Annotated in this window: 36 protein-coding genes; 27 read left to right on the top strand and 9 right to left on the bottom strand. The window is 40.6% G+C overall.

Features of this window, described 5'->3' with window-relative positions; genetic code table 11:
* Positions 1-144 precede the first annotated feature (144 nt).
* The 3 genes from FTU92_RS12590 to FTU92_RS12580 form a co-directional block, all read right to left on the bottom strand.
* Positions 145-621 (bottom strand): hypothetical protein, encoded by a 477-nt coding sequence (locus FTU92_RS12590; protein ID WP_180009311.1) that lies wholly within the window; start codon positions 619-621, stop codon positions 145-147.
* A gap of 441 nt (positions 622-1,062) precedes the next feature.
* On the bottom strand, positions 1,063-3,747 hold the full coding sequence (ppc, locus tag FTU92_RS12585; RefSeq protein WP_179994297.1) for a phosphoenolpyruvate carboxylase: 2,685 nt from the start codon (positions 3,745-3,747) through the stop codon (positions 1,063-1,065).
* A 235-nt stretch (positions 3,748-3,982) separates the two neighbouring features.
* Positions 3,983-4,597 carry a TetR/AcrR family transcriptional regulator gene (locus FTU92_RS12580; RefSeq protein ID WP_019837343.1) on the bottom strand — a complete coding sequence of 205 codons (615 nt, stop codon included), beginning with the start codon at positions 4,595-4,597 and terminating at the stop codon, positions 3,983-3,985.
* Positions 4,598-5,010: 413 nt separating this feature from the next.
* Between FTU92_RS12580 and FTU92_RS12575 the strand changes: the two genes are divergently transcribed.
* The 4 genes from FTU92_RS12575 to dnaJ all read left to right on the top strand — a co-directional run bounded on the left by FTU92_RS12575 (position 5,011) and on the right by dnaJ (position 11,046).
* Positions 5,011-6,150, top strand: coding sequence for an efflux RND transporter periplasmic adaptor subunit (locus FTU92_RS12575; protein WP_180096393.1), 1,140 nt, complete (start codon positions 5,011-5,013; stop codon positions 6,148-6,150).
* Between the two features lie 3 nt (positions 6,151-6,153).
* Entirely contained in the window at positions 6,154-9,288 is a 3,135-nt protein-coding gene (locus FTU92_RS12570; protein WP_180096392.1) for an efflux RND transporter permease subunit, read from the top strand.
* A 135-nt stretch (positions 9,289-9,423) separates the two neighbouring features.
* A complete protein-coding gene (locus tag FTU92_RS12565) occupies positions 9,424-9,801 on the top strand; it encodes a hypothetical protein (RefSeq protein ID WP_167845637.1) in 378 nt (125 codons plus the stop codon).
* Between the two features lie 129 nt (positions 9,802-9,930).
* Complete coding sequence (gene dnaJ, locus FTU92_RS12560; protein ID WP_179990377.1) at positions 9,931-11,046, top strand: molecular chaperone DnaJ; 1,116 nt, start codon at positions 9,931-9,933, stop codon at positions 11,044-11,046.
* 94 nt (positions 11,047-11,140) lie between these two features.
* Here dnaJ and FTU92_RS12555 read toward each other — a convergent pair whose 3' ends face one another.
* Positions 11,141-11,428: a hypothetical protein gene (locus tag FTU92_RS12555; RefSeq protein WP_180096391.1), complete on the bottom strand. Its 288-nt coding sequence runs from the start codon at positions 11,426-11,428 to the stop codon at positions 11,141-11,143.
* A 283-nt stretch (positions 11,429-11,711) separates the two neighbouring features.
* Between FTU92_RS12555 and dapB the strand changes: the two genes are divergently transcribed.
* Positions 11,712-12,533: a 4-hydroxy-tetrahydrodipicolinate reductase gene (gene dapB, locus FTU92_RS12550; protein ID WP_180096390.1), complete on the top strand. Its 822-nt coding sequence runs from the start codon at positions 11,712-11,714 to the stop codon at positions 12,531-12,533.
* Between the two features lie 156 nt (positions 12,534-12,689).
* Positions 12,690-13,307, top strand: a complete 618-nt coding sequence (locus FTU92_RS12545; protein WP_373687296.1) for an START domain-containing protein — start codon at positions 12,690-12,692, stop codon at positions 13,305-13,307.
* Positions 13,308-13,404: 97 nt separating this feature from the next.
* Here the strand turns inward: FTU92_RS12545 and FTU92_RS12540 are convergent, their stop codons facing one another.
* From FTU92_RS12540 to FTU92_RS12520, 5 genes are all read right to left on the bottom strand, one after another.
* On the bottom strand, positions 13,405-14,862 hold the full coding sequence (locus tag FTU92_RS12540) for a capsule assembly Wzi family protein (RefSeq protein ID WP_180096388.1): 1,458 nt from the start codon (positions 14,860-14,862) through the stop codon (positions 13,405-13,407).
* 176 nt (positions 14,863-15,038) lie between these two features.
* Positions 15,039-15,413 carry an endonuclease domain-containing protein gene (locus FTU92_RS12535; RefSeq protein ID WP_136143550.1) on the bottom strand — a complete coding sequence of 125 codons (375 nt, stop codon included), beginning with the start codon at positions 15,411-15,413 and terminating at the stop codon, positions 15,039-15,041.
* A gap of 354 nt (positions 15,414-15,767) precedes the next feature.
* A complete protein-coding gene (locus FTU92_RS12530) occupies positions 15,768-17,960 on the bottom strand; it encodes a polysaccharide biosynthesis tyrosine autokinase (protein ID WP_180096387.1) in 2,193 nt (730 codons plus the stop codon).
* A 51-nt stretch (positions 17,961-18,011) separates the two neighbouring features.
* On the bottom strand, positions 18,012-18,440 hold the full coding sequence (locus FTU92_RS12525; RefSeq protein ID WP_180096385.1) for a low molecular weight protein-tyrosine-phosphatase: 429 nt from the start codon (positions 18,438-18,440) through the stop codon (positions 18,012-18,014).
* Positions 18,440-19,543 (bottom strand): polysaccharide biosynthesis/export family protein, encoded by a 1,104-nt coding sequence (locus tag FTU92_RS12520; protein ID WP_180096383.1) that lies wholly within the window; start codon positions 19,541-19,543, stop codon positions 18,440-18,442. Before FTU92_RS12520 ends, FTU92_RS12525 begins: the two co-directional genes overlap by 1 nt.
* 315 nt (positions 19,544-19,858) lie before the next feature.
* Between FTU92_RS12520 and tviB the strand changes: the two genes are divergently transcribed.
* From tviB to galE, 21 genes are all read left to right on the top strand, one after another.
* Positions 19,859-21,157: a Vi polysaccharide biosynthesis UDP-N-acetylglucosamine C-6 dehydrogenase TviB gene (gene tviB, locus FTU92_RS12515; RefSeq protein WP_180096381.1), complete on the top strand. Its 1,299-nt coding sequence runs from the start codon at positions 19,859-19,861 to the stop codon at positions 21,155-21,157.
* Between the two features lie 30 nt (positions 21,158-21,187).
* Positions 21,188-22,138: a Gfo/Idh/MocA family protein gene (locus FTU92_RS12510; protein ID WP_180096379.1), complete on the top strand. Its 951-nt coding sequence runs from the start codon at positions 21,188-21,190 to the stop codon at positions 22,136-22,138.
* Positions 22,135-22,716 carry a UDP-2-acetamido-3-amino-2,3-dideoxy-D-glucuronate N-acetyltransferase gene (gene wbpD, locus FTU92_RS12505; protein ID WP_180096378.1) on the top strand — a complete coding sequence of 194 codons (582 nt, stop codon included), beginning with the start codon at positions 22,135-22,137 and terminating at the stop codon, positions 22,714-22,716. Before FTU92_RS12510 ends, wbpD begins: the two co-directional genes overlap by 4 nt.
* A 2-nt stretch (positions 22,717-22,718) precedes the next feature.
* Complete coding sequence (locus FTU92_RS12500) at positions 22,719-23,804, top strand: DegT/DnrJ/EryC1/StrS aminotransferase family protein (protein ID WP_180096376.1); 1,086 nt, start codon at positions 22,719-22,721, stop codon at positions 23,802-23,804.
* A gap of 3 nt (positions 23,805-23,807) precedes the next feature.
* On the top strand, positions 23,808-25,181 hold the full coding sequence (locus FTU92_RS12495) for an oligosaccharide flippase family protein (protein ID WP_180096374.1): 1,374 nt from the start codon (positions 23,808-23,810) through the stop codon (positions 25,179-25,181).
* Positions 25,178-25,747 (top strand): acyltransferase, encoded by a 570-nt coding sequence (locus tag FTU92_RS12490; protein WP_180096372.1) that lies wholly within the window; start codon positions 25,178-25,180, stop codon positions 25,745-25,747. The genes FTU92_RS12495 and FTU92_RS12490 overlap by 4 nt, the downstream gene beginning before the upstream one ends.
* A 7-nt stretch (positions 25,748-25,754) precedes the next feature.
* Positions 25,755-26,981, top strand: a complete 1,227-nt coding sequence (locus FTU92_RS12485; protein ID WP_180096370.1) for a glycosyltransferase — start codon at positions 25,755-25,757, stop codon at positions 26,979-26,981.
* A gap of 90 nt (positions 26,982-27,071) precedes the next feature.
* Complete coding sequence (locus FTU92_RS12480; RefSeq protein ID WP_180096368.1) at positions 27,072-28,259, top strand: hypothetical protein; 1,188 nt, start codon at positions 27,072-27,074, stop codon at positions 28,257-28,259.
* A gap of 15 nt (positions 28,260-28,274) precedes the next feature.
* Positions 28,275-29,372: a glycosyltransferase gene (locus FTU92_RS12475; RefSeq protein WP_180096366.1), complete on the top strand. Its 1,098-nt coding sequence runs from the start codon at positions 28,275-28,277 to the stop codon at positions 29,370-29,372.
* A gap of 10 nt (positions 29,373-29,382) precedes the next feature.
* On the top strand, positions 29,383-30,453 hold the full coding sequence (gene wecB / locus FTU92_RS12470; RefSeq protein ID WP_218944579.1) for a non-hydrolyzing UDP-N-acetylglucosamine 2-epimerase: 1,071 nt from the start codon (positions 29,383-29,385) through the stop codon (positions 30,451-30,453).
* A 103-nt stretch (positions 30,454-30,556) separates the two neighbouring features.
* The gene (locus FTU92_RS12465; RefSeq protein ID WP_180096364.1) at positions 30,557-31,639 is read left to right on the top strand and encodes a glycosyltransferase; all 1,083 of its coding nucleotides are present in this window, start codon (positions 30,557-30,559) and stop codon (positions 31,637-31,639) included.
* A gap of 172 nt (positions 31,640-31,811) precedes the next feature.
* Positions 31,812-32,981, top strand: a complete 1,170-nt coding sequence (locus tag FTU92_RS12460) for a nucleotide sugar dehydrogenase (RefSeq protein WP_180096362.1) — start codon at positions 31,812-31,814, stop codon at positions 32,979-32,981.
* 8 nt (positions 32,982-32,989) lie between these two features.
* Entirely contained in the window at positions 32,990-34,246 is a 1,257-nt protein-coding gene (locus FTU92_RS12455) for a glycosyltransferase family 4 protein (RefSeq protein ID WP_180096352.1), read from the top strand.
* Positions 34,239-34,847 (top strand): sugar transferase, encoded by a 609-nt coding sequence (locus FTU92_RS12450; RefSeq protein WP_180096350.1) that lies wholly within the window; start codon positions 34,239-34,241, stop codon positions 34,845-34,847. The genes FTU92_RS12455 and FTU92_RS12450 overlap by 8 nt, the downstream gene beginning before the upstream one ends.
* Positions 34,847-35,500, top strand: coding sequence for an acetyltransferase (locus tag FTU92_RS12445; RefSeq protein ID WP_180096395.1), 654 nt, complete (start codon positions 34,847-34,849; stop codon positions 35,498-35,500). Before FTU92_RS12450 ends, FTU92_RS12445 begins: the two co-directional genes overlap by 1 nt.
* Before the next feature lie 39 nt (positions 35,501-35,539).
* Positions 35,540-36,715: a DegT/DnrJ/EryC1/StrS aminotransferase family protein gene (locus tag FTU92_RS12440; protein ID WP_180096348.1), complete on the top strand. Its 1,176-nt coding sequence runs from the start codon at positions 35,540-35,542 to the stop codon at positions 36,713-36,715.
* A gap of 256 nt (positions 36,716-36,971) precedes the next feature.
* Positions 36,972-38,846: a nucleoside-diphosphate sugar epimerase/dehydratase gene (locus FTU92_RS12435; protein ID WP_180096346.1), complete on the top strand. Its 1,875-nt coding sequence runs from the start codon at positions 36,972-36,974 to the stop codon at positions 38,844-38,846.
* An 82-nt stretch (positions 38,847-38,928) separates the two neighbouring features.
* Entirely contained in the window at positions 38,929-39,810 is an 882-nt protein-coding gene (gene galU / locus FTU92_RS12430) for a UTP--glucose-1-phosphate uridylyltransferase GalU (protein WP_180096344.1), read from the top strand.
* 551 nt (positions 39,811-40,361) lie between these two features.
* Entirely contained in the window at positions 40,362-41,630 is a 1,269-nt protein-coding gene (locus tag FTU92_RS12425; RefSeq protein WP_131261289.1) for a nucleotide sugar dehydrogenase, read from the top strand.
* A 14-nt stretch (positions 41,631-41,644) separates the two neighbouring features.
* Positions 41,645-43,351: a glucose-6-phosphate isomerase gene (gene pgi, locus FTU92_RS12420; protein WP_180096394.1), complete on the top strand. Its 1,707-nt coding sequence runs from the start codon at positions 41,645-41,647 to the stop codon at positions 43,349-43,351.
* Positions 43,344-44,366, top strand: a complete 1,023-nt coding sequence (gene galE, locus FTU92_RS12415) for a UDP-glucose 4-epimerase GalE (RefSeq protein WP_180096342.1) — start codon at positions 43,344-43,346, stop codon at positions 44,364-44,366. Before pgi ends, galE begins: the two co-directional genes overlap by 8 nt.
* Positions 44,367-44,581: the final 215 nt, after the last annotated feature.

Genomic DNA, 44,581 nt, shown 5'->3' with positions numbered 1-44,581 from the left:
CGCCTTACAAAACTGTAAAGCGTATATTGCAAGAACGGACTGACCGCTACAAGTCGGAACTGACCGACTCAGGCTCTAGTTACACGCTTGGCAACAAGACATTAACAGAGTGCGAATTAGTCCTTGACTATGTTTGAATACATTTTAAGGAACAGTTTGGGTGAGTGGATCAAGCAGAATTAGTTGCTGCTGATGTTCTTCACGAATCATCCAGCGTCCCAAAAAAGTATTAAATAAAATGGCCAACAGAACACCAATGATGGTGCTGCCAATCAAGTTATTGATGAGCATGAAATTTTGGAATTCCGCACTGGTAAACGTATAGGGCTGAAAAACGGGCGCATAGGGGATAATATTGCGCAAGGTCAGCAAAGAACCACCGTAAAATACCACCAAGCAGGGAATGGTGCCCCAAAAGATAATGCTGCGTTTAAACAACAATAAGCCTGTAAAAATGGAGCCAATGGTAAATACGCCTGTGAGTACCGTCATTTGACCCAGAAAATAGCCAATACTCATGAGTGAGCTGCTATAAAAGCCTAAACACAGAATTGGAAAATAATAGAGTGTGGTCTGATTTTCAGGAATACGATAGCTGATGACATATAAAGACCAAGGCAATCAGCAAATACAATATTAAACAACCCAATACCCATGGCAGCATGTATGGGGTAAACAGGGGTTGGCTTTGACTGAGCCAAAGTACCACTAAAAAGAGTAAATGAAAGAAAAAAACCAAGCCACTGACGACACGTGATTTTTGGATGTTATTTAAACTGAGGAGATTTTTATACCCTTGAAAAAATAAAAAATTTTTAGCTTTAATAAAGTCGTCATTGTAGAGCTTTCTGGCATAGGCAAGTCCAAACTCTTATTTATTGTCTAATCTAAGCATAATTCAAATAAGTTGAGACAGAAATCATAAAAAATGCCAGTTATCATGTTTTTTTATGATTTTTTCTACTTAGCCTAATATGTAGTCATCCGTCCCAAATCATGTTTAAGTGAGTGAATGAGCCACAAGCAGAGCATGACTCTGCTTGTTGTGCTATTCGTTAGGTCTTAACCTGTATTGCGTAAGCCTGCTGCAATCCCTGCAATACTCACCATGAGGGCATGATCGACAGGGGTATGTTCGGCATGCTGTTCTGCCAAATACAAACGACGACGTTTCATCAATTCTGCCTGTAGCAAATGCAGTGGCAATAAATAAGGTTTACGCACCCGCATCGATTGATCTAGCACATCATTGCTGCTGAGCAATTGCGATTCACCTTTAAGGGTCAGTAAAGTCGTCACAGCATCACGCAGACGTTGACGGAGTTGCTCACCCAGTTGTTTTAAGTCTTCGTCATCGGTCAGGTTAGATTCGTAGTACAGGGCAATATTGCTGTCGGCTTTAGACAACACCATTTCCAGCATATCAATCAAAGTCTGGAAATACGGCCAATCGCTGAGCATTTCATCCAAAGTGGCTTTTTGTCCCTGATCGAGCGTTTGGTTAATTGCTGCGCCTGTCCCTAACCAAGCAGGCAGCATCAAACGGATTTGTGTCCATGCAAATACCCATGGAATGGCACGTAAGGATTCAATTCCACCGCTCACTTTACGTTTCGCGGGACGTGAACCGAGTGGCAACATTTGCAATTCCAGCTCTGGCGTGACAGTGCGTAAATATTTCACAAAATGCGGATTTTCACGCACGGTTTGACGATAGACCTGCACCGAAAGTTCGGTCATGTTATCCATCAGCTCGCGCCATTCTGCTTTCGGCACAGGTGGTGGCATCAGCGTCGCTTCTAAGGTTGCAGCGGTATAGACTTCCAGATTTTGTAAGGCAACCCCTTCAAGCCCAAATTTAAAGCGAATCATTTCACCTTGTTCGGTGACGCGAATTGCACCTGAAATAGACCCTGGAGGTTGTGAGAACAATGCTTGTTGCGTTGGCGCACCGCCACGGCTGATGGAACCACCACGACCATGGAATAAAGTCAGCTGCACAGCATGTTGCTGCGCTACCGCAGTCAGTTCTTCCTGCGCGCGGTACTGTGCCCAGTTGGCAGACATGAAACCTGCATCTTTGGCGGAGTCTGAGTAGCCAATCATCACCTCATGTTTGCCCTGAATATGCTGCTTGTACCAATGCATATTAAATAGGGTATTCATGGTCTGAGCAGCCCCATCCAAGTCTTTCAGGGTTTCAAACAGTGGCACCACACGTAAAGGATGCTGAATGCCTGCTTCTTTTTGCAACAATAATACCGCCAACACATCACTTGGATATTCCGCCATGGAAATAATATAAGCCCCCAAACTTTCCTGCGGCTGTGCAGCCAGAGTGCGCATGGTGGCAAATACTTCTTGCACATCGGGATGTTGAATCAGGCTTTGTGCAGGTTCCTGCATGAATTTTGGCAATAACGGACGTTTACTTTGTAGCTCTTGAAGCAAGAAGTTCTGACGCGCTTGTTCAGTCCAAGTTTCAAAATTGCCCAAACCTAAATATTCGGTAATGGCAGAAATGGCTTGACGATGACGTCCCGATTCTTGGCGAATATCCAGTTTTAGTAATTCAATGCCGAAACAATTCACACGATGAATTAAATCCAACAATTTGCCGTTCGCAATGTCTGATAATTGGCAAGCCGTCAGCGAGCGATAACACAGCAATAAAGGCTGTAACAGTTCGTCTTTGCTTTTGATGACCAAACTGTCATCTGCATCTTTGCCTTGCAGTTTCGCTGCTAACCAGTCGCGGGTGGCTTTTAGGCGTTCGCGGGTGTCGCGTAAATATTCACGGTACGGCTCGGCATGGAAATGTCCCAAAGCATCTGCCAATTCTGGGCTGCATTGCTGAATGGAAAGTTCCCAACGCAGGTTTTCAATATCACGTAAATACAGTTCTGCTGCTTTCCAGCGTGACAGCCACAGCACTTCTTGAGTAACTTTATGAGTGACATTCGGGTTACCATCGCGGTCACCGCCCATCCAAGAGGCGAAACGCACAGGCGCAACACTCAGCGGCAGGCTTTGCCCACAATGTTCCTGCACAATGCTGTCTAACTCACGCATGAATTTAGGCACCGCATTCCACAAGGTTTGTTCGATGGTGGTAAAGCCCCATTTGGCTTCATCGACAGGGGTTGGGCGATGTTGGCGAATTTCATCGGTTTGCCAAGCCGAGCTGATCAGCTGTTTTAAATCTGCCAAAACTGCCTGACGTTCACGTGGTGTCAGTTTTTGCTGATCCATTTTAAACAAGCAGTCATTAATATCGTCATATTTTTGAATGAGGGTACGACGGCTGACTTCAGTCGGATGCGCAGTTAAAACCAACTCAATTTTTAGCTCGCAGACTTGTTGAAAGAGTGTTTCTGCAGAAATTTGGTTGTCTTTAAACTTGATAAATAAGTGATCTAGCGGGTTTGGAGAAACGCCATTTTCATCAAATTCGCTTTGGCGACGGCTCCGCACCACATGATATTGCTCAGCGATGTTGGCAAAATTCAAAAAGTGGGTAAAGGCACGGGTGAGCGGTAAGATTTCGTCATCTTCCAGACTTAAAAACAGTTGTTCGAGTTGTTTTTCAGCTTCGGCTTGTCCATCGCGCGCGCCTTTAGATAAAGCACGAATTTGTTCGACCTGATTAAACAAATCTTGTCCTGCGTGTAACTTGAGGGTTTCACCCAATAAGTTGCCAAGTAAGCGTACGTCATCGCGTAGAGGAGCATCAATTTGTTGAATCATTCGTTGTTCTCCATGTTCTGTGTTTTTCTACTCTGTTAAGACTATACCCCGATTTAGATACAATCCAAGCGGGCTATCTACAAAAGTTGCATGGATTTTGCGCATCTGAAGTTATAGTGCCAAGTGGCAGTATTTAGGAGAGAAATACAGGACGGAGATATGAGTCAGTTGATCATTCGTATATGTGTAAGGTGAGAGTTAGATTTCGCATGATGAGGCTGCAAAATTAGCTTGCTCAGCCATAACGCAGCATAAAAATACCAATCGCATCTTCAATAATCTTTTGAGATTGTGCAGCATCGGGCACGGCACGTACACCGAGTAAAACTTCATGGTGACGTAAACCATGCAGTAAGGAAACGATCAATTCAGTTTGCGTTTTTGGTTCATCGGCCTGAATAAACTGCAATTCTACTGCTTGGCGAAAGAAGCTTTCCCACATCGCGCGAAGTTTGGCATGTGAGGCATTGTAAAACTGCAATGCCAACGGATTTTGCTCCGAGGCCAGTTCCATCAGCAAATGTTCTAATTTAATCGCTTCAGGCATATTGACCAAGTTCAAGGACAGTTTACAGGCTTGGTATAAGGCCTGCTTAAAATTGCTATGTGCAGTCAAGTCCAAAGGTTGTGCTTTGAGCAGACTTTCACAGGTTTCTTCAATGGCACAGGAAAATAACGTGGCTTTGTCTTGAAAGTGGTTATATACCGTTAATTTGGTCACGCCTGCTTCACGTGCAATCTGATTCATACTAGAACCATGAAAGCCCAACTTTAAAAACAAGTGTTTTGCCGACATTAAAATGCGTTGGCGTTTTTCTAAATCTTTTGGTCGTCCGACATGAATCTGCACACGCTCATCCTAATTTGCATCAGTACAACTGGAAAATGACGCTTCAGTTTTAATTAATGTACCCAGTGGTATATTAATTAAAAAATAATCAATTTAATATAGGGGTTTGCACGCACTTCATAAATGGCTTGCGCTGTAGGCTAAAACTGAGCAGATCAGGCATGAAACGCAGGGAATAGCGAGACTATTACCAAGTTTCATAACGCAATCTGAGAAAGTTTTAGCCACAGTCCTTTGGAACAAGCATATTTTTTACTGCTATTACGTTATGAGTCAGTTACTTAGAATGACTAAGTTTCCTGCCTCATGCCTTATATCAGCTAAAAATATGCGCTGTCGCAAACATAGACGAAGTGTCAGCAAACCCTACCGTATTCTGCCCTAAAAAAAACGTTTAAATAAGAGCAAACCTGATGAACACGACTCAGAATCTCATTGCCAGCCTGATGCTGCTGTGCTGTATCACCCTAATTGGATGCAGTAAGCAAAAAACCGAGGTTGAACAGGAAGTCCCTTTGGTGATGGTGACCCAGCCCAGCAGTTTACATCTTGAGCAAAAAAGCTATGCAGGCGAGGTGCAAGCACGTCAGCAAACGGCTTTGGCATTTCGGGTTGCAGGGCAAGTTACACAGCGTTTTGCCGATGTGGGAGATCAGGTCAAAGTTGGGCAAGTCTTAGCAAAACTGGATGTGCAAGATGCCGCATTGCAGCTCAATGCCGCGCGTGCGCAACTGGAAAGTGCGCAATCTGCTGCAAAAGTTGCTAGCGATGAGTTACAGCGTTTTCAGCAATTATTACCCATGAATGCAGTCAGCCGCTCGCAATATGATGCAGTCAAAAACCAGTATCAACATGCCATGGCGCAGTTGAAACAGGCGCAGTCCAATTATGCGGTTAGCAGTAATCAAACCGACTATAACCAGTTACGTGCCACAAAAAATGGTGTGATTACTGAACGCAATATTGAAGTTGGGCAGGTTTTAGCGGCAGGGCAGGTCGCTTATCAATTGGCGATTGATGGGGAGCGTGAAGTCGTGATTGGCGTGCCTGAACAAGCGGTGAGTGAAATTCGGGTCGGGCAAGAGGCAACGGTAAGCTTATGGTCACAACCCGATACCCGTTTTGCAGGTACGGTTCGAGAAATTTCCCCTGCGGCAGATCAGTCGCGTACTTTTAAAGTCAAAGTGGCTTTACGCGAAGGCAATGCACAGATTCAATTGGGGCAAAGTGCGCGAGTATTTTTGACCCGCCAAGCCAATCAGGGCTTATATGTGCCTTTATCTAGTGTGTCGGCAACAGGGCAACAAGCCTTTGTTTTGGTCTTACAGCCCGACTCAACTGTGCGCCAAGTTCCTGTTACATTGGGCGCTTATGGACGTGACAGCGTACCTGTACTGAGTGGCTTACAGCCGCAAGATTATGTGGTGATGGGAGGCGTACATTTACTGCGTGATCGTCAAAAAATCCGCCCAATTAACCGTGACAATCAATCTGTACAGGCAGTCAATGCAACAGCTCAGGCAGCTCCTGCGGCCACACAGACGGAGCGTTAAAATATGAATTTTAACTTATCCGAATGGGCATTAAAAAATAAGGGTTTAGTGGTCTACTTGATGCTGTTGTTGGGCATTGTTGGTATTTTTTCTTACTCTAAACTGGCACAAAGTGAAGATCCGCCGTTTACCTTTAAAGTGATGGTGATTCAAACCTATTGGCCAGGAGCGAGTGCCAAAGAGGTTTCCTTACAAGTCACTGACCGTATTGAAAAAGAATTGATGAGCACGGGCGATTATGAACGCATCATGGCCTATTCGCGTCCGGGCGAGTCCATGGTGACTTTTATTGCCAAAGATTCTATGCGCTCCAGCCAAATTCCAGATGTTTGGTACAAGGTGCGTAAAAAGGTCAATGACATTCGCCATGAACTGCCACAAGGGGTACAAGGCCCATTTTTTAATGATGAGTTTGGCGACACTTTTGGCAATATTTATGTGCTGACAGGCGCAGACTATGACTACGCCACCCTCAAAGAATATGCCGACCGTTTGCAGCTACAATTACAGCGGGTCAAAGATGTAGCCAAAGTTAATTTGGTGGGTTTACAAGATCAAAAAATATGGATTGAGTTATCTAACACCAAAGCCGCGCAACTCGGTATTCCTGTTACCGCGATTCAGCAAGCCTTACAACAACAAAACAGCATGGCAAGCGCAGGTTTTTTTGAAACCCATTCAGACCGTATTCAGGTACGTGTCAGCGGTGCGTTGCACAGTGTTGATGAGCTGAAACAAATGCCGCTGTTGGTAAATGGCACCACCATTCAACTGGGCGATGTTGCCGAAGTCTATCGCGGGTTTAGCGAACCTGCCCAACCACGTATGCGCTTTATGGGCGAAAACGGCATTGGCATTGCGGTGTCGATGCGTAAAGGCGGTGATATTCTGGCTTTGGGTGAAAATCTGGAAACAGAATTTGCCCGTTTGCAAAAGACCTTGCCTTTGGGCATGCAACTGCAAAAAGTTTCTGATCAGCCTGTTGCGGTAAAACACAGCGTCAATGAATTTATGAAAGTCTTGGCTGAGGCGGTGATTATCGTGCTTTTGGTCAGCTTCTTTTCATTGGGTTTTCGTACTGGCTTGGTGGTGGCATTTTCTATTCCACTGGTTTTGGCGATGACTTTTGCAGGTATGCATTTGTTTGATGTCGGGCTGCACAAAATTTCACTCGGTGCGCTTATTTTAGCCCTCGGATTGTTGGTGGATGACGCCATTATCGCCATTGAAATGATGGCAATTAAGATGGAGCAGGGCTATAGCCGCTTGCAAGCCGCAGGTCATGCGTGGCGAACGACTGCTTTCCCTATGCTGACTGGGACATTGATTACCGCAGCAGGTTTTTTACCCATTGCCACGGCAGCCTCAAGTACAGGGGAATATACCCGTTCAATTTTCCAAGTGGTGACTATTGCTTTGGTGGTGTCATGGTTTGCTGCCGTGCTGTTTGTACCCTATCTGGGCGATAAATTATTGCCAGATTTTCAGCGCCATGCACAGCGAGCGCCGTGGTATCAACGTCTTTGGGCGCGTGTACGCAAACAAGCTGAACCGCAGCCTGTGCTACAGCACGCAGGTGAATTACACGACCCATATCAAACCCGCTTTTATCAAGTGTTTCGTGGATGGGTTAATACTTGTGTGCGCTATCGAAAAACCGTCATTGCAATCACAGTTGGCATATTTGTACTGTCAATTGCGATGTTTAAATTGGTACCACAGCAATTTTTCCCACCTTCCAATCGGGCAGAAATTTTAGTCGATTTAAAACTTGAAGAAGGTGCGTCTTTAACAGCCACAGAAGCAGCCGTTAAAAAAGTTGAAAAGTTCTTGGCGCAACAACAAGGCATCGACAATTATGTAGCCTATGTTGGCACAGGTTCGCCGCGTTTCTATTTGCCTTTAGATCAGCAATTACCGCAGGCCAGTTTTGCCCAATTTGTGGTATTGGCATCGTCTTTAGAAGACCGCAATGAAATTCGCCGTAATTTATCTGAACAAATTCGCTTGTTATTGCCAGAGGTGCGTACTCGCGTGTCATTATTGGAAAATGGCCCACCAGTGGGTTATCCATTGCAATTCCGCGTGTCAGGAGAAGACTTGGCACAAGTGCGACAATGGGCACAGCAAGTCGCAGCCACCATCAGTGCCAATCCAAACAGTACCAATGTGCATTTAGATTGGGGTGAGCCGAGCAAAGTCATTCAATTGCAGATTGATCAAGACCGTGCCCGTCAAATGGGGGTGTCGAGTCTGGATTTAGCTAACTTCCTTAATAGCTCTATCAGTGGCGCGGCTATTAACCAGTATCGTGAAAAACGTGAACTGATTGAAATCCGTTTACGTGGTGATCAAACCGAGCGCCTAGATGTCGCATCTTTAAGCAGTTTGGCTATACCGACTTCACGTGGAACATCGGTGCCGTTGGCGCAAATTGCACAAATTGAATACCGTTTTGAAGAAGGCTTAATTTGGCATCGTAACCGCTTGCCGACCATTACCGTACGTGGTGATATTCGTAGCAATTTGCAACCTGCAACAGTGGTGGCAGAACTGTCTGAACCGATGGCGGCCCTGCGTGAAAAGTTGCCAAGTGGCTATTTAATTGAAGTGGGTGGCACGGTTGAAGAATCGGCACGTGGGCAAAAGTCAGTCAATGCAGGCATGCCATTTTTCCTTGCAGTGGTGATGACCTTGTTAATGATTCAGCTGCGTAGCATGTCTCGTGCGTTCATTGTATTTTTGACTGCGCCGCTTGGCATTATTGGTGTGGTATTGTTCCTGTTGCTGTTTAACAAACCCTTTGGTTTTGTGGCGATGCTTGGCACGATTGCCTTATCTGGCATGATCATGCGCAATTCCTTGATTTTAATTGATCAGATTGAGCAGGATATTCGGGCTGGGGAATCGCAGTGGGACGCGATTATTAACGCTACGGTGCGCCGTTGTCGTCCAATTGTACTGACCGCTTTGGCGGCAGTATTGGCCATGATTCCACTTTCTCGCAGTATTTTCTTTGGCCCGATGGCTGTGGCGATTATGGGCGGATTAATTGTCGCGACCCTATTAACCCTGTTCTTTTTACCTGCATTATATGCACAGTGGTTTAAAGTGAAAAAAAATCCACATAATCTGTAAAAGTGACATAATAACGGGTGCGAAACTTGGAAAATTTCAATATAGTAGCACCTTATATTTTTCAGCCTTTGCATACGTTACAGCATGCGCCAGATTAAAAAATAAAGCATGGCACAGATGGGGTTAAATCACATTATGAAGCAAGATAACTTGTTAAAGTTTCGCCGTTCCGTTGCGATCTCTTACGTGTTTATGTTTTTTGCTTTATTTACTGTGGTGAGTGGTGCATTGGCGTATTGGTATGCACGAAAAGTGATTGTGGTCGATAGCACTGAAGTCTGGTTACAGGCACAGGCTTTATGGATCATGCGTAATGTGGTGATTTACAGTGTATTGGCATTGTTTGCTGCATTGTGGTTTATTCCATTGGCCTTCTTTCCTTGGGATGCCTTTTTATGGGTCAAAGCCTGCACCGTAGCAGGTGTGGTCTTTGCCGTGATTGCCTTCTTATTTTTAATCAATGCTTGGATTAAAGGGCTATCCAAATTTTTGAAAAATAAAGCTGTGTTCTAATGGCTTGAACTTCATCTAAAGCACTTCAGCTAAAATTTTTAACAGCTTTCCCTTGTAAAACTCAGTTTGACCCCAATTTCAGACTTCAGTTAAGTTTTAAATAGAATTCCGTGAGGAGCATCGCCAGACATGGCTAAACGTGATTATTATGAGGTTTTGGGCGTCTCTAAAACCGCTAGTGATGATGAAATTAAAAAAGCCTACCGTAAGTTGGCGATGAAATATCATCCAGACCGTAACCCGGACAATCCTGAAGCTGAAGAGAAGTTTAAAGAAGCTTCAGAAGCGTATGAAGTTCTGTCAGACAGCGAAAAACGCAGCATGTACGACCGTATGGGCCATCAAGCCTTTGAAGGTGGTATGGGCGGTGGTGCTGGCGGCTTCGGTGGTTTCAGTGCGGAAGATATTTTCAGCCAGTTTGGAGATATTTTCGGTGGAGCCTTTGGTGGGGGGGGGCGTGGCCAGCAACGTCAACGCCGTGGTTCAGACTTACGCTATGTGATGGAATTGACGCTTGAAGAAGCAGTCAAAGGCGTTAAGAAAACCATCACCTTTACAGCACCTGCGCCATGTGAAGCTTGTGATGGTAAAGGCTCGGAAAATCCAAATGATGTTGAAACCTGTCCAACCTGTCATGGTGCGGGTCAAGTACGCATGCAGCAAGGTTTCTTCTCGGTACAGCAAACCTGTAGTACCTGTCGTGGTCAGGGCAAAATCATCAAGAACCCATGTAAAAAATGTCATGGTTCGGGTGTGTCAGATCGTCAGCAAACCCTTGAGGTGACCATTCCTGCTGGCGTGGACAATGGCGACCGCGTACGCTTAACAGGTAAAGGTGAAGCCATTCGTGATGGTCAATCGGGAGATTTATACGTAGAAGTAGTGGTGCGCGAGCATGAAATCTTCCAGCGTGATGGTGCTGATCTGTATATGGATGTGCCTGTTAGCATTGCCGATGCTGCTTTAGGTAAGGAAATTGAAATTCCTACTCTAGATGGTCGCGTGAGTCTGAAAGTGCCTGAGGGAACACAGACGGGTAAATTATTCCGTTTGCGTGGTAAAGGGGTAAAACCTGTGCGTAGCAGTATGCAGGGCGATTTACTCTGCCGTATTGTGGTGGAAACACCTGTGAATTTAACTGCACGTCAGCGTGAATTGTTAAAAGAGTTGCAGACGACGATGGAAGGTGAGGGCAGTCAGTCATCACCAAAGAAAAAGTCTTTCTTTGATCGTTTGTTTGATTAAGGAAACCTAGGTTAGGTATGTCAAAGCACGACCTTATCTAAACTCAAAAATAAAGGCGATCTTGAAGATCGCCTTTGTTGTATCTGCTGTACGCTTATTCGACTTCAGGTACATCAATCTCTAAAACATCCACCATTTCAGTCGTTGCTGTTTTAACGACAGTTTGTGGTTGAACGGTTGCAACAACCACATTTTCCGTTGGTGCTGTTTCTTCTAGTTCAGGTGCATCGACTTCAACAGCAAGAGGTTCTTGTAGCGTCACGCTAATACGGACTTTAGACAGGCTTTCTAGTGTATCGCCTGCTTGAATTGCTGGTTCTGCCAAAACGTGTCCTGCGGTCATGCTGAGCAGTAATGCTGCGACCATTTTCTTTGTATGCATGTAAATCCCCTTTCATTTTTACAATTGTTCTCATGCGTGCAGGCTAGTCTGCGCATACAAGTTTGCAAATTTGTGAAATAAAAATAAAAAATGAGTATTTTGAGATAAATTTTTAGCACCGCTTTGATAAAAGTTTGCCTGAGATATTTAAAGTGATCATCAGCAGCCCAGTCACAGTTGCTTTCCGATAAAAATAAACCCAGAAACTTGGCTGACAAACTTAGTCTAGGCAGCGAGTTTTGATATAGTAAGCACAATTTAGAATCTATTTTAGGAATATGCTATGTCAGCAACTCCACGCATTGGTGTATTAGGCGCAGGCGGCCGCATGGGACGCATCTTAATTCAAGCCGTTCAAGAAGTAGGCTACCAATTGGCAGCTGCAGTCGAACGCCCAGAAAGCAGTCTCTTGGGGGCAGATGCGGGAGAGCTGGCAGGTGTGGGTACACTCGGTGTGAAAGTCGTGGGTAGCCTAGAACAAGTATTAGCTGACTGTGATGTCGTAATCGACTTTACCGCACCAGTTGCTACTGCACAGCACTTAAAGCTTTGTCGTGAAGCAGGCGTGGCGATTGTGATTGGCACCACAGGCATGAATGATGAACAAAAAGCACTCTTAGAAGAATCGGCTCAACAGACGCCTGTGGTATATGCCGCCAACTATTCAGTAGGGGTAAACGTATCTATTAAACTGCTGGAATTGGCAGCCAAAGTCTTTGGTGATAGTGTGGATATTGAAGTGATTGAAGCGCATCATCGTCATAAAGTCGATGCACCATCAGGCACGGCATTGATGATGGGCGAGGCCATTGCAGCAACCTTAGGTCGTGATTTAAAACAAGACGCTGTTTACTGCCGCGAAGGACACACAGGGCCACGTGAGCGTAAAAGTATTGGTTTCCAAACCATTCGTGGTGGCGACATTGTGGGTGAACATACTGCGATGTTTATTGCCGATGGCGAGCGTGTGGAAATTACCCACAAAGCCACCAACCGCATGAACTTTGCTGCAGGTGCCGTGCGTGCTGCAGCGTGGGTGGTGGGACGTGAAGCCCGTAAATACGACATGAAAGATGTACTAGGCTTTAACGATATTCAAGTTTAAATCGCCTCTGATGATAAAATAATAAAAACTGCTTGAACAAATCGTGATCTGCAGTTAAAACTAGGGTCTGATGTCATGGATGATAACGCATCAGACCCCACATAAAACTAAAATAAGATGCACAAGATAATGAAAAAAATTCTGCCAATTCTTGGCATGATCGCCTGTAGCTGTATCACGCATGCGCAAAGCCTTGAACATGCCAAACTCAGTATTCATAAAAACAATATTAAAGTCTGGACCTATCAACAGCAGTCTAGTCCTGTATTTTTATACAAGGCAGAAACTACCTTTAATGTGCCTTTAGAAAAAGCAGCGGCTTTAATTTTAGATGTCGATCATGCCGTGAAATGGGTGCCTTATGTGGGCAGTGTCAAAGTTTTGTCACGTGATGACCAAAAAGGTGAGTTCTTGCTGTATATGGTGCTGGATTTTCCTTTTCCGCTAAAAGATCGTGATTTAGTGGTCAAAGGTAAAATGAGTAAAGATGCACAAGGTATTATCAGTATTCAAAATAAAGCCATTGAGGGGGGCTATCCCTTGAACCCAGATTATGTGCGTATTCAAGATTACGAAGGCGACTGGACCTTTCAGAAATTGGGCAATCAGAAAGTAAAGGTCAGTACCTATGGCTATGCCAACCCTGAAGGTGCCATTCCTTTAAGCTTTGTGAATATGTTTGTGCAGCAACAACCGTATCAAATGCTGCAAAAGATGAAAATTGAATTGGGTAAAAACCGTAATTATAAGGGATTGCCTGAAATTTTACGTTAAGTTTAGCCTGTGTGGGCTTTAGAGCATGATGCAAAATAAAATGGATGAAATCGGTGTCGATCTCATCCATGATGTATTTTCGGTCTAGCTTATAGACTTAATAAGAAAACAGCCCTTTTTCTAAAGGAAATTCAATGCCAATCGATGCACCACCATCATTGCCATGGACATCTGAATCGCTAATCCAGCCATTCAGTTTAAGTGGAATATCTGGACGTAAATAGTGTGTCCAAGTCAAATCCAAAGCTTTTAAATGATCTTTTTCTGGGAAAGCTTTATTGGTTTCGCCTCTCGCTCGTCGATTAGCCGCCTGATCAAATTTGGCAAACAGCATACGTGCATTCACGCGGTTCATACGATCAAAACGAATATCACCACCGACTGAAATCATTTGTCCATCACCACCCATAGCATGTGCTAAAGGATAGCCATGCTGATAGAAACCGTCAGTATAATTGGTATGGTTATAAGTGATGCCTAATGCTTTACCGTTAGTACGGGTATCTGCCCATTCGGTATAGAGTTGGAACGGCATATCTTGATAGCTTGATGAATAGTCTAAGCCAGCCAGATACATTTTTTTAGCAGGTAAGCCACCTGCTTCGTCTTCACCTGCAAATTGTGCATAGATTCCCATTGGAACTTGTACTAAGGGTTGTAGGTTCAAACGCGCATCAAAGCCTGCAATTTGGTTAGATGGGTCGGGTTCGCCTGTGCCGCCGTTGTCTTTATTACCAACAAAAGCATCCCAAAGTGAGTTCAAGCTTTCTGGACGATCTTCACCCCCCCATTGAAAGGCACGTGAAGCACCCAATTCCAAATAAGGCAGCGGTTGTGCAGTGACACGTAAACCAATCAATTTGGCATCGGGTACAGCATCATAATCATGCAACTGACTTGCAAAGGCCTGATATTGCCATGGGCCAATCCATGACAACCATTTGTTGCTGAAGGCTTGTTGTTCGGCACGCTGCATGGTTACGCCGTAAACTGGGCGGCTAGCATCGCCACGAATTAAACTGCCGTCATGTGCAGGCCCCCAGTAGGTTGGAATTTGCCCAGCAATGAGCCATTGATTCCAAAGCTTGGCTGCAATATAGGAACCTTCAACATTGACATCTTGACCGTTATCAATTTGTGGGTCTTTTTCTGCATTGACCCTAATTTTAGCATCCCAGTTTTGATTGCCTGCATTGAGTTCCAAACCTGCTTGATATTGTGCTTTTTGTTGGTCGCCAAAGGCCTGTGGAATATTCTTTTGATCTGTTTCTGCAAAAAGCGAGGCTTTGAGTAGTTGGTTATTGGCATTTAAATGTGCCACCACTGCATCTATGACTTTTTGTTGATTGTTGTTGCTGACATTGGCTTGAGAAAGTGCACGTTGAATTTCATCACCACTCATAGGCCAAGTTGACGTACTAATTTGAATGACGCCTTGCTGATTTAGCCAGTTTAAATCGGTACGTAAGTTTTGGTCATTTAAGACAATGCCTTGGGCAAAGGTTAAGGATGAGCTTAATGCCAGTGTCGCCAACAGCGCTTTGGGTGGAAACATTCTTATATATTCTCAGCGTTTATAAACTGTAACCAAGATAGGTTTTTGAGTGGATTTTTGCAATGTGAATTGTTGAGTATTGTTGTAAATTTCAGAAGAAAGTTCTTCTGTAAACGGTGGAGGCTAGCACTAGTAAGGGCTTTGTAATAAATGCTCCCACCCTTTTTAAAGGGAGGCTAGGAGGGATTATCAGCGTGTTGACTTAAAATCACATTTTCAATCGTTTGGACGACTGCATCGAGTTCATGCAAAATTTGTAAATTGTTAAATCTTAACACCGTTAAATTTAACTGTGTTAAAGCCTGATCACGTAATAAATCATACTTTAAGCCTTTTTCGTTCAAATGTTGGCTGCCATCGCATTCAATAATTAAACTTGCCGCAGGACAGTAAAAATCTACAATAAAATTCAGAATAGGCTTTTGCCGGTAAAACTGTAAGCCCAAGAGTTGTTTTTGACGCAGTCGTAACCAGAGTTTTTGTTCTGCTTCGGTCATATTGTTTCTTAACTGTCGTGCGTTATATTTTAAATTTTTGTTATAGGGTTGCATGGTTTTTTATTCTTTGTTTTTAAAAGTGGTTTATTTTTAATTAGCTTTCTTGCGACATACATAGCTCATCTTTTTAGATTTTTTTAATCCCCCTCCTTGCGCCATATATGGCTCACCTTTGATAAAGGGGGAGGTTAGCACGAGCATATAGCTCATCTTTGACAAAGGGGGAGAAGCACAAGTGGAACTTTGTAATAGAGTTCCTCCCTGAGCAAGAGTTTAAGCACAGCTTTAAACTCTTGCGTAAGAAAGGGAGGTTAGGAGGGATTTTAACGTTGGTGGCTTTTGCTATATATAGCTCACCTTTGACTAAGGGGAAAGCCTAGCACCAGCAAAAAGGGTAGATTGAATAAATCAATCCTCATCCTTATTGGCTTTATAGGCATAAGCATAGTTATAACCATAGCCATAACCATAGCCACCCGCTTCACGTTGAATATCATTCAAAATAAAGCCGTTGACTTTCACGCCAGCTTGTTCAAAGCGGTTGACAGTCAGTTCAAGCTCTTTCATTTGAGTCTTGGCATAACGTGCCACCACCAAATTCACACCCGCATATTGTGAAATAATAATCCCATCGGTGACCGCAAGAACTGGTGGGGTATCAATCAGAATATGGTCAAACTGACTCGACAAGTGCGTGAGCATGTCTGCAAATTTTTGTGTACTTAATAGCTCTGAAGGGTTAGATGGGCTTTTACCACGGCTGATGATGCTTAAGTTTTCAACTTCAGTACTGCGTACAATACTGCCTAACTCTTGCTGACCATTCAGGTATTCGGTTAAGCCAGGCTTAGGGTCGTAATTAAAGTATTTGTGCATATAGCCACGACGTAAATCGGCGTCAATCAATAATACGCGCTTATCACTTTGCGCCAAAATGGTGGCTAGGTTAGTTGAAATAAACGATTTACCCAACTCTGGCGCAGGGCCAGAAATCATAATGATATTATTTTTGGCACTGCTTAAGGCAAAGTGAATGGCAGTACGCATGCTGCGCAGGCTTTCAATCGCAATATCATCACTGTGTTTCACCGCAAGAATAGGAATATGCTTTTTCTTTTTCAGAATTTTAATACGGCTTTCTTGCACAGGTGAACGTGGCACAGTGGCATAAACAGGTAAATCCAGTTCATTTTCAATCTGATTCGAGTCTTTAATACCTGAGCGCAACATGTTACGCAGTAAGGCCAACAATGTGCCCAGAAAACCACCCAAGAAAACCGACAAAATCAGAATTTGTAATTTCTTTGGTTTAATTGGCTCAATCGGCTCTACCGCAGTATCGACAATACGCACATTACCAATTTCACCTGCTTTAGCAATCCGCAGTTGTTGGTAAGAGTTAAGCAAGCCTGTATACAGCTGTTGTTTGACTTCTACTTCACGGAACAGTTGTAAATATTGGCGTTGTAATTCTGGCAAGCGTTTGAGCGTGCCGTCTAACTCTGCAATGCGTTTGTTAATTGCCCCCAGTTGCGCATTCATTTGCTGCATCACAGGGTGTTCGTTGGTGTACTTGGCAGCAGCTTCAGCCACTTGTTGCTCTAACTGCGCTTTTTGGGTTTCCAAAGTAATACTTTGGGTTAAATATAACTCAGATTCTTTGGTCACATCGACTGTATTAAATTGTTGGCGGAAACGGTTAAATTCACGTTCTGCCACATCTAATTGTTGTTTCAGTTCTGGGAGTTGGTCTTCCAAAAACTTTAAGGTCTGTGCTGTTTCTGCACTACGACGCTCAATATTTTGTTGGCTATACGCTGCTAAAATGGCATTCAGTACTTGGGTAATGTGTTGTTTGTCTGACCCTTGGTAATTCAGCCCCAACACGCCTGTTAACTTACCTTTTTCTGCTACTGAATAGTTGCCAGTTAAGCTTTTCATCGCAGCAGGCAGGCTTTGCTTTCGGATGTTATAGGCAGCGTTAAAGCTGTCTTGACTAAAAATTGCGACTTTCCACAGCCCAAATTCAGACTGTAATTGACTGACTTGGTTTAAAGGTGCAGAAAAAACCACCTGTTCGGTTGCTGCATCGGTTAGGCTGTATTTGCCTTGTGCAAATTTTAAAATTAAGTTTTTATCTTGAAAATATTGCGGGATATCGAACTGGCGAATATCAAAACTTTTTTGATTGTCTTTAAATAGCACTGACTGAGATGAATATTCACTGTCATATTCATGCTTGGCAATTAAACGATTCCAAAAACTGTCTTCTGTACCTGAAACGCGAATATTTAAATTCAGATGATCAATCACGCTGCCCAACACCAAACGTGATTTTAAAATTTCAATTTCAGCTTGTGCAGGCGATTTCTGCTCAATCATATTGGACAGATCACCCAATAACGCTGCAGAGGCCCCTTTGCTGTCTTCGACCTGTACCAAAGCATCTACTGCATAGGTGTCTGGCGTGGTTCTTAAATACAGTAAAGCGCAGACGATACTGAATAGAACGCAAAGGGTAATCATTTTCCATTGTGCGATTAAGGAAAAAAATAATTCCTTTAAATCAATGGTATCTTCGGTGTTGGCGGTTTGGCTCATAGTTTAAATATCAAAAAAGTAGAATTTTAAAAAAGCTAGAATATCAAGAAGCTAGATATATTTTTTCCAGTCGGCAATGTAGGTTTGAATCAACTGACAGGTTTCATCAAATACGGCCTGATCGTGCTGATATGGGTCAGCAACATTTTTACTTTGCCAGTGCCCCAATCTAAAAGTTTTGCCTTTAGCAAATGGCCAAGTTTGTTCCACATGCTTTTGTTGATTTTGGCTCATCACCAAAATCAGGTCAGCTTTTTTAATTAAGTCTGCATTAAGTTTTTTTGCCACGTGTGGACTCATGTCGATGCCATGACGTTGCATGCATAAACGGGCTTTGTCATCGGCTGCATGGCCCACCAAGCCTGAAATACCTGCAGATTCAATATGTAAGTGTGGATATTGCTGCTTTAAAAAATATTCTGCCATGGGGCTACGGCAAATATTACCAATACACACCACCAAAATGTGATTAATTTTCATTAGTTCCCCAAACGATCTAGGTTATATAAAGCATTTGAGAATGGAATAATTTGGTTAACCACACGTTGCCAGCGTGCCAAGCCTGAAGCATCGACATAGACAATATCATTGCTGCGCATTTTAAACTGATTGGCTAGGCCAAAGTCGGCAATGCTGGTTAAATCCATGTGATAGACCTCGGTATGTGCCGCATTGGGCTGGCTACGCACCACATAAATTTTACTGCGGCTGGCAGACAGTGGGTTTAAGCCTAGGCTTTCACCTAATACATCGCTTAAGCTCATGCCTTGATCACGCATAGGGAGCGATTGATTTTTACCCGATTCACCCATCACATAAATTTTTTGGTTTTCACGGTTGTTGACATACAAGGTGTCATTCGGCTGAATGAGTAAGTTGTGCAATGACAAGCCTGCTTTTTCCAACTCTACGGTATTGAGTTGATAGCTACGCCCCTGACGGACTAAAGTCATAGAAGCATTGTCACCTTGTTGGGCATTGACACCACCCGCCAGACCTAAAGCGGTATAGACACTGGTCGGCTGGTCACTTAAATAGAACTGCCCACCGTTCATTACATTGCCTTGTACCGAGTATCGCTGCCCTTGGTAAGACAAGACTCGTACAATCACATCAGGGGTTTTTAAATAACGTGCCAATTGACCGCGCAACTCACGATTCACTTGCGCTAAAGATTTACCTGCAGCTTTATAACGCCCGATAATAGGAAACTGAATATAACCCTGTGAGTCAATTTGATAACCATTTGACTCAACGGCTTTTTCGTTACTAATGGTATTGGTCGGTGGTGTAATTTCAGGATATGCCCATAAATAAATAGAGAGAATATCGCCTGAACTTAAAGTGTATTGACGCTGTGGTGTATGAAATAAATGCGCATAGTCTTGTTGAATATTGTGAACTGCAGGCTGCACCGCAAGCATTGAGTCTTGCGTGAGTTTAATCACATTGACAGCTGTGCCCAAGTCGGTGGTATAAACCCCTTCACGAGGTAGGTCATAGGTTTGTAAACCAGAAGTGACAGCGCATCCTGTAGTGGCAATGCCACATGCCAATAAAACAGCCAATTGAAAGTGTCGCACGCGAGATTCCATTATTAAATTTTTTAAAATCGTTTTGAGTAAATTACTGTCATTTTACCGAACTTGTAAAATAGGTACATAGCAATTTGTATTCAATTTGCATATTTGTCAGAAGCATCAAGTAAAAAATGATAGTAAGTAAAAATTAGATCGTTATTCTAAATAAAAAGGTGAATATTCACCAAAACTATACACTGTGATCTATTTTAAGTAATTTGAGCACAAATCATAATAGAAATTTCATAAATTTCTGCTAGTATTCCTGCCGAAAGACTCTTTTTCATATAATACAGATATAAATTTATAGGCGCTAAAATGCTACAACTCTCTGAGCTAAAAATTGCCGTTATTGGTTTAGGCTATGTTGGTTTACCCTTGGCAGTTGAATTCGGGAAAAAAATGCCAGTGGTGGGTTTTGATATTCATCAAAAACGCATACAAGAATTACAAAGTGGGCAAGATCACACTTTAGAAGTATCTCCAGAGGAACTAAAACAAGCGATACAATTGACCTATTCGGCCAATTTAGATGACTTAAAAAGCTGTAATTTTTTCATTGTAACTGTGCCAACGCCTGTAGATGAAGTGAACCGCCCTGATTTAACTCCTTTAAGAAAAGCCAGTGAAACATTGGGTAAAGTGTTAAATCGTGGTGATGTCGTGGTGTATGAGTCTACGGTATACCCAGGGGCTACAGAGGAAGTGTGTATTCCAGTATTGGAACAAGTGTCTGGTTTAAAGTTTAATCAGGATTTTTTTGCAGGTTATAGTCCAGAGCGTATTAACCCAGGCGATAAAGTCAATACCCTGACTAAAATTAAAAAAATTACCAGTGGTAGTACCCCAGAAATTGCCACACTTGTAGATCAAGTCTATGCCAGCATTATTACTGCGGGTACACATAAAGCATCGAGTATTAAAGTAGCGGAAGCAGCAAAAGTTATTGAAAATACTCAGCGTGATTTAAATATTGCCTTGGTGAATGAGCTTTCAGTAATTTTCTCTCGTATTGGTATTGATACTTTAGATGTGCTGGAAGCTGCAGGCAGTAAGTGGAACTTTTTGCCTTTCCGTCCTGGCTTAGTCGGAGGGCATTGTATTGGGGTTGATCCGTACTATTTAACCCATAAAGCAGAAGAAGTTGGTTATCATCCACAAGTGATTTTGGCAGGCCGTCGTATTAACGACAACATGGCGCGTTATGTGGCACGTGCCACCATTAAAAAAATGGTGAAAAATAATATTGATGTAACCAAAGCCACTGTTGGTATTTTAGGTATCACTTTTAAAGAAAACTGCCCAGATATTCGTAACAGTAAAATTGTAGATGTAATTAAAGAGTTCGATCAATGGGGCATTAAGGTTGCAGTGTGTGACCCTTGGGCCGATGCCGAAGAAGTCAAACATGAATATGGAATTGACTTAGTTCAGGTAGATGCTGAACACCCAGTGGACAGTTTAGTCGTTGCTGTGGGACATCATGAGTTTCGTGCTTTGAGTCCTGAACAGTTACGTGCCTATGTTAAAGCCGAACAACCTGTATTGACCGATGTAAAAAGCTTGTTTAACCGTGATGAAATGACAGCACAAGGTTTTACCGTATTCCGTTTATAAGATTCACCCAAAATAGATTGTAGTAAAAATATGAAAAAATTTGCCCTGATTGGTGCAGCAGGTTATATCGCACCACGTCATTTAAAAGCAATTAAAGAAACAGGCAACACTTTGGCTGTAGCAATGGATGTCAACGATTCTGTTGGTATTATGGACAGTCATTTTCCTGAAGCTGAGTTTTTTACCGAATTTGAAGAATTTGAAGCCTATGTAGAGGATCGAAAACTTAAAGGTGAAAAGCTGGATTATGTTGCAATTTGCTCACCCAACTATTTACATGCACCTCATATGAAATATGCCTTAAAAAATGGCATAGATGTGATTTGTGAAAAACCACTGGTGTTGAATTCAGAAGATTTAAACCTTTTGTCTGAATATGAAAAACAATATGGTGCCAAAGTAAACTCGATTTTACAGTTGCGTTTACACCCTTCAATTATTGCATTGCGCGATAAAGTTCAGGCTGCACCTGCAGGTAAGATTTTCGATGTGGATTTAACTTATTTAACCTCTCGTGGTAAGTGGTATTTAAAATCATGGAAAGGGGTAGATAATAAATCGGGTGGCGTAGCAACCAATATCGGTGTGCACTTTTATGACATGCTGCATTTTATTTTTGGCAAAATTGTGAAAAATGAAGTGCATTATCGTGATGAAAAAACAGCATCGGGTTATTTAGAGTATGAGCGTGCGCGTGTACGTTGGTTCTTGTCGATTGATGCCAAAAATTTACCAGAAAATGCAGTTCAAGGTGAGAAATTAACTTACCGTAGTATCACCATTGAAAACGAAGAGCTTGAATTTTCAGGCGGCTTCACTGACTTACATACCCAAAGTTACCAGCGTATTTTAGAAGGTAAGGGTTATGGTGTTGAAGAAAATCGTGCCGCAATTGAAACTGTAGAAGTAATACGTGTTACACCAGTGGTTGAACATCCTGAAAATCCACATCCTTTACTTGCTAAGGTGAAGTCAGCATGAGTTTTTATCAACATGAAACAGCGATTGTTGATGAGGGTGCGCAAATAGGAAGCGATTCGCGAGTTTGGCATTTTGTTCACGTATGTGGCGGTGCCAAAATCGGTCAAGGCGTATCTTTAGGACAAAACGTATTCGTTGGCAATAAAGTCATTATTGGCGACCATTGTAAAGTTCAAAATAACGTGTCGGTATACGATAACGTGACCTTGGAAGAAGGTGTATTTTGCGGACCAAGCATGGTTTTCACCAATGTGTATAACCCACGCTCTTTAATTGAACGTAAAGACCAATATCGCAATACTTTGGTTAAAAAGGGTGCAACATTAGGTGCGAACTGTACGATTGTTTGTGGTGTAACGATTGGTGAATACTCGTTTGTCGGTGCTGGTGCAGTAATTAATAAAGACGTACCGGCGTATGCATTGATGGTAGGTGTTCCAGCAAAACAAATTGGTTGGATGAGTGAGTTCGGTGAACAGTTAGATTTACCTTTAACCGGTAATGCAGAATCTGTGTGTTCACATACAGGTGCGATATACCGATTGTCTGGTAGCACTGTAATCAAAGAACAGGCATAAACATGATTGAATTTATTGATTTAAAAGCTCAGCAAGCTCGTTTAAAAGATAAGATTGAAGCGGGTATTCAAAATGTATTAACCCATGGTCAATACATTTTAGGTCCTGAGGTAAAAGAGTTAGAAGAAAAACTTGCTGCTTATGTAGGTGCAAAATACTGTATTACCTGTGCAAATGGTACCGACGCCTTGCAAATTGCCCAAATGGCATTTGGGATTGGTCCAGGTGATGAAGTGATTACGCCTGGGTTTACCTATATTGCCACTGCTGAGACAGTTGCAATATTGGGTGCGACGCCTGTCTATGTGGATGTTAATCCTAAAACATATAATCTGGATGTAGAAAAACTCGAAGCTGCTATTACACCACGCACTAAAGCCATTATTCCTGTCAGCTTATATGGTCAGTGTGCTGACTTTGATGCCATTAATGCCATTGCAGCCAAATATAATCTTCCTGTGATTGAGGATGCTGCACAAAGTTTTGGTGCAACCTATAAGGGTCGTAAAAGCTGTAATTTGAGTACAGTGGCTTGTACCAGCTTTTTCCCAAGTAAGCCTTTAGGTTGTTATGGAGATGGTGGAGCGATCTTTACCAATGATGAAGAACTGGCAAAAGTGATCCGTCAAATTGCCCGTCATGGACAAGACCGTCGTTATCATCACATTCGTGTGGGGGTGAACAGTCGTTTAGATACCTTACAAGCTGCTATTTTATTGCCAAAATTAGAAATTTTGGATGATGAAATGCAGGCACGCCAGCGTGTAGCTGAAACTTATACAAAGTTATTCAATGAAGCCGGTATTTTAACAACTCCATTTATTGAAGCGCATAACCAAAGTGCGTGGGCACAATATACGATTCAGGTGGATAATCGGAGTGAAGTTCAGGAAAAATTGAAAGCTCAAGGGATTCCAACTGCTGTGCATTACCCGATTCCACTGAATAAGCAGCCTGCGGTTGCCAATGAAAATGCTATTTTATCTGTAGGTGATGCAATTGCTGAACGTGTAATGAGTTTGCCGATGCATCCTTATTTGACAGTTGAATCACAAGAAAAAATTGTTACAGCATTGTTGAGTAACTAAGTTGTGAAAAGCCTTCTTGATAGAGTTAATGCAAAGTTAAATGCACAAGGAGGCTTTTTGAAGGCCGTAGGACTCTTGGCAGGGAGCACGGCCTTCGCACAAGGTATTACTTTTTTAGCTCTACCCATATTGACTCGTTTATATAGTCCGAATGATTTTGCTCTATTTGCAATTTATACTGCTATTGTTGGAATGGGCTCAGTTGTTGCATGTCTTAGATTGGAAATAGCCATTTCATTACCAGAGAAAGATGAAGATGCGGCGAGTCTATTTGTTTTATCCTTAGTGTTTGCAACGCTTTTAACGATTATTTTTTCTTTAATATTAGTAATTTGGCCAAATGAATTAGTTAGCTTGTTTAGCGCGTCAGAACTATATAATTATTTATGGATGTTGCCATTAGGTATATGGTTAACAGCTGTATATTCAGCTGCCCAAAATTGGGCTACAAGAAAAAAATATTTCTCTTCTATTGCTCAAACTAAAATAATGCAGTCGACCATTGGTTCTGGTGTACAGATTGGTACTGGATTACTAGGTTTTACACCAATTGGCTTACTATTTGGCCAACTCTTTTTAAGTGGAGCAGGAATTTGGGGATTAATTAAAAAGGCGTGGCAAGAAGACAATAAAAAATTCCAGCTTGTAAGTTGGAAAAATATGAAAACTCAACTGAAAGAATATGAAAAATTTCCTAAATATTCAACGTTTGAGTCATTTGCAAATACAGCTGCAATTCAAATACCCTTAATATTAATTGCAGCCATGGCAATAGGCCCAGAAGTAGGTTATTTACTATTAGCATCAAAGGTAATGAGTGCGCCTTTGGGTTTAATTGGGCGAGCAATTTCTCAAGTTTATTTATCAAGAGCTGCTGAAGAATATCGTATTAATAATTTAGGTAACTTTACAGCGAATGTGGTATCAAGTCTTACCAAGATTGGAATAGGACCTTTAATATTTATAGGTTTTATTTCACCTGTGGTTTTTCCATTAATATTTGGTGAGGAATGGCAGAGGGCGGGAGAGTTGGTGCTGTGGATGATACCATGGATGGTATTGCAATTTATCGCTTCGCCAATTTCTATGTGTATGCATGTAAGGGGGTGGCAACGATCAATGTTAGTCCTAACTGTATTTGGACTAATACTACGTATAGGCGCCTTATATATTGCGTATAATATTGATCGTAACTCATTATCTGAATGGTATATTTTTTCTGGCGCAGTATTTTATTTGATTTGTAATATTGTATTTTTCAGATGTTCAGAAATTAATTTGCGTCATATATCTGACATATTCACTTCCACAATGCCAATAGTTGGTATATGGAGTCTCGCTGGTTTAATTATTTCTTTTATAATTGGGTATTTATGAGTATTAAGAAAACATTAAAAAGCATTTTTGGTATATTTAGGCCGTTATTAAATGCTTTTTTAAGTATTTTTTTTGATAAAAAATATCTAACTGGTCGACATTTCGATAAGGGCTTTAGTGGATATCGATGGTCCATACGAGCTATTTGGACCCGTAATATTCTAAGGTTAGCACCACCTTTGCCTTTTCCAGCAGGATTGAATGTAATAGTTTCAAATCCTAAGAATTTATCCTTTCATCCTGATGATTTAAATAATTTTCAATCTCCAGGTACGTATTTTCAGAATTTTAAAGGAAAAATTGAGATCGGGCATGGAACATATATTGCCCCTAATGTGGGAATAATTACAGCCAATCATGATTTTAATTCTTTGGATGGTCATACAGACGGTGAAAACGTAGTAATCGGTGATCAATCATGGATAGGTATGAATGTGGTGCTTTTGCCTGGAGTAGTTTTAGGACGAAAAACTATTGTTGCAGCAGGAGCTGTAGTTACAAAAAGTTATCCTGACGGAAATGTTGTTTTAGCAGGTATTCCAGCTAAGCCAATAAAAAATTTATAGGTTTATGATGCAAAATTTAAGTGAACGAAAGAAAATACTCTTTTTGTCTGGAATTGATTTTAAAGAAAAATCAATTCAAGTTATTCGGAAAACACCAGAGTATTATGCTTCGTCTGGTTGGAATGTAGATTATATTGTTGCTCGTGATAATGATGCTGGTGGAAATTACTCTTATGAAAAAGAGATAAATCCAGAGGGTGTGAATGTTTCTCGATTCTATTGGCCAATTACGAAATTTCGCCAGATGTCAAATCGCTACTTAAAGCTAATTTTTTCCAAAATAGCCAGCTTAATGGTGATTTTTGCACTAGCTTTGCAGGGCTACAAGAAAATAAAATCAGGTAATTATGATGTAGTTTATGGCTATGAATTACATGGCGTACTTGCATTAACGCTTATTAAACCATTTTTAAAAAATGAAAAAATCGTAACAAGATTCCAAGGAACATTTTTAAATGAAATGTTAGAAAATAAACAATGGTTGAGATTGCTTTTTAATGCAGACTTGATTTTAGCTTTAAAAGTGAAGTCTGATTTAACTATCATGACAGATGATGGTACAGAGGGTGATAAAGCACTCAAAAAGATAAGAGGTATTGATAATTTAGGGAATATTAAATTTTGGACAAATGGTGTAAATGTAATTGAGCATAGCAAGTGGCCAGACTTATCTAAAGATAAAATAAAGATTGTATCTATTTCTAGATTGGTAGGATGGAAAAGAGTTGATCGATGTATTAAGGTTGTAGAACAACTTGTTGCCAATGGTTTTACTGATTTTGAGTACGAAATCATTGGAGGGGGGGGATTAAAAGAAAAATTAGAACAAATGGTTAAATCGCTCTCTCTTGAGCCTTATGTAAAATTTTCAGGTGCTTTGCCTCATCATGAGGCTGTAAATAGATTAAAGGAATCACAGATATTTTTCTCGATGTATGATTCTTCTAATGTAGGCAACCCATTATTAGAAGCTATAAGAGCAAATAAAATTATTGTAACACTTAATAATGGTGATACTGGATCTTGGATTAAGCATCAAATAAATGGACTGATTTACAATCCTAATGATGATTTTTTTGAGCAAGCCGCGCAAGATATTCAAAATTTAGTTCACAATGATATGCTGAGAGAAGGTATGTTAAAAGAATTAAATAACACGGAATTGAAAAAATTGTCTACATGGTGTGAAAGACTTAAAAATGAGGAGTGTGCAGTGTTGGAATTGTTTAATTAGGATCTTTAAATAGAAATAGTATTTAAAGTTGATATACAATTACTTTCAATTTTGGAAGTAATTTAATTTTTTTAAGATAAGATTATTCATATGCTATTGCGTGATATAAATAGTAAAATATTTACTGTGTTAATTTATTTTATACTTTTTTTTCCTGCAAAATATTTAAATGAGTATTATGTTTTAATTATTTTAACTTTGTTTTTTTTGTCTTTTATAAATAGAGAAAGTTTAAACGTAAGTGAAACTTTAAAAATTTTTATTTTTATTTTTGTTGGAGTTGTTTTGAGTGCATCGTTACCTGTTTTATTTCTTGGTAGTGATGTTTTTAGAAATATACCAGAAATTTTGAGATTTATACCTGTAATACTTATATTGTTAAATTTTAAAAATATTAATTTAAGTGAAAATAACATTTTTAAAATATTTTCGTTTTACATTTTGGCTAATTTTATTGTTAGTTATATGCAATTTTCTAATTATAGTGCTGTTGCTGTGGTTAGTAATATATATTCAAGTGATTTACATATTGAATATTCTTTGAATGGTGCAAGCAGAGCATTAGGGTTAAGTCCTGGACCAGGCCAAAATGGATCTATTTCAGCTATTTTGTCAATTTTTTTCTTAATTAATTATTTTTGTAATGAAAAATATAAGAAGTCTAGTATGTTTTTCTACTTTATATCATTGTCATGTGTTTTATTATCACAATCTCAAACTGCATTTGTAGCTTCTATTTTGTCTACAATTTTTATAGTTGGTTTTTTTGGTTTAGGTAAGTTAAGCATATCAATTTTTAAAAAGCTTTCAATTTTCATTATGATATTGATTCCTATTGTTTCTTCTGTTTTATTAAATTATATGGATAAGTTAAAATACTTATTCACTTTATTTGAATACGGTACTTCTAGATCTTCTTATGTTGCTAGGGAGGAGAAAACTAGCCAAGTTATTAGTCTGATAAGAGAGAATAATTTCTTTTTATTTTTTGGACATGGTAAAGATTATATTGAAGGATCAAGTTCAATGGATAATGAATATGTTTTTTTAATAGCTGTATATGGGCTTTTTGTCACGGTTTTAATTTTTTTCCTATATTTTTATTCTATTTTTTTTTCTTGGATAAATAGAAGTATTTTTTCATATTTAGTTATTTTTACTATATTTTGTGGTCTTATTATTGCATGGCCTAGCTCATTTATTACTGACTCTAAATTGATGCTGATATTTATTATATACTTATCACTTTGTATCAATAGAGCTAAGATGAAATCTTAAATTTGAGACTATAAAATGAAAATCGTTCTTTTATCCAATTCAATGAGTATTCATACTATACAATGGGCAAAATACTTAACAGAACAAGGTATGAATGTCCATGTTATTTCTCAGCAACCAAAGGGAGAGGATTTTCCAAAGAACATTCCTTTATCAATCCTTCCATTTAAAGGATTCCTTGGATATTTCCTAAATGCGTTTGCCCTAAAGAAACTTTTAAAAGAAATTAAACCAGATCTTTTGAATGCCCATTATGCTAGTGGTTATGGTACGACTGCGCGTTTAGCCAACTTTCACCCCTTTGTGCTTTCTGTTTGGGGAAGTGATGTTTTTGAATTTCCTTATCGCTCTCTTTTTCATAAAAAGTTACTCCAGCAAAATCTTAACAGTGCTGATGTTATAGCATCTACTAGCTTAAGTATGGCCAAACAAACTCAGCAATTTGTAGACGGGCATAAAAAAATTGAAATTACACCTTTTGGTGTAGATCTAGAAAAATTTAATCCTAGTGGTTGTAATAAAAATGCGAATGTTCAAACGATTTGTATTGGTACGGTCAAAACACTTAAACATGTATACGGTATAGATATCTTATTAAAAGCTTTATCGATAGTTTTTAGCGATATAAAAAATGAATTTCCCGAAGTTTCTAACCAATTAAATTTTAGAGTCGTTGGTGGTGGGACAGATATGGATGAACTTAAAAAGCTTGCTGTCGAATTGGGAATAGATCATCTAACACATTTTACTGGATCTGTGTCTCATGAAGATGTTCCAAGTGAATTAAATCGCTTAGATATATATGTTGCACTCAGTCGGCAGGAAAGCTTTGGTGTCGCTGTGGTTGAAGCTCAAGCTATGGGTATTCCTGTCGTTGTATCAAATGTTGGTGGCTTACCTGAAGTTGTGCAAAATGGAAAAACAGGTTTTATTGTAGATAGTGAAAATCCTCAACAAGCGGCAAATGCTATTAAAAAACTGATTTTAGATACTGAGCTTAGGCGAGCGATGTCTGTAGAAGCTAAACAATTTGCACATTCGAATTTCTCATGGCAATCGTGTGCAGAAAATATGTCAGATGTTTATCACAAAACATTAAAAATTTTAAAGTAAGGTAATTAATATGAAAATTCTTACAGTAATTGGCGCGCGCCCACAATTTATTAAAGCGAGTGTAGTATCAGCTGCGATTGAAAAAACAGCGGGTTTGTCTGAAGAGATTATTCATACCGGTCAGCATTTTGATGCAAACATGTCTAATATTTTCTTTGACCAACTAGGTATTCCAAAGCCTCATTACCAATTAGATATTAATAGTGGTAGCCACGGTTCTATGACTGGTCGTATGCTTGAAGCGATTGAAAAAATTTGCTTAGAGTCAAAACCAGATCGTTTAATGGTATATGGTGATACGAATTCAACATTAGCAGGTGCATTAGCAGCATCTAAATTACATATTCCTGTTGCACATATTGAAGCGGGTTTACGTAGTTTTAATATGCGTATGCCTGAAGAAATTAACCGTATTTTAACGGATCAGGTCAGTGATATTTTATTCTGCCCAACTGAGACTGCTGTTAAAAACTTGAAAAATGAAGGTTTTGAGGCTAAACCAGTTCAGATTTTAAATGTGGGCGACGTAATGCAAGATTCATCAATGTTCTTTGCTGAGCGTGCAGTAAAAGGTGAAGCACTTAAAGCCGTACCTGAAAGTAATTTTATTGTTGCTACATTGCATCGCGCAGAAAATACCGATGATCCTGTACGCTTAAAAGCTATTGTGGATGCACTGAATTACATTCATAAAAATATTTTGCCAGTCGTGCTGCCATTACACCCCCGCACACAGAGAGTTGTAAAATCTTTAGGGTTGTATTTGGAAATGTTAGTGCTTGAGCCTGTGGGGTATCTAGAAATGATCTGGTTATTAAAGCATTGTAATGCAGTGGTTTCTGATAGTGGTGGTGTACAAAAAGAAGCTTTTTTCTTTAAAAAACCATGTATTACTATGCGTGACCAAACTGAATGGGTTGAATTGATTGAGCACGGTGTCAATGTTTTAGCCGGTGCAGATACTCAAAAAATTATTGAATATACAAAAGTGATGCTAGACAAAAAAATTGAAGATCCATTGAATTTATATGGTGGTGGAATTGCTTCCTCTAGAATATCTAAATACCTTCAAAATATTTAATTCTTATTTTGAACAATCAACTTTAGATATTAGATTAGTAATAATATTTTTTGATATTAGAACTTATCTTTATTAATTGGAAATTTTTAGGTTATAGTTATTTATGAAAATAGTTTTACTATCAGGTGCTTCATCTATTCATACTATTCGATGGGCAAATGCACTAGCTGAAAAAGGAGTTAATGTTCATTTAATATCTCAGCATAAGCCTTTAGAAAGTTTGAATTCTAAGGTGAGTTTTTATGAGCTTCCATATAAAGGTATGTTAGGTTATTACTTATATATGAAAAAAGTAAAGGATTTAATAAGAAAAATTAATCCAGATATTGTAAATGCCCATTATGCTAGTGGTTATGCAACACTTGCTAGATTGGTAGGTTTTCATCCAACCTTGTTGTCTGTTTGGGGGAGTGATGTGTATGCTTTTCCTAATAAGTCCTTTTTGCATAAACAATTAGTGGTTAAGAATTTAAAATTTGCAGATAGGATAGCATCTACTAGTCTTGCAATGGCTGAACAAATAAATAGCTTATTACCTATTAAAAGTAATGATATTGCTATCACTCCATTTGGAGTTGAATTCTGTAAATTTGAAAATATTGAATATAAAAAAGACTCTAATGAAATCATTATAGGCACAATAAAGGGATTAGAAAACCAATATGGGATTGACATATTGATTAAGTCTTTTGCTTTGTTAAATAAAAAATTATTAAAAGATAATTCTCAAAAAAAAATATTTCTTGAAATTGTAGGCGCTGGTTCTAAAGAATCAGAATTAAAAGCTTTAGTAAAAGAGCTAAAATTAGATAATAAAATTAAATTTTTAGGTCGTATAGATCATAAATATGTTCCAGAAAAATTAAAATCATTTGATATTTTTGTAGCATTAAGTAGATTTGAGAGTTTTGGTGTGGCTGTTGTAGAGGCACATGCCGCGCGTAGACCTGTTATTGTATCAAATGTTGGCGGTTTACCAGAAGTTGTAACTAACAATGTTACTGGTTTTGTCATTCCTTATGAGGATATAGTTGAGGCGAGTAATAAACTAGAAAAACTGGTTAATGATTATGATCTTAGACAAAAGCTTGGCGAGGCTGGTTTTAATAATGCGCTGAATAAGTACAGTTGGGATAGGAATGTACAGACTATGATTGACCTATATGTGGAAATGATTAAACGTTAAATATTTATTAAATAACTAGTGGTTGTTTTTTAAATTAATGTTGGTTTGAATATTGTTGTATTTTTATCTTAGTAAGATATCACTTTTGCAGAAAGATGGCATAAAATTTTGCCATAATGATATTAATATTTCTTTTGATTTGTCTGTTTATTGTATTTTAAGGTTAGGTTGAATGAAAAGCATTTCGATTGTAGGTTTAGGTTATGTAGGGTTGTCTAATGCAATTTTACTCTCTCAAAGAAATAATGTTATTGCAGTAGATACAGATAAGCATCGTATAGATCTTGTTAATCAAAAAAAATCTCCCATTCAAGATGTTGAAATTAATTCTTACTTGAAAGACCATAATTTAAATCTTACAGCTACTGCAGATTGGAAAACTGCTTATCAGCAGTCAGATATAATTGTTATTGCTACACCTACAGATTATGATGAGGAAAAGAATTATTTTAATACTTCATCTGTAGAGTCTGTGATTCAAAATATTCTTACAGTTAATAGAAAAGCATTAATAGTTATTAAATCAACTATTCCAGTAGGTTTTGTTGATAAGGCGAGAGAAAAATTTGATACAGATAATTTGATATTCTCTCCTGAATTTCTAAGAGAGGGCAAGGCCTTATATGATAATTTGTATCCTTCAAGAATTATTGTAGGTGAAAAATCAGAGAGAGCTCGCGAATTTGCTAGTTTACTGGTGGAAGGTGCTTTAAAAAAAGATGTAGAGGTTCTTTTGACAAATTCAAATGAAGCTGAAGCCATTAAACTTTTCGCAAATACCTATTTAGCATTGAGAGTATCTTTTTTTAATGAGCTGGATACATATGCAGAATTAAAAAATCTTGATGCTAGACAAATTATTGACGGTATTAGCTTAGATCCACGTATTGGTAATTATTATAATAATCCCTCTTTTGGGTACGGAGGTTATTGTTTACCTAAAGATACAAAGCAGTTATTAGCTAATTATAAAGATGTTCCTAACGACATTATTACAGCTGTGGTTAATTCAAATAATACTAGGAAAAAATTTATAGTTGATCGAATTTTATCTGTTAAGCCTAAGACAGTAGGTATATATAGACTTATAATGAAACATGGATCAGACAATTTTAGATATTCTGCGATTCATAGTATTATTTCCTCATTGCAAAAAAACGGTGTTAAAGTGGTTATTTATGAACCGACTTTAAGCTTAGATATATTTAATGAATGTCCTGTTGAACATAATCTTATAGCTTTTAAAAAATCATCTGATTTAGTTTTATGTAATCGTATGGATGATGATCTGCTTGATATTGTAGATAAAGTTTATACTCGTGATCTTTTTAATATCAACTGAGAGAACTCATGAAAATTCTTTATTTCCATCAATACTTTAACACACCAGAAATGTCAGGTGGCACTCGTTCGTATGAAATGGCTCGTCGCTTAGTTGCTGCTGGCCATGAAGTCCATATGATTACATCTTGGGTTAAAGAAACGGATCAAACCGATTGGTATGTGACGAATGAAGCAGGAATTCATGTCCATTGGTTTCCAAACTATTATAATAATAAAATGTCTTATATAGATCGCATTAAAGCATTTTTTAGATTTGCTTTTCATGCGGCTAAAAAGGGAAAAACTTTTAAAGATGCTGATGTGGTTTTTGCAACAAGTACGCCTTTAACTATTGCTTTACCTGCGGTCTCTACGGCTAAAAAGTTAAAAGTACCCATGGTATTTGAAGTCAGAGATTTATGGCCAGAACTTCCTATCGCTATGGGGGCTCTTAATAACCCCCTTGCACAAAAGTTAGCGCATGGTTTAGAGCGTTGGTCATATAACAATTCAAAAGCGATCGTTGCTCTTTCTCCTGGTATGAAAGAGGGTGTTGTCAAAACTGGCTACCCTAAACAGCAAGTGGCTGTAATTCCAAATAGCTCTGATTTGGAATTATTTAATGTCGAAAATGAAAAGGTTACGCAATTCAGAGAATCTTTGACTTGGTTGCAAAATCGTCCGCTCCTTGTATATACGGGCACTTTTGGTCATATTAATGGCGTTGGCTACCTTGTAGAGTTGGCTGCGAAGTTAAAGGATATTAATCCTGAAATTCGCATCTTATTGGTGGGTGATGGTATTGAATTTGACCAAGTAACTTCATTTGCTCAAGAGCAAGGTGTACTAAACAATAACCTGTTTATGATGAAAAAAATACCTAAAAAAGATATTCCAGTTATATTGAATGCTGCAACCTTATGTACAGCTTTATTCATTGATAAACCTGAAATGCGGGCAAACTCAGCAAATAAATTCTTTGATGCACTTGCTGCTGGAAAACCAATTATGATCAATTATGGTGGGTGGATGGTTGATTTAATTGAAAAAAATAACTGTGGTTTAGTGACGTGGAATCTAGATATCGAATCTGCTGCTCAGAAGATTGCTAGTTTTATAGCTGACTCAGAATCTTATGAAATTTCTGCAGCTAATGCTAAAAGACTGGCAAATACTCAATTTCATAGAGATGTGCTTGCAGAGCAATTAAACCAGGTTTTAATGAATACTGTTAACACAAGTAATATCACACCAGATTCAATTACTCAGAAATATTATGATTAAACGCCTTCTCGATATTATCATCGCCTCCGTTGCCCTGATCCTGCTTTCACCACTTTATGCATTCGTTTCTTACAAAGTAAAAAAGAATTTAGGTTCGCCGGTCTTGTTTCGCCAGGTGCGTCCCGGTTTGCATGGCAAGCCCTTTGAAATGATCAAGTTCCGGACCATGAAAGATGCTGTGGATGAACAGGGCAATCCACTTCCGGACAGTGAACGCTTAACGCCTTTTGGACAAATGCTGCGTTCTACCAGTCTGGATGAAATGCCGGAACTATGGAACGTGATTAAAGGTGATATGAGTATTGTTGGCCCACGCCCATTGCTGATGGAATACCTGCCGCTTTACAGCCCTGAACAGGCCAAACGTCATGATGTTCGTCCGGGTATGACGGGTCATGCACAAGTGAATGGCCGCAATGCCATAGGCTGGGAAGAAAAGTTCAAGCTGGATACCTGGTATGTGGAAAATCGATCCACTTGGCTCGACTTTAAAATCATGTTTAAAACCGTATATAAAGTTTTAGCAAAAGATGATATCAGTGCCGAAGGCGAAGCCACCATGACACGCTTTACTGGCTCACAAAACAAGGATGAAACATGATGACAGCTTTATATATTGGTATTTATGGTGCAAGTGGTTTTGGTAAAGAAGTTATGCCATTGGTTCGCCAGCAATTTCCAACCTTAGCCAAAGATAGCTTTGTTTTTATCGATGATGGCCAAGCCGGCAATAGTTTAAATGACTATGCTGTTTTAAGTTATCAGGATTTTCTTGCTAAACCGAATACACATAAGGCTGTAACGATTGCTATAGCAAACAGCCAAGTTCGTGAAAAACTGGTCCAGCGTTTAACTGAAGACCAGATTCAGCATTTAGATGTTCAGGCCAGTAATACCGTTATTCTAGATGAAGTGCATATGGGTGAAGGAAGCTTACTTTGTCCTTTCACTTGTCTGACATCCAATATTAAAATTGGAAAATTCTTTCATGCCAATATTTATAGCTATGTTGCTCATGACTGTGTGATTGGAGATTACGTCACCTTTGCTCCCGGCGTGAAATGTAATGGCAATATTCATATTGAAGACCATGCCTATATTGGTACGGGTGCTGTGATCAAACAGGGCACACCAGACCAACCTTTAATTATTGGTCGCGGTGCGGTGGTGGGTATGGGTGCAGTCGTGACTAAAAGTGTACCTGCAGGCGTGACTGTAGTGGGTAACCCTGCACGAGTGCTGAAAAAGAACTAATTTTTTAAGATGAATACAATTAATACTCTAGGATAAAGCATGCTAAACACAGCATTTGAACCATGGCCAAGCTTTACTCAACAAGAGGCAGATGCCGTATCTCAAGTTTTACTGTCGAATAAAGTCAACTATTGGACCGGACAGGAATGCCGCGAGTTCGAAAAAGAATTTGCCCAATTTGCGCAAACCCAATATGCCGTGGCACTTGCCAACGGTACTGTCGCTTTAGATATTGCCCTCAAAGCCTTGAACATTGGCACGGGTGATGACGTGATTGTTACCTCACGTACTTTTTTAGCGTCGGCAAGTTCCATTGTGACAGCAGGTGCCAACCCCATTTTTGCAGATGTAGAACTCGATTCACAAAATATTTCTGCTCGCACCATTGAGGCAGTACTGACTCCAAATACCAAAGCCATTATTTGTGTGCATTTGGCAGGCTGGATGTGTGATATGGACCCGATTATGCAACTGGCAAAAGAAAAGGGTCTGTATGTGATTGAAGACTGTGCCCAAGCGCATGGTGCGATGTACAAAGGCAAAGCTGCAGGTTCAATTGGACATATTGGTGCGTGGTCTTTCTGTCAGGACAAAATTATGACCACAGGTGGCGAAGGCGGTATGGTCACCACCAACGATGAACAGCTATGGAAAAAAATGTGGTCCTACAAAGACCACGGTAAAAATTACGACAGCATTTATCACAAACAACATCCACCAGGGTTCCGTTGGTTACATGACTCATTTGGCACCAACTGGCGCATGATGGAAATGCAAGCCGTGATTGGACGTATACAATTACAGCGCATGCCAGAATGGACACAAAAACGTACCGAGCATGCACAGCGCATTTTGGCAGCCTTTCAGGACAGTCCATATTTTACTGTGCACTATCCAAACAGTGACTATGTACATGCCAACTACAAGTGCTATGTGCAGGTCAATAGCGAACAGTTACCTGCAGGTTGGTCACGTGATCGTATCATGCAGGAAATTAATGCCCTGAATGTACCTTGTTTTAGCGGCTCATGTTCAGAAGTGTATTTAGAACATGCCTTTGATGGTACAGCATGGCGACCTGCACAGCGGTTGGTCAATGCACAGCAATTGGGCGAAACCAGTTTAATGTTCTTGGTTCATCCAAATTTAAGCAATGACAGCATAGAAAAAACCATTGCAGCCATTCAGCAGGTGATACAACAGATGGCAGGCTAAGCCATACTTGTGATGCAGCCTTCTAGTGGTGATCTTCATCTTGCGATAGAGCGCAAAGGGCTGTGTCAGATTAGTTGGTGCATTTACATCACTAGACTATTGCAGCGCGATAAAGCCATCTAATCTTTAAATCGAAAATAGAGTAAAATATGCCAAATGATATATTTTACTTTGATAAAAATAGTGTGAACTGAAAATTGTCTATTTAATGTTTATAGACAATTTTCAGTAAAAAAATATTGAGAAGCCTCATCCCGTGAAATCCATTATCGAACCTGCTGTAGAATCCCCCCGCTTAGTCAAACTTGCATTTTTAATGGTGCTGGACTTTTGTGTATTTCCTGTCTTGCTTTGGCTATGTTATGCCATTCGCCAGTTTGATTTAGGCGCAGAAGTGGTGCCTAACTTGGCTTTTGGTTCGGTATGGGCAAGTGTAATTGCCGTTGTATCGCTGTTTATTTTTGGGGTGTATCGCTTTATTGTGCGCACCTACAGCGAACTGTTTATGGTCAAACTGGGGTTGGGTACCTCTTTGACTGTGGCAGGGTTGTATGCGTTGGCTTACTTTACCGATGCCTTTATCCCCACATCTATTCCGCTCATGTTCGGATTTCTCATGTTCGCATGGGTTTGGTTTAGCCGTGGTTTTATTCGCTTTATCGTGCGTTCTTATTTACAAGCCGATGTACAAAAAAAACGTGTGGCGATTTATGGTGCAGGCAATGCGGGACAGCAAATTGCAGCAGCATTATACAATTCCGATGAACACTTACCCGTATTATTTATTGATGATGATCCATCACTCACAGGGCAGCAATTAGGACGTTTAAAAGTCTATGACGCAGACAGCGCATTAAAATTCCTGGCTAAAAAAAATGTCGATGAAATTTTGATTGCACTGCCTTCTGTAGGACGGATGCGTAAAAGTGAGATCGTCAAATTCTTAGAGCCTGCACATATTAAAATTACCGAAATTCCAGGACTGACCAAACTGGTCGATGGTGAAATTCGCGTATCGGATATTCAGGAAGTCGATATTATTGACTTGCTCGGGCGTGACCCTGTGCCGCCAGTCCCCGAACTGTTGACTAAAAATATTCAAGACAAAATGGTCATGGTTACAGGGGCGGGGGGGTCCATTGGTTCTGAACTGTGTCGCCAAATTGTTAAAAATAAACCCAAAGCTTTGGTAATTTATGAGCTGACCGAATTTGCGTTGTATAGCATTGACAAAGAATTACGCTTAAATAGCGATGTCACGATTATCCCGATTTTAGGTTCAGTACTCGATCAGGCCAAACTAGAGCGAGTGATGGAACAGTATAGGGTTCAAACCGTGTACCATGCGGCTGCTTACAAACACGTGCCCTTGGTAGAATGTAACCCATTGGCAGGTTTGAAAAACAACGCCATTGGTACGGCATTTAGCTTAAATGCAGCGGTCAAAACAGGTGTAGAAACTTTTGTACTCATTTCTACCGATAAAGCCGTGCGTCCAACCAATGTCATGGGGGCGTCTAAACGTATGGCAGAATTGTATTGCCAGGCGATGGCAGAAGCGCAAGATCAGACCCAAATTAGCATTGTCCGCTTTGGGAATGTCTTGGGTTCATCGGGTTCGGTGGTGCCGTTGTTTAAACAGCAAATTGCCAAAGGTGGGCCTATTACCGTGACTCATCCTGAAGTTACCCGTTACTTTATGACCATTCCAGAAGCCTCGCAATTGGTGATTCAGGCGGGTGCTTTGGGTCAGGGGGGCGATGTATTCCTGCTGGATATGGGGGAACCTGTACGCATTCAGGACTTGGCCCGTCAAATGATTGCACTGAGTGGTTTAAAAGTACGAGAAACAGGCAGCCAGGAAGGTGATATTGAAATCCAATATTCAGGCTTACGCCCAGGCGAAAAACTTTATGAAGAATTGTTGATTGATGCCGATAATACCGAAGTGACCCAGCACAGTCGTATTTTACGTTCTTATGAAAAAATGTATCCGTTGGATGAATTGCTGATGGTGTTTGAGCGTATGCATGACTTAACCGCAATTCAAAGTGATATCGACTGGGCTTTAGCACAGCTTGAACACTATGTGGATGGTTATGCCCGTGGGACAGAAATTAAGGTGAACTAAATTTCAAAAACTAAGTTGAAGTAAGTCCAACTTGTTGATGAGTAAAATTAATTAAAAATTTGTGTGAAATTAGGTATCTGAGATGATTAAAAAAGCCATTTTACCCGTAGCTGGTTTAGGCACCCGTTTTCTGCCAGCCAGTAAAGCCATTCCTAAAGAAATGGTGACTGTGGTCGATCGTCCTGCGATTGAATATGTAGTACGGGAGGCAGTTGCAGCAGGGATTGAGCAAATTATTTTGGTAACCCATTCCTCTAAAGCCTCCATTGAAAACTACTTTGACCGTAACTTTGAGCTAGAAACCACTTTGGAACAAAAACAAAAAATGGATTTGCTCAAAGAAATTACCGAAATTTTACCTGCACATGTCAGTGTCGTGAGTGTACGTCAGCCACAACCTTTAGGCTTAGGGCATGCAGTTTTATGTGCTAAATCTGTAGTGGGCAATGATGCTTTTGCAGTGCTGTTACCCGATGTATTGGTTAAAGATGATGCGGCACAAAATGACTTGGCACGCATGATTCAGCGTTTTGAGCAAAGCAAAGCTGCACAGATTATGGTTGAAGCAGTGCCAGATCATCTGGTCGATCAATACGGTATTGTCGATGTAGCCACAGCACCTGCTGAAGGTGAAAGTACCGTGATGCAGGGCATTGTCGAAAAACCCACAGTAGGCACGGCACCTTCTAATTTATCGGTGGTGGGGCGTTATGTCTTGCCTGCAAAAATTATGACTTTGCTCGAAAACACCCCTAAAGGAGCAGGCAATGAAATTCAATTGACCGATGCCATTGCCATGTTGCAGCAAAATAGTGTGGTGGAAGCTTACCGTATGCAAGGTCAGACTTTTGACTGTGGCAGCAAGTTGGGTTACTTAAAAGCAGTGTTGCATTATGGGCTCGATCATCCAAAATTAGGCGAAGATTTTAAAGCCTTGATTCAAGAGTTAAAGATTGAATCTTAAAGGTGATTAAGGGGGGAAAGATTAGAAAATCTTTCCTAGCCTCCCTTCTTACGCAAGAATTTAAAGCAGTGCTTAAATTCTTGCTCAGGGAGGAACATCCCATTACAAAGCCCTTGCTTGTGCGAACCTCCCCCTTTTCAAAGGGGGATTGAGGGGGATTAAAAAAAGGAGAGCCAAATATGGTGAAAACTTCCAATGTTGAAAATCTCTCCCAACCTCTCTTTAAAAAAGAGAGGGGTGCTCATTATAAAATTGATTTTATGTGCGAAAATTTAAAGCAGTGCTTAAACTCTTGCTCAGGGAGGAACATCCCATTACAAAGCCCTTGCTTGTGCGAACCTCCCCATTTTCAAAGGGGGATTGAGGGGGATTAAAAAAAGGAGAGCCAAATATGGTGAAAACTTTCAATGTTGAAAATCCCTCCTAGCCTCCCTTTAAAAAGGGAGGAACAGTAGGAAAGGATGAAATGTAAAAATCTTTCCTAATCTCTCTTGAATCAAGAGAGTAACCCCATGAAATAAACAGCATCAACCAATACGCAGGAACACATTTTGAAAGTCGCAGTCTTTGGAAAAACCCTCTATGCAGGCGTGATGTCTGCACTCTTGGCAGAATGTGGGCATCAAGTCTATTGGTGCGATATCTTTCAGGATGCTGCCCATCCACTCGAACAGCAACATCTCAGCTTTCAAGACCAAGCCTTGAGCCTGTTATTACAACAACAATGCAGCAAGGGCTTTTTACACTATTGTGATTTTGCTGCATTGCCTTTAGATGTGGATGTCTATCTACTCAGTTTGAACCCGACTGAAGAAGCACACGCCTTAACCGTTTTGGGGCAGTTGCAACAACGTCCGATCATTCACCCTAAATTGATGATCAATGCCTCGACTTTGGGTTTAAATGGCACACAGCGCCTGCAAAAAATCTTGCCACAAGATGACTGGATGTATTTGCCCGACATGATTCAAGAGGGCAATGCCATTCAAAGTATGACCCGTGCACAGCAACTCACGGTGGGTTGTGAAAATGAACGTGCGCAAGTCAAACTCAAAGAATTACTCCGCCCCTTATTTCCACGTGCACAGCAATACCTGTTTATGCCCGTGTTGGATGCAGAATTTACCAAACTGAGTATTTCAGGCATGCTGGCAACCCGTATCAGTTATATCAATGACTTGGCAGTGGTGGCAGAAAAACTCGGGATTGATATTGAGCATGTACGCCAAGGCATGGCGGCAGATAGCCGTATTGGTGCATCGTATATGTACCCCGGTGCAGGGTTTGGTGGTGAAAACTTTAGCCATGATATTCAGACTCTGGCCAGTACCGTATCCACCACAGGGGTGAAAAGTCAGTTGTTGGCGCAGGTCTGGGACATTAACGAACAACAAAAAGAACTCTTGTTTAGAAAATTGTGGAATTATTATCAGGGCGATTTAAACGGCAAAACTGTGGCTATTTGGGGTGCAGCCTTTAAAGAAAATACCGCACGGGTGCAACATTCTCCCATTCATGTGATGTTGCCTGCGTTGTGGGCTCAGGGTGTGACGGTCAAATTACATGACCCACAAGCATTGCCTGAAATTGTGGCACAGTATGGTCAGCGCGATGATCTGATTTTATGTACAGACCAATATCAAGCCGTCGAAGGTGCATCGGCATTATGTGTGCTGACCGCGTGGAAACAATATTGGAGTTTGGATTATCCGACTTTGTTGCAGCAGATGCAGCATCCGCTGATTTTGGATGGTCGCAATATTTATGATCCTGAATTTGTGAAGGCACAAGGTTTTGCTTATATGGGAGTCGGTCGCTAATGATTCGTAGCACAATGTCACAGGCGCAAAGCTCGTTCTCCCAAAGTGACAATGCTTTGCCGCAGTTACAACAATTACAGCAACAGTTTCAGCAGCTGCATTTAAATCAGCTGTTTGCTCAAGATCCACAGCGTTTTCAGCGTTTCTCGGTGGCTTTGGACAGTGTGCTGTTTGACTATAGCAAGCATCGGATTGACGCCAAGGTGTTGCAGACCCTGGTTCAGTTTGCACAGCAGAGTCAACTTGCTGAGTGGATTCAACGTTTATTTTCAACGGCAACAGGCTCAGAGAAAATTAACTACACCGAACAGCGCGATGCGATGCATTGGGCCTTGCGTTTGCCTGCGACCAGCACAGCAGCAAGCGGTTCCGAACAGACCGATGCCTACGCTGCATTGACTGAGCAAGTCCATACCCAGCTTGAGCGTATGTATGCCTTGGTGGAAAAAATCCATGCAGGCCAATACCGTGGTGCCACGGGTGAAGTGATTCAGGATGTGGTCAATATTGGTGTCGGTGGCTCAGATTTAGGCCCGTTGATGGTGACTCAAGCCTTATCTGATTTTAAAGTGGCAACTGAAAAACCACTGAATGTACATTTTGTGTCCACCATGGATGGCAGCCAGTTATCTGAATTGCTGCATCGTCTGCGTCCTGAAACCACTTTATTTATTATTTCGTCCAAGTCTTTTGGCACTATTGATACCTTATCCAATGCACAAACGGTGAAACAATGGCTAGAAAAGGCCTTGGGCACACACACGCAAATTCTGAAACATCACTTTATTGGAGTATCCACCAAAGCCGATAAAATGACCGATTGGGGCATTTGCCCTGAAAATCAGCTCTTGCTTTGGGATTGGGTGGGTGGTCGCTATTCGTTATGGTCGTGTATTGGCTTACCGATTGCCCTGACCATTGGCATTGCGGGTTTTCAGCGGTTTTTAGCAGGCGCACATGCGGTTGATCAGCATTTTCAAACGGCTGCATTTGATCAGAACATCCCAGTGCTGATGGGCTTGCTTGGGGTATGGAATAATAATTTCCTGAATATTCAGACTCATGCGGTCTTGCCTTATGATGGACGCTTAAAATACTTCGCTTCGTATTTACAGCAATTAGAAATGGAATCGAATGGCAAGTCGATTCAGCGTAATGGCGAGGCGGTGAGCGTCGATACTTGCCCGATTGTTTGGGGTGAGGTCGGGCCGAATGCCCAGCATGCGTTCTATCAATTGTTGCATCAAGGGACACATGCGGTCAGCTGTGATTTTATTGCCCCTATGCAGCGTTATAATGCCAATCAATTTACCTATGCTGAAAATGCTGAGGCTTTGGTGGAGCAGCATCATTTAGCCTTGTCCAACTGCTTGGCACAGTCGCGGCTTTTGGCCTTTGGTAATCAGGCTTTAGATCAGCAGGAATTAGATGGCTTAGCGGCATATAAGCAGTACAGTGGTAATCAGCCAAGTAGCAGTATTTTATTGCAAGAACTCAATCCGTATAGCTTAGGCATGTTGATTGCCCTGTATGAACATAAAGTCTTTGTGCAATCGGTGCTGTGGAATATTAATCCTTTTGACCAATGGGGCGTAGAAAAAGGCAAGGAAATTGCCAATCAGCTCTTGCCTATTTTAAATGGGCAGCAACAGGATTTATCCGCACTCGATGCATCGACTCAAGGTTTATTAAAAATTTTATTAGGAAAAATAGATGGCTAATGTTTTAGTAACAGGCGGTGCCGGCTATATCGGTTCACATACCTGTGTCGAGTTGCTGAATGCAGGGCACAGCGTGGTGGTGCTGGATAATTTATGTAACAGTTCAGCAGAGTCTTTAGCACGTGTGCAACAATTGACAGCTAAACCCCTGCATTTTATTCAGGGCGATATCCGTGATGCTGCAGCTTTAGATAACGTATTTGCTGAATATGCAATTGATGCAGTGATTCATTTCGCAGGTTTGAAAGCAGTTGGAGAAAGCCAGCAAATTCCACTCAGTTATTTTGACAACAATATTGCAGGTTCAATCAGCCTGATTCAGGCCATGCAACGTGCCAATGTATTTAAACTGGTATTTAGCTCATCAGCCACGGTATATGACGAAGCCAATATTTCGCCGTTGAATGAAGATATGCCAACAGGAATGCCAAGTAATAATTATGGCTATACCAAACTGATTGTGGAACAGCTCTTAGAAAAAGCTGCCGCAGCAGATCCTCGTTGGTCGATTGCGTTATTGCGTTATTTTAACCCTGTGGGTGCGCATAAAAGTGGTCGTATTGGAGAAGACCCACAAGGTATTCCAAATAATTTAATGCCTTATGTCACCCAAGTGGCGGTGGGACGTCGTGAAAAACTGTCAATTTTTGGGCAGGATTATGCCACACCAGATGGCACTGGCGTGCGAGATTATATTCATGTGGTCGATTTGGCCAATGCGCATTTATGTGCCTTGAATAACCGTTTGACTGCACAGGGTTGCCGTGCTTGGAATATTGGTACGGGTAATGGAATTTCGGTGCTGCAAGTGAAGAATACTTTTGAACAGGTCAATGGTGTGCAGATTCCATTTGAGTTTGCACCACGTCGTGAAGGCGATGTGGCGATATCTTTTGCAGATAATAGCCGCGCCTTGCAAGAACTGGGCTGGACACCACAATATGGCCTAGAAGATATGTTGACTGATAGCTGGAACTGGCAAAAGCAGAATCCGAATGGTTATCGTCAAAATTAATCATTCTAGCCATACACTCAGCCACAAGGTTTAGAGCATAAAAACGGGAGTCAGTTTTGACTGTTCCTTAAAATGTATTCAAACATACTCAAGGACTAATTCGCACTCTGTTAATGTCTTGTTGCCAAGCGTGTAACTAGAGCCTGAGTCGGTCAGTTCCGACTTGTAGCGGTCAGTCCGTTCTTGCAATATACGCTTTACAGTTTTGTAAGGCG

This window comes from Acinetobacter sp. YH12205, from assembly GCF_013418125.1.
In the GTDB taxonomy this organism is placed as follows: Bacteria; Pseudomonadota; Gammaproteobacteria; order Pseudomonadales; family Moraxellaceae; genus Acinetobacter; species Acinetobacter towneri.
This window is presented reverse-complemented; position numbering and strand designations above follow the sequence as displayed.

Excerpts from the sequence above, each read along its gene's own strand:
- wbpD (WP_180096378.1), top strand. The coding sequence starts at position 22,135 with ATGAGTTTTTATCAACATGAAACAGCGATTGTTGATGAGGGTGCGCAA.
- FTU92_RS12475 (WP_180096366.1), top strand. The coding sequence starts at position 28,275 with ATGAAAATCGTTCTTTTATCCAATTCAATGAGTATTCATACTATACAA.
- FTU92_RS12440 (WP_180096348.1), top strand. The coding sequence starts at position 35,540 with ATGCTAAACACAGCATTTGAACCATGGCCAAGCTTTACTCAACAAGAG.
- FTU92_RS12490 (WP_180096372.1), top strand. The coding sequence starts at position 25,178 with ATGAGTATTAAGAAAACATTAAAAAGCATTTTTGGTATATTTAGGCCG.
- FTU92_RS12450 (WP_180096350.1), top strand. The coding sequence starts at position 34,239 with ATGATTAAACGCCTTCTCGATATTATCATCGCCTCCGTTGCCCTGATC.
- FTU92_RS12480 (WP_180096368.1), top strand. The coding sequence starts at position 27,072 with ATGCTATTGCGTGATATAAATAGTAAAATATTTACTGTGTTAATTTAT.
- FTU92_RS12535 (WP_136143550.1), bottom strand. The coding sequence starts at position 15,413 with ATGCAACCCTATAACAAAAATTTAAAATATAACGCACGACAGTTAAGA.
- FTU92_RS12530 (WP_180096387.1), bottom strand. The coding sequence starts at position 17,960 with ATGAGCCAAACCGCCAACACCGAAGATACCATTGATTTAAAGGAATTA.
- tviB (WP_180096381.1), top strand. The coding sequence starts at position 19,859 with ATGCTACAACTCTCTGAGCTAAAAATTGCCGTTATTGGTTTAGGCTAT.
- dapB (WP_180096390.1), top strand. The coding sequence starts at position 11,712 with ATGTCAGCAACTCCACGCATTGGTGTATTAGGCGCAGGCGGCCGCATG.
- galE (WP_180096342.1), top strand. The coding sequence starts at position 43,344 with ATGGCTAATGTTTTAGTAACAGGCGGTGCCGGCTATATCGGTTCACAT.
- FTU92_RS12540 (WP_180096388.1), bottom strand. The coding sequence starts at position 14,862 with ATGTTTCCACCCAAAGCGCTGTTGGCGACACTGGCATTAAGCTCATCC.
- FTU92_RS12500 (WP_180096376.1), top strand. The coding sequence starts at position 22,719 with ATGATTGAATTTATTGATTTAAAAGCTCAGCAAGCTCGTTTAAAAGAT.
- wecB (WP_218944579.1), top strand. The coding sequence starts at position 29,383 with ATGAAAATTCTTACAGTAATTGGCGCGCGCCCACAATTTATTAAAGCG.
- pgi (WP_180096394.1), top strand. The coding sequence starts at position 41,645 with ATGTCACAGGCGCAAAGCTCGTTCTCCCAAAGTGACAATGCTTTGCCG.
- FTU92_RS12445 (WP_180096395.1), top strand. The coding sequence starts at position 34,847 with ATGACAGCTTTATATATTGGTATTTATGGTGCAAGTGGTTTTGGTAAA.
- FTU92_RS12545 (WP_373687296.1), top strand. The coding sequence starts at position 12,690 with ATGATCGCCTGTAGCTGTATCACGCATGCGCAAAGCCTTGAACATGCC.
- FTU92_RS12485 (WP_180096370.1), top strand. The coding sequence starts at position 25,755 with ATGCAAAATTTAAGTGAACGAAAGAAAATACTCTTTTTGTCTGGAATT.
- FTU92_RS12510 (WP_180096379.1), top strand. The coding sequence starts at position 21,188 with ATGAAAAAATTTGCCCTGATTGGTGCAGCAGGTTATATCGCACCACGT.
- FTU92_RS12460 (WP_180096362.1), top strand. The coding sequence starts at position 31,812 with ATGAAAAGCATTTCGATTGTAGGTTTAGGTTATGTAGGGTTGTCTAAT.
- FTU92_RS12555 (WP_180096391.1), bottom strand. The coding sequence starts at position 11,428 with ATGCATACAAAGAAAATGGTCGCAGCATTACTGCTCAGCATGACCGCA.
- FTU92_RS12575 (WP_180096393.1), top strand. The coding sequence starts at position 5,011 with ATGAACACGACTCAGAATCTCATTGCCAGCCTGATGCTGCTGTGCTGT.
- galU (WP_180096344.1), top strand. The coding sequence starts at position 38,929 with ATGATTAAAAAAGCCATTTTACCCGTAGCTGGTTTAGGCACCCGTTTT.
- FTU92_RS12455 (WP_180096352.1), top strand. The coding sequence starts at position 32,990 with ATGAAAATTCTTTATTTCCATCAATACTTTAACACACCAGAAATGTCA.
- dnaJ (WP_179990377.1), top strand. The coding sequence starts at position 9,931 with ATGGCTAAACGTGATTATTATGAGGTTTTGGGCGTCTCTAAAACCGCT.
- FTU92_RS12465 (WP_180096364.1), top strand. The coding sequence starts at position 30,557 with ATGAAAATAGTTTTACTATCAGGTGCTTCATCTATTCATACTATTCGA.
- ppc (WP_179994297.1), bottom strand. The coding sequence starts at position 3,747 with ATGATTCAACAAATTGATGCTCCTCTACGCGATGACGTACGCTTACTT.
- FTU92_RS12570 (WP_180096392.1), top strand. The coding sequence starts at position 6,154 with ATGAATTTTAACTTATCCGAATGGGCATTAAAAAATAAGGGTTTAGTG.
- FTU92_RS12565 (WP_167845637.1), top strand. The coding sequence starts at position 9,424 with ATGAAGCAAGATAACTTGTTAAAGTTTCGCCGTTCCGTTGCGATCTCT.
- FTU92_RS12525 (WP_180096385.1), bottom strand. The coding sequence starts at position 18,440 with ATGAAAATTAATCACATTTTGGTGGTGTGTATTGGTAATATTTGCCGT.